The sequence below is a fragment of the Micromonospora sp. L32 genome, assembly GCF_052068055.1.
GTDB lineage: Bacteria > Actinomycetota > Actinomycetes > Mycobacteriales > Micromonosporaceae > Micromonospora > Micromonospora purpureochromogenes.
The window spans coordinates 393,387-446,830 of the sequence record NZ_JBQHDD010000002.1 but is presented as its reverse complement, the minus strand read 5'-3'; the positions used below and the strand labels follow the sequence as shown (position 1 = coordinate 446,830).

Sequence of the window (53,444 nt, the reverse complement as noted above, 5' to 3'; positions counted from 1 at the left end):
GGTCGGTGCGGTCGGCCTCACCGAGCACCAGGCCCGCCAGCGCGGCATCAACGTGCAGGTCGGCATCGCCCAGCTGTCGTCGTCCGCCCGGGGTTGGATCCACAAGGCCGGCAACGACGGCTTCATCAAGCTCGTCGCCGACGCCGACCAGGGCGTGCTGGTCGGCGCGACCTCCGTCGGCCCGGCCGGCGGCGAGGTGCTGTCGGCGCTGGTGGTGGCGGTGCACGCGGCGGTGCCGTTGAGCCACCTCCGACACATGATCTACGCGTACCCGACGTTCCACCGGGCGATCGAGGACGCCCTGCGCGACCTCAGCTGACGGCGCCGTGGCGGCCGGCGCCGGCGGCGAACCGGGCCGCGCCGGCTGCCGCGTCCGTGTCCAGCGACCGCATGCCGTACGCCAGCTCGGTGGCGAGCGCCTCCGGCTCGGTCAGGCCGGCGGTGGCGAGCACCGACGCGCGGTCGTTGCGCAGGCAGGTCTGCGGGTGGCGGGCGATCTCGGCGGCCAACCGCTCGGCCTCCGCCCGCGCCTCACCCGGCGCGACCAACCGGTTGACCAACCCCATCGCGTACGCCTCCTCGGCGGGCACCGGGCGACCGGTGAGGATCAGGTCCATCGCCCGGCTCTCCCCGATCAACCTCGGCAGCCGGACCGTCCCGCCGTCGATCAGCGGTACGCCCCAGCGCCGGCAGAACACCCCGAGCACCGCGTCGGACTCGGCGACCCGCAGGTCGCACCAGAGCGCCAGCTCCAGGCCGCCGGCCACGGCGTACCCGGAGATCGCGGCGACGACCGGCTTGGACAGCGACATCCGGGTCGGACCCATCGGGCCGTCGCCGTCCGGCTCGACCCGGTTGCCGCTGGGCGTACCGATCACCTTGAGGTCGGCGCCGGAGCAGAACGTGCCGCCGGCGCCCCAGAGCACCGCGACCCGCGCCTCCGGGTCGGCCTCGAAGGCGCGGAACGCGTCGGCGAGCGCCCGCGCGGTGGGACCGTCGACGGCGTTGCGCGACGCCGCCCGGTCGAGGATCACCGTGGTCACCGGTCCGTCGTGCGTGACGTGTACGGCCATCGGCACAGCATGCCGCCCGGCGGCGCCGGCACGCCAGGGCGTGCCGGCGCCCGATGGGCCACTAGTATCGCGACGGCAACGATCATGCGAGGTGCCCCGCGTGCGCGGGGAGAATCGGGAAGCCGGTGCAAATCCGGCACGGGCCCGCCGCGGTGACCGGGGAGCCACCGTCCACGCGCGAGAGCGCAGCCACTGGCCGTACGGCTGGGAAGGCGGGCGGCCAGGCGTCGATCCAGGAGTCCGAAGACCGGCCTCGCGTCGACCGCCCACCCGTCCGGGGTGGGCCTTGCGCAGCGGGAGCCTGCCGTGGACCTCTACACCGCCATCCACCGTCGCCGGGACGTCCGGGCCCAGTTCACCGGGGCGCCGGTGCCGGACGACACCCTGCACCGCGTCCTTGACGCCGCGCACGCCGCGCCCAGCGTCGGCTACTCACAGCCGTGGGACTTCGTCCTGGTCCGGGACGCCGGGCTGCGCCGCCGCTTCCACGAGCACGTCCGGACGGAACGGGACACCTTCGCGGCCACCCTCTCCGACGAGGCGGCAGCACGGTTCGCCCGCATCAAGATCGACGGTGTGTTGGAGTCGAGCCTGTCGATCGTGGTGACCTACGACCCGTCGCGGGGCGGCCCGGCCGTGCTGGGCCGGCACGCCATCGCCGACGCCGGCCTCTACTCGGTCTGCCTGGCCATCCAGAACCTCTGGCTGGCCGCCACCGCCGAGGGCCTCGGCGTCGGCTGGGTCTCCTTCTACCGGGAGCCGTTCCTGGCCGACCTGCTGGGCATTCCCACCGGCATCCGGCCGGTGGCCTGGCTCTGCGTCGGGCCGGTGACGCACCTGGAACAGGTGCCCGACCTGGCCCGGCACGGCTGGCGGCAGAAGCGCCCGCTGGCCGAGGCCCTGCACACCGACCGGTGGACAGGCAGTCGCTGACCCGTCGCGAACTGTGTGAAGAGTTGTGGTCGTCCCAGCGACGACAACTCTTCACGCCACGCTGACCGTGGGCAGGCCGAGCCAGGCCGCCAGCGCCGCCAGCTCGGCGTCCACCGCCGCGGTGACGGCGGGGTCGAACGGGACGTCCTGGTGGATGGCGTGCACCCGCAGGGTGCCGGCCTTGTGGTCGGCCGTGGCGTCCACCTTGCCGACGAGCCGGTCGTGGTGCAGCACGGGCAGTGCGAAGTAGCCCCAGCGGCGCTTCGCCTTCGGCAGGTACATCTCCAGGACGTACTCGAAGTCGAAGAGCTCCCGGGTCCGCTTCCGGTCGTGGACCAGCCGGTCGAACGGCGACAGCAGCGCGGTACGGCCGGCGAACGGCTGACCGACGGCCGCCGGGTCGACCCGCCACCCGCCGGCGGTGCCCTCGACCTGCGCCGGCTCACCGGCCTCCCCGACGACCGACGCCCGGGCGATGCCCAGCGAGCGCAACCGCCGCTCGTCGCGCGTCCGCCGGGCCTCGTCCGCCGGGACGGCCGCCGTGCCGGCCGGGTAGACCCGCTCGGCCAGATCCCACCGGCGTTGCCGACCGACCCGGTCGGAGACGGCGATCTCGCCCCGGGCGGCGAGGATCTCCAGCAGTTGGGTGACGTTGCGGTTGTTCGTCCAGCCGGTCGACGGCCACGGCACCACGCTGCGGTCCGGCACGTCCCGGGAGAGCAGCGGGCCGGAGTCGCGCAGCAGGTCGAGCACGAACCGGTGGAACGTGGCGTTCGCCGCCAGCCAGGCGTGCTTGCGCGAGCCCTCCGGCGGCCACGCCGCCATCTCGGCGAGGTGCAGCCCGAGGTCCGCCGTCGGCCGCACCATGGCCTGGTGCTCGAACATGGTGCGGTCCCGCTCCACCGCCTGTCGCAGGTGGTCCGGCCGGTACCCGGCGCCCAGCCGCGTCCACGCGACGAGGTCGGCGCTGGGCGCCACGGCGGCCGTCGGATCCAGTTGCAGGAACGTCAACCTGTTGACCACGGTCAGCAGGTCCAGCGGGCGGTGCGCGTCCAGCAGTTGGGCGCGCACCGCGATCCGCCGGGCGTCGACCCGGTCGAGCCGGTGGACAGGCATGGGCCGAGGCTATGCGGCCTCAGAAGTCGTCGTCCAGGCTGACCTCACCGCCGACGGCCACCTGGTACGCGGACACCCGCCGCTCGAAGAAGTTGGTCAGCTCCTGCACGTCCTGCAACTCCATGAACGGGAACGGGTTCGTCGACCCGTACGCGGGCGGCAGGCCGAGCCGGGCGAGCCGGGCGTCCGCCACGTACTCCAGGTAGCGACGCATGTCGGCGGTGTTCATGCCCGGCAGGCCGTCCCCGCAGAGGTCCCGGGCGAAGGCCAGCTCGGCCGTCACCGCCTCGTCCAGCATGGTCCGCACCTCATCCGCCATCGCCTCGTCGAACAGCGACGGCTCCTCGGCGCGGACGGTGTCGACCACCGAGAAGGCGAACTCCATGTGCATCGACTCGTCGCGGAACACCCAGTTGGTGCCGGTGGCCAGCCCCGAGAGCAGCCCACGCGAGCGCAGCCAGTAGACGTAGGCGAAGGCGCCGTAGAAGAACAGCCCCTCCACGCAGGCCGCGAAGCAGATCAGGTTGAGCAGGAACGCCCGCCGCTCCGCCCGGCTCTCCAGCCGGTGCAGGCCGCCGATCGAGTCGATCCAGCGGAAGTAGAACTCCGCCTTGTCGCGGATCGACGGGATGTGCTCGACCGCCGCGAACGCCTTCGCCCGCTCGTCGTGGTCGGGCAGGTAGGTGTCGAGCAGGGTCAGGTAGAACTGGACGTGCACCGCCTCCTCGTAGAGCTGGCGGGAGAGGTAGAGGCGGGCCTCGGGCGCGTTGACGTGCTGGTAGAGGTTGAGCACCAGGTTGTTCGCCACGATCGAGTCGCCGGTGGCGAAGAACGCCACCAGGCGGTGGACCAGGTGCCGCTCGCCGGCGGAGAGCGTCACCAGATCGGGTACGTCGGAGGCCAGGTCCACCTCCTCCACCGTCCAGGTGTTGCGGATGGCGGCCCGGAACCGCTCGTAGAAGTCCGGGTAGCGCATCGGGCGCAGGGTCAGGTCCATGCCGGGGTCGAGCAGCATCGTCACTGGCAGGCCTCGCAGATCTCGGGGTTCTCCAGCGAGCAGGCGACCGCGTCGCTCTCGCCGACGGACAGGGTGAGCAGGGCCGGCGCCGCCGGTCGCGGCGAGGGCACGGGTGCGGCCGCCGGCGCGGCGGCGACCGTGGTCTGCGCGATCCGGGTCGCCGGACGGGACCGCAGGTAGTAGGTGGTCTTCAGGCCGGCCCGCCAGGCGTACGCGTACATCGAGGAGAGCCGGCCGATGGTCGGGCTGGCCTGGAACAGGTTGAGCGACTGCGACTGGTCCACGTACGGGGCGCGGGCGGCGGCCAGGTCGATCAGCGCCTTCTGCGGCAGCTCCCAGGCGGTGCGGTGCAGCGCCTTCAGCTCCGCCGGCAGGTCCAGCTCCTGCACCGAGCCGTCCGCCCGCTTGATCGCGTCCCGGGTCTGCGCGGTCCACCGGCCCAGCCGCTTCAGGTCGGCGACCAGGTGCCGGTTGACCTGGAGGAACTCCCCGGAGAGGGTCTCCCGCTTGAAGACGTTGGAGACCAGCGGCTCGACGCACTCGGCGCAGCCGGCGATCGAGGCGATGGTGGCCGTCGGCGCGATCGCCACCAGCAGCGAGTTGCGCAGCCCGTGCCGGGCCACCCTCTCCCGCAGCGTCGCCCACGCCTCCGGCCGGGTGGGCCGGGCGTCCGGCCAGTGGTCCGGGTGCAGCACCCCGCCGGCGGCCCGGGTCAGCGGGTACGCCGGGTGCGCGCCGCGCTCCGCCGCCAGGTCGGCGGAGGCGTCGTACGCGGCCAGGGCGACCTCCTCGGCGATCCGGGTGGACAGGGCCAGCGCCTCCGGCGAGTCGAACGGCAGCCGCAGCGCGGCGAAGACGTCGGCCAGCCCCATCACGCCCAGCCCCAGCGGCCGCCACCGCCGGTGCGCGGTGGCCGCCTGCTCGGTGGGGAACCAGTTCCGGTCGATCGCCCGGTCCAGCGCCCCGACCGCCAGCCGGACCGTCGTGGCGAGCCTGGCGAAGTCCACGCCACCGTCGACCAGGTGGGCGGCCAGGTTGACCGAGCCGAGCGTGCAGACGGCCGTCTCGTCGTCGCTGGTCACCTCCAGGATCTCGGTGCACAGGTTGGAGTGGTGCACCACGCCGCCGCCCGCGCCGACCTGGTTGCAGGTGCGGTTCGCCGCGTCCTTGAACGTCATCCAGCCGTTGCCGGTCTGCGCCAGGGTGCGCATCATCCGGCCGTACAGGGTGCGGGCCGGCAGCGTCCGGACCGCCTTGCCGGCCGCCTCCGCCGCCCGGTACGCGGCGTCGAACTCCGCGCCCCACAGGTCGACCAGCTCCGGCACCTCCTTCGGGTCGAACAGCGACCAGTCGGCGTCCGCCTCGACACGGCGCATGAACTCGTCGGGCACCCAGTTGGCCAGGTTCAGGTTGTGCGTACGCCGGGCCTCGTCGCCGGTGTTGTCCTTCAGCTCCAGGAACTCCTCGATGTCGGCGTGCCAGGTGTCCAGGTAGACGCAGGCCGCGCCCTTGCGCCGGCCGCCCTGGTTGACCGCCGCGACGCTGGCGTCGAGGGTGCGCAGCCAGGGCACGATGCCGTTGGAGCGGCCGTTGGTGCCCCGGATCAGCGACCCCCGCGAGCGCACCCGGGACCACGAGATGCCGATCCCACCGGCGAACTTGGACAGCCTCGCCACCTGCGTGTAGCGCTCGTAGATCGAGTCCAGCTCGTCACGCGGCGAGTCGACCAGGAAGCAGGAGGAGAGCTGCTGGTGCCGGGCACCGGCGTTGAACAGCGTCGGTGAACTGGGCAGGTAGGCCAGCCGGGACATCAGCCGGTACAGCTCGCCGGCCTGCTCCACGGTGTCGGACAGGCCGGTGGCGACCCGCAGCCAGAAGTGCTGCGGCCGTTCCAGCACCGCCCGGCTGCGCGGGTGGCGCAGCAGGTAGCGGTCGTGCAGGGTGCGCAGTCCGAAGTACTCGAAGGCGTCGTCGCCGGCGTGGTCGACCAGGGCGTCGAGGGCGGCGGCGTGCGTCGCGACGAAGCCGGCGAAGCCCGGGTCCAGCAGGCCCTCGGCGTACGCGGCGGAAACGCTGTCGCTGAAGCTGTCGATGCCCTGGCCGGTGGTCTCGTCGGCGATCCGCCCGGCGAGCAGGCGGGCGGCCAGCCGGGCGTACCCGGGCTCCTCGGCGGTGAGCCCGGCCGCCGCCGCGATGGCCAGCCGGGTCAGCTCGTCGGTGTCCGCGCCGGCGGTGCGCCCCGACTCGACCAGGGCGAGGATCCGCTCCGGGTCGGTGTCGGGCAGGTCGTGGTGGTGTCGGTGCAGCAGGTCCCGCAGTGCCCCGACCGGGGGTGGGGCGATGGTGGATGACGCCGTCACGTGCTCTCCTGGGTGGTCGGTGTGGACCGCGGGAGGGCACGACGGCACGCCGGATCGCCACCGGTCGGTGTGCCGGCGGTGCTCCGTACGGCTCGACGGCCCTCCCACGAGGCCCCGAGGTGGTCCGCGTGCCTGGTGGGCACGCCCTGCTGGCAGGTCTTCGGACTCGCGGGCAGACGCGTTCGCCTACTGGCCGTCGCTTCCCGGGCCCCGTCGGGCCCAGTGCTCGTGACGGCGGTCGTTCCCGCTCACCGCTGCGGGGCAGTCCCGGATTCGCACCGGGTTCCCTGTTCGGCGCGACGCCTGGCGGACGTCGACGCCTGGCGGACCCTTGGGGGGTCGCACCAGCAGTAAAAGTGATCCTAGATGTAGTGGGTCGCAGAAAGCCAACACACCATATGCTGTGGGCGTGTCGCATCGGCGGAGAAATATGCGCCGCGTACAACCTGGACGGTGCCCGACCCCGTCAGCGGGGTGAATGTTCACGGACGGGGTGGGTGGATGCGGGCGGACCTGGAACAGGAGTACGTCGAGTACGTCACGTCGCGGCTGCCGGCGCTGCGCCGGATCGCCTGCCACCTGACCGGGGACGCGTACCGTGGCGACGATCTCGTCCAGACCGCCGTCACCCGGCTCTACATCGGCTGGCGGCGGGCCCGCGAGGCGGACAACGTCGACGCGTACGTGCGTACCGTGCTGGTCCGGGTCTTCCTCGACGAGAAGCGCCGGCTCTGGTCCCGGGTCCGCCTGGTCGACACGACACCCGAGCCGGCGCCCGCCCCGACCGGCGACGCGGTGGAGGACCGGGAGCTGCTGCACGCCGCGCTCGCCCAGGTGCCGCCCTGGCAGCGGGCCGTGCTGGTGCTGCGCGCGCGCCGTCGCCCGGCGGATCGCCCTCGACCTCCGCTACGCCGTGGATTGGCCCCTCCGGCTGCCGGTGCGCTTCGCCACGCCCCCGGCCGGCCTGAAGCCGATGGCGTACCTGGTGAGCAGGAGGGCGAACGACCGCTGGGACGTCGAGCTGTCCTACGGCGCGGTCATCGGCGATCCCACCTCCCGCATCAACGGCCACCCCGCCCGCCGCACGTCCTCCCTGGACGGCGGCGCGAGCCTCCAGGTCTACGGAGTCCAGGGTCTGTACGTGGAAATGACCGCGCACGACAAGGCCACCCTGCGCAAGCTCGGCGGCAACCTGGACGGCCTCTTCCGCAGCGCCACCTTCCACCCGGAGGCCCACGACTGGCGCTGATTTCGGCCGGGCGGCGGAATTCGTCCCCGCCGCCCGGTTTGCGACCGCATCTGCCGGGAAGTCGGGGAACGTGCGAGCGCTGATGAACAAGATCGAGCAGAACGCCGCGCTGGACCCGGTCGGCGACCGGCTCCAGCGGGCCGTCCAGTCGACCCTGCGCGGGCAGCGGGTCCGTGACCTGCTGCACGGCGTCTGGCTGGGCCATCCGCTGCACCCGGCGATGGTGCAGGTGCCGGTGGGCGCGTGGATCAGCGCCGCCGTGCTGGACCTGCTGCCCGGTCAGCGCCGGGCCGCGACCACCCTGGTCGGGCTGGGTACGGTGAGCGCCCTCCCGGCCGCCGTCGCCGGGCTGAACGACTGGGCCGCCCTGGCCCGGGACCAGCGCCGGGTCGGGCTGGTGCACGCCGCCTCCAACTCCGTCGCGCTGGTGTTCTACGCCAGTTCGCTCGCCGCCCGGATGCGCGGCCGGCACGGCATGGGGCGGGCGCTGGCGTACCTGGGGCTGAGCGCGGCCAGCACCGGGGCGTACATCGGCGGGCACCTGGCGTACAAGCAGGGTGCACAGGTGAACCAGAGCATCTCCGAGCTGCACCGGATGACCGACGAATGGAAGGCCATCGCCGACCTGGCCACGCTGCCGCAGCGCGAGCTGATCACCCGCGAGGTCGACGACGTCTCGGTGATCCTCTACCGGCACGGCGACGACGTCACCGTGATGCTGGAACGCTGCCCGCACCAGAGCGGCCCGCTCGGCGAGGGCGAGGTGCAGGAGATCGAGGGCCACGCCTGCGTGGTCTGCCCCTGGCACGGCTCCACGTTCCGGCTCAACGGCGGCGAGGTCGTGCACGGCCCCGCCGCGAACGACCAGCAGCTCCTGCCGACCCGGGTGGTCGACGGAATCCTCCAGACCAAGCTGCCCTGACCTCCCACCGGGCACCTGGCCGGACCGCGGTGGCCCGGGCCGGGCGGCCCGTCGGCCCACGGCATTGCGGGCACGGCAGGGCACCGTGGCCCGGGCCAGTGACCTGCCGGTTCCGGTCGCGAGCGCCGCAGATCACGCCGGCCCGCTGTTCGTCGGCGCGGCACAGGCGCGTATTCGGCTCAGTCGCGGCGGTGGCGAGCGCGGGCGGCCGCGACGGCCCGGGCCGGGCGGCGGCGCAGCCCGAGCACCGCGCCGATCTGCGCGCCGACGATGCTGGCCACGGCGAGCACCGCGGAGACCGCCAGCGGCCGGTTCATCCCGTCGTCGTCGGTGGCCCGGGAGGCCCCGGCCGCCATCGCCGGGGGTGCCCCCGCCGGCCGCTCCACCTGCGGCGGCATCGTCCGGGGTGCCGGCTGTCCCGGCGTCGCGCCGGTCCCGCCCGGTCCGACCTGACCGCCCGGAGCACCCGGCCCGGCCTGCTCGTCGGGGACCGGCGACCCGATGCCGCCGGGGGACCCCTTCGGCGAGCCCGGGGACGCGGCCGGCGGCTGGGGCGACGGCTTGCGCGGCGTCGGCTGTCCGGCCACCAGCCGGCCGGTCGCGTGCGTGCGTGCACCGCCGTCCTCCGCCCGCGCCGGCAGCTTGATCAGCTGGCCCGGCCGGATCCGGTCGGCGTCGTGCAGCCGGTTGAGCCGGGCCAGCTCCTGGTAGCGGTCGAAGTCGTCCAGGTAGCGTTCCGCCACCTCGCCCAGGTAGTCGCCCCTGGCGACCCGGTAGACCGGCGGGGCCGGCTGCGGCCGGACAGCCTCGGCGCCGGCACCCTCCGGAACCGCCCCCGTCGATCCGACGGGCGGCGCCGCGAGGACCACCGTGGCGCCCGTCGCCGGCATTGCCGCGCCCGTCGCCGGGAGCCCGGTGCCGGCCGTCGCCGGGTACGTCATGGCCGCCGCCGCGCTGGCCGCCGGGCTCGCCGCGATGATCAGCGCGACCGATCCGACCAGGGCCGCCGCGGCCCGCTGCTGCCGGCTCATCCCGGGCAGCCGGGGCGCCGGCCGCCGCGTCGCCTGCGCCGCCAGCTCCACCAGCACGGAGAAGGCGAACGTCGCCCAGCCGAACCAGCCGACCACGGCCAGCGCGCGCAGGAACAACCGACCGTCGTCCCGGCTGGTCAGCGCCGTGCCCACCTCCGACAGGCTGGGCAGGTGGTCGGGCAGCGGATTACCGGCGAAGGCGAGCAGCGCCACCGGCGCGCCCACCAGCAGCGCGACCAGGACGACCAGCGACCCGAAGCCGGTGAGCAACTGGCCGGTCCGCCGAACGGCGGAGCCACGCGGTGCGGTCATGGCGGCCTTCCCTTCCTACGGTGCCCCGGTGAGTGCCCGCGCAGTGGCCTCACCCGAGACGGTGACGGTGTCGTCCATGCCGAAGAGGCCGAGCATGTGCCGGCGGTAGGTGACGGTGACGCGTACCCGGATCTGCTTCTCGCCGTCGATCACGGGGAAGCTCACCGAGTGCCCGGTCGCGCCCGCCGCCGAGAGGTAGTCGCGGACGGCCGCCCGCGCGTCGCCCTCGTCGATCTCCTTCGGGCCGCCCTCGATCGCGCGGGCCCGGTCGACGGCCTGGCCGCCGCTGCGGGCCGCCTCGGCGGCGAGGTCGTCGGCGCGTTGCAGCGACCGGAGCTGACCGGCGCCGTCGTACGCGACGCCGATGACCGCGAGCACGCCGGTCATCGCGACGGCCAGGAACAGGCTCACCCGTCCCTCGTCGCGGCCGGCCCGACGGGCGGTCATCCCCGGCTCCGGTAGCGGTCCAGCGGGGAGGTGAAGGTCGCCGCGGCGGTGGTCCGCAGCGGCATCCCGGGCAGCGCCGGCAGCCGCAGGTCGCGGTGGGACACCACGCAGGTCACCGAGACGGTCACGCTCGCCGGCTGCCCGGCCGGGCTGCGGTACGCCGCGTCGAAGCTGGTCGACCGGCCACGTACCGAGCCGCTGAAGGTCATCCGGGGCGCGCCGGCGCAGTTCAGGCGTCGCCAGTCGAGCTGGCGGCGGACGGCGTCGCGGGCCGCGTCGCGGGCGGTGCCGGCGTCCCGGGAGATCGAGGCGGCCCGGGCGGCGTCGTGGGCGGCCGCCTCCACCGCCTCGTCGGCGATCGCGGTGCGCCCGGTCACCCCGGCCAGCACGATCAGCGCGATGAACGCCGGGGCGAGCACCGCCACCTCGATGGAGACCGAGCCCCGGGCGCGGCCGTCCGCGACGGCGGTCACGGGTTCGTCCAGCGTTCGACGGTGCCGTGCGCGGTCTGCCGGACCCGGAAGCTGACGCCCGGGATGACCGACAGGGACCGGCCGGTTACCGTGCAGGTGACCTCGGTGGCCCCGGTGACGCAGGTCGGCCCCGGGCTGTCCCAGCCGACGAGCCAGTCACCGGCCGCATTGAGGAACCGGGTGGCCCGGGCCTCGCCCGCCCCGGCCGGCGCCTGGAGCACCCGCTGCGCGTTCACCCCGCTCTGCGCGGCGTTCAGCGCCGTGGACCGGGCGACGAACCACGCGGCCACCTGGACCGAGGCGAAGAGCAGCACCAGCACCGCCGGCATGACGACGGCCAGCTCGACCGGGTTCGCGCCCCGGTCCGTACCCCCGGCGGCGAGCCGTCGCCGCACGGCCCGCACCACGCCACACACGGCGACCGGCACGCTCGGACCGGCCGCGCCGTTCCGGGCGGCCCCGCCGTTCCGACCGGCTCTGCCGTTCCGGTCGGGCCGGCCAGGCCGGGTCGCCTGGTCAGGCTGTGCGGCGCGGCCGGACCGGATCGGGTGGCCGGGCCCGGCGGTGTCGGGGGTTCCGACGGCGCGCGCGGTCCGGGTCGCCGGCCCGGGGTGCGGACGGCCGGACGCGCCCCGGGGCCGGGCGGTGGGGGCCGCCCGACCGGCCCGGGGTGCGTCCGGCCAGCTCATCGAAGGAGTCACGGCGCGGTGGGGACGCTGTCCATCCAGTCGGTGGCCCGCGTCATCACCAGACCGGTGACCGCGATCGCCGCCGCGACCAGGCCGAAGATGATCACTGCGGTCGGCACCGGGCTGTCGCCTCGGTCCCCCTCGCGGCGCAGCTCCGCCAACCGTGCGACCAGCGTGACGTGCAGGTAGGCGATCAGTTGCATGGCGTGCTCCTTGTCGGGGGTGGGGACCTACAGGCGGGCCACGAACGGGTAGAGCATGAAACCGAGCAGGACGAAGACCAGCAGCGAACCGGGGATGTCCAGCCGGCTGGTCACCCCCTCGGCGCGGGCCAGGTTGTCGGTACGGATCTGGTCCCGCAGCGAGTCGGCACGACTGCGCAGCGTCTCGTGGACCTGCGCGCCCTCGCTGCCGGAGGAGCGCATGATCGCCCCGACGTCGCCCAGCTCCGGGATGCCGATCCGCTCGGCCAGCTCCTGGAGCTCGTCCCAGGGCGAGTGCATCTGCATCTGCGCGATCCGCAGCGACTCGCGGATCCGGTCGAAGACCCAGCCGTCGCAGACCGCCGCCGCCCGCTCCAGCGACTGCACCGGGCCGTGCGCCGCCGACAGTTGCAGCGCCACCAGGTCGAGATAGGTGCAGACGGCCGCGCGGAACTCGTCGCGTGCGGCGTCCGCCCGCGCCAGCACCGCGCGGTGCGCGAGCAGCCCGCAGACCAGCGCCATCCCGATGCTGCCCAGCACCGGTACGACCACCGGCAGGCGTACCCCGCCGAGGAAGAGCACCGCCCCCAGCACGGTCGGGGTGGCCAGCCCGATCAGGGCGGAGACCAGCACCGACAGGGCGTACTGCTCAGGGGACTTGTCGATCAGCGCGAGCTGCCGGTGCGGCGGGCTGAGCCAGCGGGAGAACCCGCCCAACCAGTCCAGGCCCCGGCTCGGGGCGACGGTGCCCGGGGGCTGGTGCAGCCGGCGCAGCGCGGGGCCGAGCGCCGGGGCGGCCGGCAACGCCTCCCGGACCGCCAGGAACAAGCCCAGCCCCACCATCGCCCCGCCGAGCACGGCGATCGCGAGCTGCCAGTTGACGATCACGCGATCGCCTCCTCCGGGTCGGGGGCCGGGAGGAAGCGGGCCGGCGGCGGAGGCTGACTCATCGACCGCACCCAGATCAGCAGCCCGACGAAGGCCGCGCTGAGCACCGCCATCACCAGCTGCCCGAACACGGTGCCGTACGGGCGGACGTACTCGGTGTTCAGCAGCCCGTACGCCAGCACGGCCAGGGTCATCCCGGTGAGGAAGCGGACCGCGAACCGGGGCTGGGTGCGCTTGGCCTCCACCTCGCGCCGGGTGCCCACCTCGGCGGCGGCAGCCGAGGCGATCGAGCCGAGCACGTCGCCGAGGCGTTCGCCCCGGTCGGTCAGGTGCAGGATCAGCGCGGCCACCACCTGGTCGCAGACCGGATCGCCGATCTCGTCGGCGAAGGCGAGCAGCGCGGTACGGGCCGTCCAGCCGGCCTGGAGGCGGGCGGCGAGCAGCCGTACCTCGTCCTGGATCTCCTCCGGGACGGTGGCGATGGTGCCGATGATCGCCTGCTGGAGGCCCTGCCCGGTGGCGGAGACGTCCTTCAGCCGGCGGGTCCACTCGCCGACCGCCTCGATCCGGGCGATCGCCCGCTCCTCGGCCCGGCCCACCGAGAACAGCCAGGGGACCCCCGGCACGGCCACCGCCACGATCAGCCCCACCACCGGCAGCCCGGTGAGCAGGAAGGCCAGCGCGCCCGCCGCCACCGCCACCGCCAGCCGGACCTGGTGCGCCCGCTGCGCGCGGCGGCCCGCGCCCGAGCCCAGCCAGAGCCGGCGCAGCCCGCGCCCGGCCCCCGGCGCAGAACGTGCGGGCGCCCGGGTGCCGACCAGCGCGACCACGGCCAGCACCAGGCCGGCGACGCAGGCCGCCCCGGAAACGACGGCGATCAGCTCGATGTTGGTCACGGGGTCGGCTCCGTTCGCGACTGCGGGGCTCGCCACCCCGGCGCACTCCGCGCGCTCACCGGAGCGCTCCCGTCCATCCCCGAGCCGACGCCCGCGCTCACCGGCGCACCGCCGGGCCCAGTCGGCTGTGCCGGGGGCGGCGCCAGGCGCCGGTGCCGGCCTCGATGAAGCGGGTCAGCAGCCGGGCGTCGTAGCCGACCCGCAGCAACTGGTCGCGGATGCGTTCCGGCAGGTGGCGGGGGACGGCCCGGCCGTCCGGGCCGGGGCCGAAGACGCTGGTGGTGACGATCCGGTTGCCCTCGCCGACCCCGATCACCTCCTCCACGTGGGAGACGAACCGGTGCTTGCGCCCGCCGATCGCGGTCTCGTCCTCGACGGTCACGTAGACGATCAGGTCGAGGGCGTTGCCGGCCATCCGGCGGGCCTGGTCGACCGTCATCTCCCGGCCGTGGGCCAGCGCCAGCTCGATGATCCGCTCGCTCACCCCGGCCGGGGTACGAGCGTGGATGGTGCACATCGAGCCGCGGCTGGTGGTCATCGCCTGGAGCATCGGCACGATCTCCCGGGACCGGACCTCGCCGACGATGATCCGCAGCACGCCCATCCGCAGCGACACCGGGATCAGGTCGGCGATGCTCACCTCGCCCGCCGGTCGCCCGTCCATCCCGCGCTCGCCGTGCCCCTCGCGGGACTCGAAGCTCATCACCGCCCGGTGCTTGCGACCCCGGCGGGCCGGCAGCAGCTCCCGGCTCTCCTCCAGCAGCACGTACGGCTCGTCGGGCGGGATCTCGTCCATCAGGGCCCGGATGACAGTGGTCTTGCCCGCTCCGGCCAACCCGGCGACCATGATGTTGAGCCCGGCCCGCATGGACGCCCGCAGGAAGTCGCGCAGCAGCGGGTCGATCATCTCGTCCAGGTCGGGGCGGGAGCCGGCGATCTCCTCCAGGCTGACGTCCAGCGTGTTGTGCTTGCGGATCACCGCGTACGGGCGGTGGCTGACCAGGAACACCGCGGCGAGGCGGCTCCCGTCGGGCAGTTGCAGGTCGAGCGTCGGCTTGGACGTCGACAGGGACCGCTCGGTCGCGCCGGCCCGGCGGGCCGCCGCCTGGAGGATCTCCACCAGCTCGTCGTCGCTGTCGGCGATCGGCTCGACCCAGTCGACGCCCCCACCGTGCCGGGTGATGCGCACCTGGTCGCAGCCGAGGATGTGCACCTCCTCGATGGTGTCGTCGACCAGCAGCGTCTGGAGCCGGCCCAGCCCGACCAGCTCTGCGGTGACATGGTCGAGCAGGATCCGCTCCTCGTCGGCGGCCATCGGGGTGCCGGCGCGGCGCACCGAGTCGGCGTACCCGGAGACCACGGCGACGGCGAGCCGGGCCCGCTCGACCTCCTCGGCGTTGGCGTCGAACTCCCGGCCGCGCTGCCACTGGGTGAGCCGTTCGCTCAGCTCCCGGCGCAGCTCGCGGACCACCGCGAAGTCCACCCTCGGTCGCGGCGGCGGGGTGGGCGTGGGCGGCGCGACGGGCGGCGCCGGCTGGTGGTGCCGGCCGTTCGGCGGGGGCAGCGGCGGCATCGTCGAGGTCGCCGCCGGCTGCTGACGCGGGTCGTGGGAGACCGGCTCAAACCGCATGACGCGCCTCCCCGGGCCGCTCACACCACATCCGGCACCTCCTGGGCGGCGGGCCAGGCCAGCCGGGCCCGGCGGCGGTCCAGCAGCGCCCGGACCGGCACCTCCAGCGCGCCGGCCGCGCGCATCAACGGCCGCCCGGCGCGTACGGTGCCGCCGAGGCTGAGCACCTCGGCGGTACGCGGGTCCGCCGGCAGGGTGGCGATCACCGGCACCCGCAGCGCCTTGCTGATCTCGCCCTTGCCGTGCCCGTCGCCGACCACCAGCAGCCGCAGCGTGCCCGGGGGCACCCGGTGCTCGGTGAAGTCCCGTTCGATCGCCCGGATCATCGACCGGGTGGCGGAGAGGTCGGGCAGCTGCGCCCGGGTGACCAGCAGCACCACCGCCGCTGCCCGCAGCACCGGCCACGGTGGACCGGCCACCTGGAGCCGCCCACAGTCGACGATCACGTCGTACGGCGGCTGGCCCTTCTCCAGGCTGCCGAAGAAGTCGGCGAAACGCTGCCAGAGCGGGCTGACGCTGCCCGCCTGGGCCGGGTCGACCACGCCCGGCAGCAGCAACCGTTCCCGCCGCGGCGCGTCCAGGTCGACCAGCTGCGACCAGAAGGCGGTCTCCAGGTTGCCGTCGCGCAGTTCGCCGACGGCCAGTTCGCCGATGCCCCGAGGACCGTCCAGCGCGCCGCCGAGGTAGCCGGCGAGGATGGTGCCGCCGGCCGGGTCGCACTCGGCCAGCACCAGCCGCCGGTGCCAGCTCAGCGCGCAGGCCAGCGCGGTGGTGGTGACTCCGGGCGAGCCCTTCGCCGAGACCAGCGCGATGATCGCCATGGTCAGGCCGCCTCAACCAGCACCAGGGCGATCCGCTCCTGGGCGGCCAGCACCACCACGGCCGGCACGTCCCGGACGGGCAGCGCCACGTAGACCACCACGTCGTCGTTCTCCGGGGTGGCCGTGTCGATCACCGTGCCGGTGAACCGGGTGCCCGGCGCCTGGCTGTCGTCGTTGTCGGCGGGGGTGCTGACCAGCAGCACCTTGTCGCCGGGGTGGAGCTTGCGGGCGGGCACCTGGCTCTGCTTCAACCCGAGCGCGATCTGCTGCTGTCCCTCGCCGAGCAGCGGGGCGTCGGTGAGCTGCCCCATGGTCAGCAGCGTGCCGGGGGTGAGCGACACCGCCGCCCGCTTCCCGACCACCTCGTCGAGCTTGCCGGCCGGCACCGGAGAGAGCCCGGCCCCGCCGGAGACCTGCACGCTGACCAGGTCGTCGGCGCTGAGCTGCCGGCCGACCTCGACCGGGCGGGCGACCGCCAGGTAGCTGCCGGTGGCCCGGACCGAGGTGACCGCGAAGGCCGCGCCGAGGCCGCCCAACGCGATCAGCAGCACCGCCAGCCCCAGCAGGCCAGGGCGGGTCCGGCGCTGGCGGAGCACCTTCGGCGGGGCGACGGGCGCGTCGACCGGGGCGCCGTTGCGGGTGACCAGGCTCATCGGGTAACCACCTGAAGCTCGTCGATCTCGATCGGAGTCGTCCCGCTGGTCCGGGTCTGGGCGATCACGCCGCTCTCGCCGCCGCCGCGCCAGGTCACCGACCAGTACGTAGTGGCGCTGACCCGATAGGTGCCGGCCTTCGGGTAGCCGGAGTCGTAGCCGCAGTCCGGCGAGGTCTTGCCGGCGCGGGGCCCCTTCGGGTCGTACGGGGTGCCCTCGTCGGCGCAGGTGACCTTGACGCCGTTGCCCATCGTCCAGACGATCCGGTCGACCTTGGCGGTGATCTCCACCCGCAGGCCGCGGTCCTCCTCCGCGGCGCTGATCGGCCCGAAGTAGTTCGCGCCCGGGCTGGCCCACATCCAGACCGGCAGGCCGACCAGGCCGGGGCCGGTGTTGCGGCGGGGTGCCACCGCGATCCGGGGCGGCAGCAGCGAGATCGACGCCAGCGCGCGGCGGGCCAGCTCCTCCGGGTCGGGCGGCGTGCCGAAGCCGGGCGGCGGGGTGTCCAGCAGCACCACGGTCTGGCTGCCGAGGTCGCCGCCGTTGCAGGTGCGGACGTACCACTTGGTGCCCTCGGGGGCCTCGGGCTGCGGCTCGGCCAGCTTGTAGTAGCAGCCGTCGGCGTTGTTGAACCAGCCGAGGAACTCGTTGTAGCAGGGCAGCGGCTTGCCGTTCCACTGGCACTTCGGGGCGGTGCCGCCGCCCGGATCGCCGCCGGTGTCCCCGCCGCCGCCCGGGTCGCCGGGGGTGCCCGGGTCGTCGTCCCAGATGCTGCAGTCGTTCTGCCCGGGTGGGCACTGCGGCCCCGGCCCCTCGGCGGCCGCCGGCACCGGCGCGGCGAGCGCGACCAACAGGGCCAGCAGCGTCCCGGCGAGCAGCCGGCGGGGCGCCCCGGCCCGGGGTCCGCGGGCCGGGACGCACCCTCCTCCCCAGGTCAGCACGGCTGGTCCTCGTGTGCGGCACCGGAGCTGATCAGCCAGCGGCCGTCCGGGTACCGGGTGGCGGTCGCGGTGGCGAGGTGGCGGCCACCGCCCGAGCCGGGCACCACCCGCCGGTCCTTGGCGTACACCAGCCGGTAGCCGGTCGCGTCCAGGCAGTCCTGGATCTCCACGGTCGGCGGGACGGCGTCCAGGCTGACCGAGGTGACCGTGGGGTCGGAGCGCAACGTGCCGGTGCGGATCGCGCCGTGCGTGCGGGCCTGGCCGATCGCCACCCGGACCCGGGTGAGCAGCGGATCGGCCAGGAAACGGGTGAGCGCGGGGTGGCGGGGATCGCTGTCGCGGCTCGCCTCCCGGGACGCGGTGAGGTAGCCGGAATAGGCGGCGAGCGCGGCCTGCTCCGCGGCCCGTTCCTCCTTGGCCGAATGCCGGGGCTCGGCGGCGGCCTTGCGGGCGGCGGGCCCGGCGGCCGTCTCCGACCCGCCGCCGCAGCCGGCGGTCGACCCGACCACCGTGGCGATGACCAGGCAGGTTGTCCATCGGCGGGGATGCCGTGTACGCAACGCCGTGCCCTCCTCGGTGCCACCCGGCGGCCCGTCTCCGGTGGCCTCCGGGCATGCGCCAGCGCGCCCGGATGATGCCGTCCGGACCTCGATTTACCGCTGTCGCATTTACCTGTGCGGATCTTCTACGAAATGGTGGAACCTGATGTCTGGGGTGGCCTCCGACGCTGTTGACGGGGGTTGCGCCGTACCCAAGGGGCGAGCATAGGCTCACGTCCGCCGATGCAACAGAGGCAATTCATCCGAACACGGTGGGTGATGAGTGGAGGTGGTCACGGGTGACCGAGGGCGAGTCCGGAACGCCGGGACGGGTTGCCGCCCCCGGTCGGAGCGCGGGTGCCGACGGTCGGCCGGGCCCACCCGCCGATCCGGCAGGCGGTCCGGAGGATATGGCACCTGTCGATGCGTCTCGCCCGATCCGTCCCCTCGCCGCAAAAACCACGAGAGGGGATTCCCGCGAATTTGACGGCCCGGCCGACGCAAGCTATCCAGCACCATTACCGGCGGTGGATCATCACCCGGGCCGGCGCCGGAAATCACTCTCCGTACGCGTCCTCGCCGCCCTGGCCGTGACCCCGGTGCTCCGGCTCGCCGTCGCCCGGTACGCCGTACCGGTGGGGTCGCCGGCGCGGGCCGGCTGCGACGGCTGCGGCGCGCCGATCGGGCTCGGGTGCCCGGGGCTCGGCCCGACGGCCCGGTGTCCGCCCTGCGGGGCCCGGATCGGCGCGCCGCCGGGCACCGTCGAACTGGCCGCCGTCGCGGCCCTGGCGGTGCTGGTCCTCACCGAGGCGACCCTCGCCGAGCGGGCCGCGCTCGCCTGGTGGCTCGGCTGGGCGGTGCCGCTGGCGCTGGTGGACCTGGCCGTGCACCGGCTGCCCGACCGGCTCACCTGGTCGGCCGCGGCGGGCACGGCCACGCTGCTCGCGGTGGCCGCGCTGACCGGCCCCGGGCCCGCCCCGTGGCTGCGCGCCCTGGCCGCCGGGGCCGCGCTGGGGCTGGCCTTCGCCGCCAGCACGCTGCTGCTCGGCCGGCGCGGCTTCGGCCTCGGCGACGCGAAACTGGCGCTGAGCGTGGGCATGCTGCTCGGCTGGTACGGCTGGCCGGTGCTGGTCGCCGGGCTGCTGCTCACCTTCGCCCTCTCGGCGGTGGTCAGCCTCGCGCTGCTGCTGGCCCGCCGGGTCAGCTGGTCGAGCCACCTCCCCTTCGGCCCCTTCCTGATCCTCGGTACCTGCGCCGCCCTCCTCCTCCCCACCTGACCCACCCACCCCCGGCCCGCCGACCTACTCGGTGATCAAGAGGTTTGCGTCAGGGAGAGCCCTTTCCCGAGACGCAAACTTCTTGATCACCGGCGGTCCGGTCGAGCGCGCGCGTCGGCCGAGCTGCCCGTCGGTCGAGCCAGCCGCCCGCTGGCCGAGAGCCGGCGATCGGCCAACCATGGTCGGGCCGGTGGCGCGGGCGGCCGGGTGGGGTCAGGGGTGATCGGCGGTGGCGGGGAGTCGGTCCGGGTGGGTGGTGCGGCGGGCCAGCAGGTCGGCGACGGGGCGGGCGATCAGCGGCGTGCCGGCCAGCGCCACCAGGGCGCCGAGGAACAGGCCGGCGGCCACGTCGTGCGGGTAGTGCACGCCGACGAAGACCCGGGAGAGCGCGGCCAACAGCGCCAGCGGCACGGCGACCAGCCCCAGCCGGCGGGAGAGCAGCAGGGTGCCCGCGGCGAGCGCGCCGGCGATCGTGGCGTGGTTGCTCGGGAAGGACCAGTCGCCGACCGGCGGGCAGTGCCCGGCCACCACGGTCGCGGCTCCCCGGCAGGGCCGTGCCTGGTCGAAGACCGTCTTCAGCGCCTCGCTGCACGCGTACGCGAGGACCACGGTGACCGGCGCGACCAGCGCGACCGCCTGGTCCCACGGCTTACCGCGCAGCAGCCGGGGCGCAGCGGCCAACAGGAACAGCGCGCCGAGCAGCAGGATCGCCGCTTCGGTGAAGTGCACCGCGAACCACTGCACCGGCGTCGGGGTGGCGTGAGCCACCTCGGTGATCTCCCGGTACCACTCCACGCTGATGTCGGGAACGTCCGTCGTGCCGGCCTGCACCATGCCTCACCTCACCAAATGTTCATACCCCGTTTACCTTGGGCAGACGGTACGAATCACGGAGGCGGCCGGCACCGTGCGATGGTGAGGGTTTGGCCCTGACCTTCGTCTCAGCGACTTCACAGCCCCGGGCCGATTGGGCCGCCCCGGACCACGGGTAACGGGAGTTCCGTGCGTAGTGACGAGAACTGGCTGGTGCGGCGTACCGCGGCCGACAGCGACCGGCTCGGCGAGACCGAGTCGGTCTTCGCGCTCAGCAACGGCTGGGTGGGCTGGCGCGGCACGCTGGACGAGGGCGAGCCGTACGGGATGCCCGGCAGCTACCTCAACGGCTTCCACGAGCAGCGCGAACTCAGCTACCCGGAGGACGGGTACGCCTTCCCGCAGCGCAGCGACACCGTGGTCAGCGCGCCCAACGCCGCCCTGATCCGGCTCTGGGTGGGCGGTGACGCGCTGGACCTGCGCACCGGGACGCTGCGCGCCCACGAGCGGGTGCTCGACCTGCGCGCCGGCGTGGTACGCCGGGACACCGAGTGGATCTCGCCGGGCGGGCACGGGGTCCGCGTCCGCAGCACCCGGCTGGTGTCGCTGCCCCGGCACCCGATCGCCGCCGTCCGCTACGAGGTCGAGCCGCTGGGCGACGCGCCGGTCGAACTCCGGCTCTGCTCGGACGTGCAGGCCAACGAGCGGGTACCGGAGCGCCCCGACGACCCCCGGGCCGCCTCGGTGATCCGCGACCCGCTGAACGCCGAGGCCCACCGCTGCGACGGCGGCTCCGGCGTGCTGGTGCACCGCACCGACCGCAGCGCCCAGCGGGTCGCCGTCGCGGTCACCCACGAGTCCGAGATCCCGGAGGGCTTCGCCACCTCCGACGACTGCACCGCCGACCGCCTCCGGATGTGCGTCGAGGGCCGGCTGCGCCCCGGCCAGCGGCTGCGGATCACCAAGTACGCCGCGCACGAGTGCACGCCCGTCGACGGCATGGCGGCGAACGAACTGGCCGACCTGGTCGTCGCCGAGGCCGACGCCGCCCGGGAGTACGGCTTCGACGCCCTCCTCGCCGACCAGCGGACCGCGCTCGACGGGCACTGGCAGACCGCCGACGTGGAACTCGACGGCGACCCCGAGCTCCAGCAGGCCATCCGGTTCGCCGTCTTCCACCTGCTGCAGGCCAGCCGGGCCGAGGGCGACCGGACCATTCCGGCGAAGGGGCTGACCGGCAACGGCTACGACGGGCACGTCCTCTGGGACACCGAGGGCTACGTGCTGCCGGTGCTGACGTACCTGGCGCCGGAGGTGACCCGGTCGGCGCTGCGCTGGCGGCACGCCCACCTGCCCGAGGCCCGAGAGCGCGCCGCCGAGCTGCGGCTGCCGGGCGCGACCTTCCCGTGGCGGACCATCAGCGGCCGGGAGTGCTCCGGCTACTGGCCCGCCGGCACCGCCGCCCTGCACGTCAACGCCGACATCGCCGACGCGGTGCTGCGCTACGTCGCGGCCACCGGGGACGACGACCTGCTCGCCGGGGTCGGGCTGGAGCTGCTGGTCGCCACGGCCCGGCTCTGGCACGGCTTCGGGCACTGGTCGGACGAGGGCGCCTTCCACATCACCGGCGTCACCGGCCCGGACGAGTACGCCGCCCTGGTCGACGACAACCTCTTCACCAACGTGATGGCCCGGCGCAACCTGCTCGGCGCCGCCGACGCCGCCGAACGGCACCCCGGGCGCGCCGAGGAACTGGGCGTCAGCCCGGCCGAGGTCGCCGGCTGGCGGGCCGCCGCCGACGCGGTCCACCTCCCGTACGACCGCAAGCGGGGCGTGCACCAGCAGGCGGCCGGCTTCACGGAGCAGCCCGAGTGGGACTTCGCCGCGCTGACCGAGGACGACTACCCGCTGCTGCTGCACTTCCCCTACCTGGAGCTCTACCGCAAGCAGGTGGTCAAGCAGGCCGACCTGGTGCTGGCCATGCAGCGTTGCCCCGGCGAGTTCACCGCCGAGGAGAAGCGGCGGAACTTCGCCTACTACCAGGCCCGGACCGTCCGCGACTCGTCGCTCTCGGCCGCCTCCCAGGCGGTGCTCGCCGCCGAGATCGGGCACCTGGACCTGGCGTACGACCTGTTCGCCGAGGCGGCGCTGCACGACCTGGCGGACCTGGGCGACAAGACCAGCGACGGGCTGCACCTGGCCGCGCTGGCCGGCGCCTGGACGGCGGTGGTGGAGGGCTTCGGCGGGCTGCGCGACCAGCGGGGCGAGCTGTCCTTCGACCCCCGGCTGCCGGCCCGGCTCGACCGGCTGGCCTTCGGCCTGCACTGGCGCGGGCAGCGGCTGCGGGTCACCCTCACCCGGAACGAGGCCCGCTACGAGGTGCCCGACGCCGCCCCGGAGGTCGAGGTCACGCTCCGGCACGCCGGAGAGCCGGTGACCGTCACCGGTCAGACGGGGGTGACCCGGCCCATGCCGCCGGTGCCGGACCCGGGCCCCGAGCCGCCCTCCCCGGCCGGCCGGCGTCCGGCCCGCCGCTCGGCCGGCTAGGGTGGCGCGGGTGCCCGCACTCCAGCGCCTGACGCCCGACCACGCTCCCGCGCTGCTGGAGTTCGAGCGGGCGAACCGGGCGTACTTCGCCCGTAGCGTGCCCGACCGGGGTGACGACTACTTCGCGCGGTTCGACGCCCGGCACGCGGCACTGCTCGCCGAGCAGGAGACCGGCCGCTGCCACTTCCACCTCCTGGTCGACGACGACGGTGAGGTGCTGGGCCGGTTCAACCTGGTCGACGTCGCTGACGGCGCGGCCGACCTGGGCTACCGGGTCGCCGAACGGGCCGCCGGGCGCGGCCTGGCCACCGCCGGTGTACGGCAGGTGTGCGACCTGGCCCGCGACGCGTACGGGCTGATCCGGCTGACCGCCTCGGCGACGCTGGACAACGCCGGCTCGCTGGCGGTGCTGCGCCGGGCCGGTTTCACGCCGGTCGGTGAGGTGCTGCTCGACGGCCAGCCCGGGCTGCGTCACGTCAGGGAACTGGCCGGCTGACCCCGTTCGCCATCCGCTCCCGCACCGCCTCCAGCGCCTCGAAGGCGTACGCCCAGTTGTGGCACTTGAAGCTGCGCAGCCCCTCGACCGGGGTGTGGCAGTCGACGCAGTGCACCCCGGCGATCCCGTCCGGCACCTCGGTGTTGACGTACTTGCGGTCGCCGAGGATGACGGTGGCGATCATCGCCTTGTCGTGCACGCCCTTCAGCGCCGAGGAGATGATGTCCAACCAGGTCTGCCGGCGGCCGCACTTCGGACAGTCCGGCTCGTCACCGCTGACCCAGAGCGGCGCCCCGATGCTCGCCGGCGGCATCCCGAGCAGCTTCTCGATCCGGCGCACGTCGTGTTCCGGGGTGACCCACCGGTGCCGTCCGGGCAGCGCCGCGGGCGAGTCGTACACGGCTCGGAACAGGACCGGATCGACCTCGACGGTCTCCCGCTGACGGGTCATCGCGTACCTCCTCGGCGACGGTCGTGCCCCCGTCGTACGGCAGCCGCCGGCGCACTGCAGCCAGATCACCGACACGACTGGTCAGCGTAGCGCTCGCGGGCGGAAACCCTCCCCGTTCGGACACCTGTCGGCGGGCCGCCCGGCCTGGTGTGATTCCTGGTGGGCGCTGTCGGCCACGTCCTCCGGCCCGGCGCCCGGCGCACCGGGGAGGCGTGCGCCGGCGACCTCGTCGGACCCTTCGCGGGGGCGCGACACGCCTGGAGGAAACAGGGGGGTGTGCCCTCCGGGCCGCGTGCGACGTGGTCCGGAGGGCACGCGTACGTCAGCCGGGCAGCCCCGCCGCTCCCCGGCGCACCGCCTCGCCGGCCAGCCGGGAGCGGCGCCGCTCGTCGTTGGTGACCAGCCCGAACTTGTCGTACAGGTTGGTCAGGTGCTTCTTCACGGCGCTCTCGCTGACGCCGAGTGCGGTGGCCAGCGCCCGCACGGTGGGCGGCTCGGGGAAGGCGGTGCCGCCCTCGACGTACGGGCGGCAGAGCACCTCGACCAACTCCTGTTCCCGCCGGGTCAGCGCCGGGGGCGCCGGCGGCGGTTCGACGCCCACCGTCCGGGTGCCGGTGAGTTCCGCCGGCGCGCGGAACAGCAGCCGGGCCGGGCCGATCTCCACCCGGTCGCCGTCGCGCAGCAGCCGGGCCTCCCGCACCGCGGCGCCGTTGACGGTGGTGCCGTTGGTGCTGCCCAGGTCGCGGATCGTCCAGCCGGACGGGAACCGTTCCACCAGGGCGTGCAGCCGGGAGACCAGTTTGCTGTCGATGGGCAGCTCGTTGCCGGGCGCCCGGCCGATGGTCAACGCGTCGGTGGTCAGCGGCACCAGCCGGACCGCGCCCACCCCGTGGACCTCGAGGTATCCGGCGGTCACCGGTCGCACCAGGGCTCGGTGGTCGCGGTGGTGGCCACCTTCGACCGGTCGGCGGTGACCGTCGCCGTCGCCGTGGTGCACCGCCCCGCCGACGGGTACGGCTCGGTCCACAGCTCGTACGGCTGCCCGACCGCGCGCTGCCGTGCGGTCGTGGGCCGGTCGGCGCGTACCCCCAGGTCGACGGTCCAGGTGCCGCCGCCGGTGGCCGCGTTGTCCCGGTACTGCTTCCACACCCAGACGTACGCCATCGTGGCCCGGCAGCTCGGCGACCAGTACTGCTTGACGGAGATCGCCCGCAGCCCGCCCGCGTGCCCGTACGCGGACGCGCCGACCTGGTAGGCGTCGGCGTAGCAGGGGCCGGGCGGCGCGTCGTCCCGGCTGGCGGACCGGGGTCGGCCGGTGCCGACGACCGGGGTGGCGAGCCGCCGGCCGTCCACGGTCAGCTCGAGCGACGCCCGGATCGGCCCGGCGGCGCGTAGGACGGCGACCAGCCGCACCGCGCACCGGTCGCCCGGCGCGAGCGGTCGGGTGGTGCACCCGTCCGCGACGATCCGCAGCTCGCTCCGGGACGGCCCGGTCAGCGTCAACCCGGTCAACCGCACCGGCCGGTCCGCGCGGTTGCCGACCGCCACCACCTGCTCGGGCGACTCGGCGTTGAGTTCCAGCTCGCCGAAGGGCACCTGGGCCGGCAGCTCCACCGGGGCGGGCGTGGGCAGCGCCCGCGACCCGCCGGCGGCCAGCACCGTCGCCAGGGCGACGAGCAGCCCGAGCGAGCGGGTCAGCGCGTGCCGGCGTACCCGTGACGGCCGGCGCGTGACGGTGGCCGACAGCGCCAGGGCGGCCCGGCGGCGGTCGGAAAGCGACAGGGGCGTGGCCTCGTCGGCGGGATGCGGCGGCCACGGCCCGGCGGGGTCACCACCCGGGCCGCCGAGGACGAACGGGCTCATCGGCAGGCCCGCCGCCACCTGCGCCGCCCGCAGCTCCTCGGCGAACGCGGCGGCCGTCGCGGGCCGCCGCGCCGGATCCTTGGCCAGCGCGCGCTCCAACGCCGCGCACACCCCGTCGGGTACGCCGAGCGCGCGCAGGTCCGGCACCGGGTCGACGGCGATCCGGCGCAGCAGCGAGTCCACCGACTCGCCGTCGTCGGGCGCGAAGGGCGGGGCGCCGCGGATCCAGTGCAGCACGGTCGAGGCGAGCGCGTAGACGTCGGCGGCCACCGATGGGGGCTCGCCGCGCAGCACCTCCGGCGCGGCGTGCAGCACGCTCGCGGTCACCCTCCCGTCCGTGCCGGTCGGGCGGGCCGAGCGGGGCCGGGCCTGCCCGAAGTCGGCCAGCTTCGGCTCGCCGTACCCGGAGATCAGGATGTTCTCGGGTTTGACGTCGCGGTGCAGCACGCCCGCGCGGTGCGCGGTCTCCAGCGCACCGGCCACCGCGATGCCCCCGGTGACCGCCTCGCGCCAGTCGCCGGCCGCGCCGCCGCGCAGCCGGTCACCCAGCGAGCCGCCCTCCTCGTACGCCATCAGGAGGTACGGGTTGCCGGCGGCGGTGCGGCCGGCCTGGTGCAGCGTGACGATGTGCGGGTGGTCGGAGAGCCGGCCCAGCATCCGCAGCTCCCGCTCGAAGCGGGCGCGGGACGGGCCGTGCCAGTCGGCGGCGAGCACCTTGACCGCCACCCAGCGGGCGAAGTCGGGCTGCCAGGCCCGGTAGACGACGCCGAAGCCGCCCCGCCCCACCTCGACGGCGTCGGTGCAGCCGTCGATTCCGAGGGTGGTGCCCGGGCCGTGCGTCACCGACTGCTCGCTGTGGACCATCGCCGCTGAATGCTACCGATGGGTCGCCAGCGCGGTGTCGGCCGTTCGCACTGCAGGACACTTCCCGTGGTGGGGCGCCCTCGCTGCGGTGCGGGACGCCCGGACGGGCCCGCCGGCTGTCTCCGGCGGGCCGCGTCGTGGATCAGCGGTCAGCAGACGGTGCTGGTCGAACCACCCGTGCTGTTGAGGTAGCCCGTCACGTGGGTGCAGTACGACGCCGTGTTGGCGGGCGCGCCCCACAGCTCGGCGCGGGTGGTGTCGCTCAGCCGGCCCACGCCGTAGTCGGTGCCGCTGTCCGACTCGTTGATCACGTGGACGTAGAGGTCCCAGTTGGAGTGGGTGTTGCGGTACTGCTCCCAGACGTAGATGTAGGCGTAGTTGTAGCCGCAGCCGTAGTACTGCTTGACCGAGGCCGCCTGCATGCCACCGACGGTGAGCACCCGGGTGGTGCCGATCTGGCGGACGCTGGCGCAGCTCGACGGCGTGCTGGCCAGCGCCGGCGACGCGTCGACCAGCGCGACGGCGCCGGCGGCGAGGATCGCGCCCGTGGCGGCGAGGGAACGGCGGAGGATCGACATGTCAGCCCTGCTCTCTCTGGTGATCTTTCCCCGCTGAGAAAACCAGGGTCCGGGCGCCGCCGACAGGTGACGAAGCGGCGACCATTTCCTCCCCTCACGGCGCGTAACGCCCGGAGCGTCCACATCGCCTGTTGCTCGGAAGCATCGGTGATCTTGCCTGCGGCCCGATCACCGAGGTGCTCGGATCAGGAGCACCGTCAGCTTCGAACAGGGAGTTGCATGCGCATCCTCCACAGACGATCCGGCGCGGCTCTCGCGCTGGTCGCCCTCTCCACCACCCTCGGCTCGGTGGCCGTCGCGAGCCCCGCGTCGGCCGCCCCGGAGCGGGCGGACCTCACGGTCGGCCTCACCGTCGACCGTTCGCGCATCCCCGTGCAGGGCGAGGCCGTCAAGACGGACATCACAGTCGCAAACGCGGGGGTCGCGACCGGGGACGGCATCACCGTGACGGTCGACCTTCCGGCCAACGCGTACGTCGGCGGCGAGGGGCCGCTGGGGGGCAGCTGGCAGTGCTCGGCGCTGAGCCCCCGGTTGGTCTGCACCCACGCGGCCCTGGCCCCGGGGCAGACCGCTGACCCGTTCAACTTCTTCATCCAGTTCCGGCCAGGCACCGACGGCCAGACGGGGGACATCACCGCCACGGTCACCACGACCAGCCGGGAGTCGAGCACCCGGAACAACTCGGCCACCCGGACGGTGACCTACGACGCCACCGTCTCCTACCCCGACCTCTACGTGACCGGCGTGTCCCAGATCCCCGGCTACGAGGTGATCGAGGGGGACTGGGTCAAGCACCCGATGCATGTCGCCAACGCCGGCACCCGGACGGCGGAGGACGTCCACGTCCGGGTGGTCGCCCAGGCCGGGCTCCTCTGGGGCGTCGGCGACCAGTCCGACCCGTCCTGGCAGTGCACCACCGTCGTCGAGCGACAGGAGTGGGAGTGCGTGACCGGCCCGCTGGCGCCGGGGGAGCAGACCAAGGTGCTCTCCTTCAGCGGCCAGGTCCCGCCCGGCGGGCAGCCCGGTGACCCGCTGCCGGTGACCGTCACCGTCTCCACCAGCACGCCCGACGAGGACCAGTGGGGCAACGTGCACGAGGGCGGCTACGTGTACGGCACCCCGGCGTACCTCACCGGGCGGGTCTGGCTGGACGCGGACGCCGACGGCCAGCGCGACGCCGACGAGGGCGCGGCGCCGACCGGCGAGCTCAGCCTGTCGGTGCAGCCGGTCGACAGCTTCGCGCGCAGCGTCACGGTGAACGCCGACGGCACCTACCGGCTGGCGCTGCACGACGGGCAGTACCAACTGCTGGCGGGTCTGACTCCGACCACCCACCGGTTCACCACCCCGGACGCCGGCGACGACGCCATCGACTCCGACGTCGTCCTCACCTATGACACGCCGGAGTGGCAGGAGGCCCAGTCCGAGCACGTCTTCCTGGCGCAGGGCGACGAGAAGGTCCTCGACATCGGCCTGGTCAACGTCGGCTGATCCGCGTATCACCCCGGGGCCCTGGCCGGCGCGCTCCGCGCCCGTTCAGGGCCCCGCTCTGCTTGACACGGAGCCGACACTCGGAGCCATGGACGACCGCTACCGGCAGTTGCCGCCCCGGATCGAGCCGCGCTACGAGACCCAGCCGGTGTCGGGGCCGCCGCCGCTGCCGGAGGTGGAGGAGACGGTCGGGCTGACGGCCGCCGGGCAGGTCCAGGACTTCTCGCGGTTCGCCGACGGGATGATCCGGTCCGGACCGACCCGGGGCAACGGGGCGCTGCTCGCGGTCCTGATCGTGCTGGCCGTGCTCGTCATCGTTTCCGCTCTCTGGCTCGGCTGAGCGGTGCCGTCGTCTCGGCCTGTCCGGTCTCGGGATCTGCGCGACATCTCGGTATCAGGATCTGCGACACCAGCTCTACGCACCTCTGACTGCCTTGGCGGGGACAATGGGACTCGACGAGGGGGGTCGGCGATGAGCGAGGACCGAGAAGGCGATGACCGGGCGGCGGACGAGGAGTTCAAAGCCCAGCGACACGACAGGTTCGGCAAACTGCCGCCCCGGGTCGAGCGGGAGGAGCAGGTCGAGACGAAAGACACCGAGCCTCCGCACGAGGAGCCGGAGGAGCCTCCGGTGCGCCGGGAGTGGGGGTAGGAGTGATAGCCGGAACCCGGCTACCCGAACTCCTGCGCTGGGTTCTCGTCAGGCGGTCAGCAGCCCGACGCCGAGGCTGATCACACCCGCGGTCAGGGAGAGCGCGCCGATCCACAGCACCCAGACGAGTCTGTTGGGTCCGGTGGCGTTCCTGCCGGCGGAAGAGGCGAAGAATCCGGCGGGCATCAGGATCGCGGCGACGGGCAATCCCAACCGGGCGATCCACAGCAAGGCGCCGGTGAGGCCCGTGGCGTCCGCATAGAGCAGGCCGACCAGGCTCAGGATCACCAGTACGCCGGCATGGCCGTGCCCGGCGCGCGCGAAGGACCGCTGGAAGTCGGTCATCGGCACGGCGCCCCGGGCGATTCGGGTCATGAACCAGCCGCCGACCTCGATGGTGACGATGGTGAGGAGAACCACCCCGGCGATCATGCGGGACTCGGTACTGAGGGCCATGGTCTGCACGGCGAACTCCTTTCCGATCAGCTTGACGAGGGGCTATCGGGCAACGGTCGCTGATCTTGCGACGCCGGAGCGCGGCAGGCGCAGGACGCGTCGGGCAACGGTGCTGTCGGCCGATCGGGCCACCCAGACAGCGATGGCGATGTAGAGGACCTGCTGTGGGATTCGCAGCCACAGCGGAGTCGGCTCGCCCCCGTTGAACGGCACATCGTTGACGGCGGCGTAGACGTTCGCCGGAAGCAGGAGCACATAGAGCGCGGCAAGGCTGATTCCGGCCGCCCAGCGGGTTGCGGTAAACACCAGGCCCGCGGCGCCCAGCAGCTCCAGCACGCCGGTCAGGTAGACCATCGCATCGGCGAACGGCACGACTGGCGGCACCATCCGGACCAGGTCGGCGTGGTTCGGCATCACCGTGACGCTCGGCGGCACGAAATGCGCGGACGCGGTGACGACGAGCATGACCGCCATCGCGTGTGCCGCGCTGGCCGCCCAGGTGGCGAACCGACGCACACCGAGCGCACCCAGTAGGCGGAAGCCCAGCAGGGCCATCACCAGAATCACTTCGAGCATGATCTTCTCTCTCAATGGATAGCGCAGCTATCTGCTTATGGATAGTGCTACTCTCCATCAGGGAAGAGGGGAAGTCAAGGGATGCGCATCGCGGAGCTGAGTCGGCAGTCAGGGGTTGCGGTACCGACGATCAAGTACTACCTGCGGGAGGGACTGTTGCCGCCCGGCGAGCTGACCAGCCCCAACCAGGCCAGCTACGACGAGCATCACCTGAATCGACTTCGCCTGATCCGAGCCATGATCGACCTGGCCCAGGTTCCCGTGGCCCGAGTCAGAGCCGTGCTGGAAGCGCTCGATTCCGACACCCTGTCCCTGCACGAAAGGATCGGGGTGGTGCACCGGGCCATCACCCCGAGTCGGCAACTGACCGCAGGCGACAGCGAACGCATGGCCGCCGCTGTGCAGGTGCGGGAACTCATCCAACGGCGAGGCTGGGCCGTCGAGCCGGACTCACCTGCGATCGCCACCCTGGTCGAAACCATCAGCGTCCTGCGATCACTCGGCCAGGATCACCTGGTCGACCTCCTGGACCCCTACGCGGAGGCGGTTGAGCGGTTCACCGAACTGGAGGTCGCCGCGGTCGCCTCCCGGACCGATCCCGACCAGGTCGCCGAGAGCGTGGTGATCGGAACCATCCTCGGCGAGAACCTCGTCGCGTCGCTGCGACTGTTGGCTCAGGAGAACATCTCGTCCCGGCGCCTGAAGTAGGCGGCTGGTCGGAACACGACACGAGGATGAGGGCTGACAGGCGCAGCGAGGAGGGGACTCGGGCGAATTACGGACGCCGGCACCCTCTGCGCAATGGTGCGAGTTGTGGGCCGCCAGGGACTCGAACCCTGAACCTATGGATTAAAAGTCCACAGCTCTGCCATTGAGCTAGCGGCCCCGAGCCCTCAGGCTACCGGACCTTGGCCGGCGAGGCCTTCCGGCTTCCGGCCGCCCGTCGATGCCCCGCGCACCCAGACGCCCACGCATGCCCCCGAGCCTCTCGACCATGGTCAACAGAAGGCGCGCCGGGCGAGGCTGACAGGCATGAGAACGATCGCCCTCGCCGCCGCCACCGGAGTCACCGGACTCATGGCGGGGCTCTTCTTCGCGTACTCGTGTTCGGTCATGCCGGGCCTGGCCGCGGTCGACGACCGGACCTTCGTCGGGACCATGCAGTCGATCAACCGGCGCATCCTCAACGGCTGGTTCCTGGCGGCCTTCCTCGGCGCGGTGCTGCTGATCGCCCTGGCGGTGGCGCTGCACCTCACCGCCGGCGGCCCGGTGCTGGCCTGGACGGTCGCGGCGCTGGTGCTCTACGGCGCGACGCTGCTGATCACCATGCGGTGCAACGTGCCGCTCAACGACCGGCTGGACGCGGCGGGGCCGGTGGACCGGATCGCCGACCTGGCGGCGGTGCGGGAGAGTTTCGAGGCGACCTGGGTGCGGTGGAATCTGGCCCGCACGGTCACCAACGTCGCCGCCTTCGCCTGCCTGGTGGCCGCGCTGGTGTCCCGGCGCGCCGGGTGATCGACTCCGGGTCGGCGAGGTGGCGGTGTCCGGGTGGGTGGGACGGCGCGATGTCGGCGACACGGAGTCGATCAACCGGGCGGGTCTGAAACGGCGGGAGTGGGGAATCGGGACGGGATGAGGATGAGCAGCACCCCGGCCGTGGCGGCGTCGAGCGAGGCGACCGGCCCGGACGGGGCACGGGCGCCGGGCGGTGAGGTGCACGCGTGGCAGCCCGGCCAGAACTCCACCGTCTGCGGGCTCCAGCTCAGCCGCACCCGGCTGCGCCGCTTCCCGCACGTGCCGTTCGACTACACCTCGACCGACGTGCTCACCGAGGCCGACCCGGTCGGCTCCATCTGCCCGCGCTGCCTGGCCGCCACCCAGGGCCGCCGCAAGCAGGAGAAGAGCTGGGTACGCCAGTCGCCCCGCCCCTGACCGGTGCGGGGTTGGAGTCCGGTTCAACGGGTACGGCAGCCGCATGCGGATCGTCATCGTGGGTGCCAGCGGCAACGTGGGGACCGCGCTGCTGCGCCGGCTGCGCCCGGAGTCGGGGCTGGAACTGGTCGGCGTGGCCCGGCGGCTGCCCGGCCCGGACGCCGGTGAGCCGTACGACCGGGTGGAGTGGCACTCCTGCGACATCGGGGCGCCGGGCGCGGACGGGAAGCTCGCCGCGCTCTTCGCCGGGGCCGACGCCGTCGTGCACCTGGCCTGGCAGATCCAGCCCAGCCACGACCAGCGCACGCTCTACCGGACCAACGTCGGCGGCAGCCGCGCGGTGATCGACGGCGTCGTCCGGGCCGGCGTTCCCAGCCTGGTGTACGCCTCGTCGATCGGCACGTACGCGCCCGGCCCGAAGGACCACCCGATCAGCGAGCGCTGGCCCGCGACCGGGGTACCCGGATCGTCGTACAGTCGGGACAAGGCCGAGGTGGAGGCGATGCTCGACCGCCTCGAGTCCGAGTATCCGACGCTGCGGGTGGTGCGGCTGCGGCCCGGGCTGATCTTCCAGCGCGACGCGGGCACCGAGATCGCCCGGTACTTCCTCGGGCCGCTCGCCCCGGTCCGGCTGCTGCGCTTCGGGCGCATCCCGGTCGTACCCGCGAACCGCCGGCTGCGGATGCAGGCGGTGCACGCGGACGACGTCGCCGACGCGTACGCCAGGGCGGTTCTGGGTGAGGCGCGCGGCGCCTTCAACGTCGCCGCGGACCCGGTGCTGACCCCGGAGCTGGTGGCCCGGCATTTCAAGGGCTGGACGATCCCGGTGGCCGCCCCGGTGCTGCGCGCCGCCGCCGCGCTGAGCTGGCGGTTCCGGCTGCAACCCGTCGACGGCGGTTGGGTGGAGCTGGCCCTGAACGCGCCGCTGATGTCCAGCGAGCGCGCCGAGACCGAACTCGGCTGGCACCCGAAGGTGGACGCCGTCGCCGCCCTGAAGGACCTCTTCGCCGGCATGGCCGCCCGCGCGGGCACCACCGCCCCACCCATGTCCACCGCCCCCGACCTGCCCGGCCGCCCCGCCGCCCTCCTCAAGTCCCGCCCCCCCGGCCACGGCAACCCCTACTGACCGGTCCTCCCACCCCGCCGCCGTCGATCATGAAGTTGTTGTCACGGCACGCCGGTGCGGCGGGCAACAACTTCATGATCGACGGGCGGGTCAGCTCAGGCGGGAGGAGGTGGTGGTGGGTGGGTGGGCGCCGAGGAAGAAGATGCCGGGGAGGCCCTGGGTCTCGAAGCCTTCGCTGGGGTTGCGGCGCAGGGTCGAGCGCTCGATCTTCATGGTGCCGGTGCGGTTGTTGCTGACGAAGAAGATCGCGCCGCCGCCCTCGTTGGCGTGGTTGTTCTCGATGAGGGTGCCGGCGATCCGCACGGTGAACGCGTTGCCGTCGCAGTAGATCGCGCCGCCGCTGCCGCCGCCGGGGGTGCCCGAACGGGCCGGGTTGGCGCCGCTGCCGACCGCCTTGTTGCCGGTGAAGACGCTGTTCAGCACCGTCCAGGAGACGCCGATGCTGCTCAGTGCCGCCCCGTTGGCGCAGACCCCGCCGGTGAAGGTGCTGTTCACCACGTACACCGGCTTGTTGTCGTACTGGCTGAGCACCCGCAGCGCCGCGCCGCCCAGGTCGGGGCCGGTCCGGTCGCAACGGTTGCCGGTGAAGCGGGAGTTGACCACCTTGACCCGGCCGCCGCGTACGAAGATCGCGCCGCCCCCGCCGCCCTCGGCCCGCTCGCCGGTGGAGTTGCCGTCGGCGAAGGTCAGGTTCTGCACGGTGAGCTGCGGGTGGTCCTGGTTCTGGCAGTGCGAGGTGGTGAAGCCCTGCGCAGGGTCGCAGGTGTTCATGTAGAGGATGCGCCGCTCGCCCCCGCCGGAGAGGGTGACCTTGCCGCCGCCGTCGAGCACGATCCGTGCGCCGGCCTTGTTGCGGACCTTGGCGGTGGCCTTCATCCGGATCGTCACCGGGTCGGGGCCGCAGTCGAAGGTGATGATCCCGCCCGCCGCGACCGCCCGCACCACCGCATCCGAGGTGCAGCTCGCCGGGGTACCCGTGCCCACCGTCCTGGTCGGACGGGAGGTGTCCACCGCCCGCGCCTCGGCCGGGACGGTGGCGCCGCCGTTCGGGTTCCCCGCCTTGAGCACCGCGCCGGTTGACGGGAACGGCTTTGGGGACGGGCTCTTTCCCGGCCCGCCCAGGCCGCTGTGGGCCGTCGGTCCACCCGACGGGCTCGCCGTCGGGGCGGTCGCCTTCACGGTGGACCCGGCGGCCGGGTCCGCGCCGTCCCCGTTCCCGCCGCAGGCGGGCAGGGTGGCGGTGGCGACACCGAGGGCGAGCAGGCAGACAAGGGATCTCACGCGCACCCGCCGATGCTAGAGGCGCGCGCAGTCCGCGGCGATTCCTCCGCCGAGGCTTAACCCACCGCTAAACCGCCCTCCGCCGGTCGATCCACTCGCCTCCCCGGCGGCGAGGCGGCAGGCTGCGCGCAGTTGTGTGCCGCAGTGCCCACGCGTTGATCCACGCGCTTTGCGGCGTGTCGCGGGGTCCCCGTTCCGGGAGAGCGCGACACGCCGCAAACGGAGTGGATCGAGCCCGTGACCCCGACCCGGGCATCTCCTGCTCCGTAAGCTGCGTGTCCGCCTCCGAGCGCATCCGGTGCTGCCGCCGCGGCGGGCCAGCAGCACGTTCGCCCCGGTGTACGCCAGCGCCCCGCCGGCCGCCCCGATCGCGGTCGGCATCAGTCCACCCTGCTCGTGCGCCTCGGCGATCAGCTCGAAGGAGACGGCGGAGAGCAGCACGCCGGCGCCGAACGCCATGATCGTGGCGATGACCCTGCGGGGCACCCGGCCGAAGTACCCGACGACCGCCCCGATCACCAGCGCGGAACCGGCCAGCAGACCCGAGGCCCCGCCTCCCACCAGCCCGGTATCAGAAGTCCGCGAAGAGGTAGGGAAGGGCGCGGGGGAAGAGGCGGCGGAGTTCGGCTGCGGCGTCCGGAGCGATCGAGCCCAGACCGCGGACGGCCACCTCGGCCGGGTCCAGGACCCCGTAGGCGAGCGCGGAGAGCCCGGCGGCGGTGAGGGTCGCCGACGGCGCCGGGCCGCCGGTGGTCAGCTCCAGGTGGCCGGTGGTGCCGTCGAGCAGGTGGGTGCCGGCCAGCCAGCGGTCGCCGACCAGCTCGACCCGGACCCGGCCCGGGCCGGCGGGGAGGCCGGCGAGCGCGTCCAGCGACAGCAGGCGGGCCATCGGGGCGGGTGACCCCGGGCGGGAGACCCGCGCCTCGACGTGTACGGCCAGGTCGGTCAGCCAGAGTTCGGGCAGCTCGTCGGCGGGGACCTGGAGCGTGATCCGGTCGACCTGGTCGACGTGCCGGGCGAGGAACTGCAACAGCAGCGCCCGGGCGTACGGGTCGGTGACGAGCAGGTCGTCGCCCTGCAGCTCGCCACCGTGGTCGTCGATGCGGTAGGTGAGCGCGCCCATCGTCGTACCGTCGATCCGGGCCGTGACCAGCCAGCGGTCGTCGCGGTCGCGCAGTCCGACGGCGCGGAACTCCGGGAAGATCGCGAAGCCGTGCCGCTCCCGAACGCAGCGTTCGGTGAAGGCCCGGTAGCCGGCGTAGCCGGCGCCGATCCGCTCCCAGGTCACCTCGCCGGGCAGTTCGGCCCGGAGCAGCGGGTCCAGGTCGGCGGGGGAGAACCGGGCGGTCCGCGCCCGGGGCAGCCCGACGTAGCCGAAGCGCTCGTAGAAGCCGGCCCGGAACGGGTACAGCGCGGTCAGCGGGTGCCCCTCGTCGCGCATCTCGTCGAGGAGCTGGTGCAGCAGCGCCCGGACGTGACCCCGCCGGCGGGCCAGCGGGTGGGTGGCCACCCCGGCCACGCCGGCCATCGGCAGCACCCGTCCGCGCAGGTTCTGCCGCATCGGGATGGCGCTCGCCGCCGCCTGTGTCTCGCCGCCCTCGTCGACGACGAGCGTCCGGTTGCCCTTGTTGTACGGCAGGTACCGGTGGAACGCCTCCACCCGTTCGCTGCTCAGCGGGGATGCCTCGAAGGCGTACGCCTGGAGCGGGAAGCTGGTGGTCAGGCGTTCCTCGGCGGCCAGGCGACGGATGAGCATTCGTCCATCCCAACCCGGCCGGCGGTCCGCCGCAACCCGATTGGTCCGGTTCAGCCCTCCGCCAGGTCGGAGACGACCACGGTGACGTTGTCCGGCGCGCCGGCCTGGTGGGCGAGTTTGACCAGCTGTTCGCCGCAGAGCTGGCGGTCGCCGTACGTGGTCAGCGCGGCGTGGATCGCCGCGTCCTCCACGTAGTCGGAGAGGCCGTCGCTGCACAGCAGCAACCGGTCGCCGACGAACATGGTCAGCACCCCGATCGCCGGTGGGGCGTCCGCGCCCTGCACGGCGCGGGTCACCAGGGACCGCTGCGGGTGGTGCCGGGCCTGGTCGGGGGAGAGCGCGCCCTGGTCGACCAGCGCCTGCACGAAGGTGTCGTCCCGGGTGAGCTGGGTCAGTTCGCCGTCGCGCAGCAGGTAGCAGCGGGAGTCGCCGACCTGGGCGAGGACCAGCGTGTCCCCGGCGAGCAGGCCGGTGGTCAGCGTCGTACCCATGCCGTCGCGCGTCGGATCGGCGGAGATGGCGGCGCGGATGCGTTGGTTGGCGGTGGCGACCACGGCGCGCAGCGCCTCGGCGGCCTCGTCGGCGACGGTCGGCGGGACCAGCTCGTCCAGGATGCGGATGACGATCTCGCTCGCCACCTCACCGGCGGGGAGCCCACCCATGCCGTCCGCGACCGCCACCAGGCGGTCACCGGCGAGGGCGGAGTCCTCGTTGTTGGTGCGGACCAGGCCGACGTCGTTGAGGATGGCCGAGCGGAGGATCAGCGTCATGCCACCAGCTTGCCAAGAACACCCTTGATCCGTCTCTACGCACTAGTGCGTAGGGTGGCAGAAATGATGCCGGTGTCCATGGTCGGACGCGCCGGCGAGCGTGCCGAGCTCGACCGGGCGTGGTCCACCGTGGTCGACGCGGGCCGTCCCTCGCCGGCCGTCACGGTGATCACCGGGGCGGCCGGGGTGGGCAAGAGTCTGCTGGTCGCGGCGGCGGTGGAGGGCTTCTCGCCCCGCCCGGCGGTGGTCCTGTCCGGCGCCGCGCGGCTGCACGACCCGGCCCCGTACGACTGGCTGGCGGCGGTGCTCAGCGGCCGCGACACCAGCGGTCTCGATCTGCCGCCGGACGCGCTGGCCTGGCTCGCCCAGCAGCCCACCGCGCCGCGCGAGCGCTACGCCCCCGGCACCCTGCTGCGGTTGGCCGTGCGGACCGTCCGGCGGCTGGTCGGCGCCGGCCCGGCGGTGCTGGTGGTGGAGGACCTGCACGCCCTCGACCCGGCCAGCCTCAACCTGGTCGGCGAGCTGGCCACCGCCGGTGACCTGCCGGCCCTGCTGGTGGTGGCGAGCCGTCCGCCGGCCGACGCGGTCGCGCCGGACCTCGCCGTCCGCGTCCTGTCCCGGCTCTGCGGGGTACGCGGCGCCGTGCGCCAGCACCTCGGCCCGCTCGGGGTGCCCGAGGTGGCCGAGGTGCTGACCCAGGTGTACGAGGGCACCCGCCCCACCGACCGGATCGCCACCGCCGTCTGGCGACGCACCGGCGGCAACCCGTACGCGCTCACCGAGCTGCTCGCCGCGCACGCCGGCCGGGGCCCGGAGGCGTTGGCCGAGCGGCCGCTGCCGGAGCACCTGCGGCCGCCGGCGCCCCGCCCGGCCGCCCCGCCCGACGCCGAGCTGACCGGCCGGGAGGTGGAGGTGCTCGGCTGCCTGGTCGCCGGGATGTCCAACAAGCAGGCGGCCCGCGCGCTCGGCATCTCGGTCCGCACGGTCACCGTGCACGTGTCGAATCTGCTCCGCAAGACGGGCTCCGCGTCGCGCACGGAGGCGGCGCTGTGGGCGGTGCGGCACCGCGTCCCGTCCCGCCCGCTGGGCTGAGCGGCCGGCTCCCGGCTCGTGGGCGGGCCGGTGGACGGGCGTGGCCTGCTGGTGGGCCGCCGCTAGGGTGGCCGCGACGACGGGGGGTGCGGTGAATGGCGGGACGGCTGCAACCGGTGCTGGCCGGCGTGGTGACCGCCCTGGTCGGCTTCGCCAGTTCGTTCACGGTGGTGCTGGCGGGGCTGCGGGCGGTCGGCGCCGACGAGGCCCAGGCCGCCTCCGGGCTGCTCGCGGTCAGCGTGGCGTCCGGGCTCTGCGCCCTCTGGCTGGGGCTGCGGCACCGGATGCCGATCGCGATCGCCTGGTCCACCCCGGGCGCGGCGCTGCTGGTCGCCACCGGCCCGGTCCCCGGCGGCTGGCCCGCGGCGGTCGGCGCGTTCCTGCTCTGCGGGGTGCTCATCGTCGCCGCGGGTCTCTTTCCCGTGCTCGGTCGGGCGGTCGCCGCGATCCCGGGCCCGGTAGCGGCGGCGATGCTGGCCGGGGTGCTGCTGCCACTCTGCACCGCCCCGGTGCGGGCGCTGGTCGAGGTGCCCCGGCTGGCCGTACCGGTGATCGTCACCTGGCTGGTGCTGCACCGGTTCGCCCGGCGCTGGGCCGTGCCGGCGGCGCTGGTGGTGGCCGCGGTGACGATCGCGCTCACCTCGCCGGCCGGGGGCGTCGGCGGGTTCCGGCCGGTGGTCGAGCTGACCGCGCCGGCGTTCACCGTGCCGGCGCTGGTCGGGCTGGCACTGCCGCTCTTCCTGGTCACCATGGCCGCCCAGAACGTCCCCGGTACGGCGGTGCTGCGCGGCTACGGCTACCAGCCCCCGCTGAACGCGGCGCTGCGGGTGACCGGGCTGGCCAGCGCGCTCGGCGCGCCCCTCGGCGGGCACGCGGTGAACCTCGCGGCGATCAGCGCCGCCCTGGCGGCCGGGCCGGACGCCCACCCGGACCCGGAGCGGCGCTGGATCGCCTCGGTCACCGCCGGCCTGGGGCTGGCGCTGCTCGGGCTGGGAGCGGGGGTGGCGACCGCGCTGGTGCTGCTCTCCCCGCCGGTGCTGATCGAGGCGGTGGCCGGGCTGGCGCTGCTCGGCGCGCTGGCCGCGGCGGTCGGCGCGGCGGTCGCCGAGCCGGAGAGCCGGGAGGCGGCCGTGGTGACCTTCGTGGTCACCGCTTCGGGGGTGAGCCTGCTCGGGGTGGCCGGCGCGTTCTGGGGCCTGCTCGCCGGCTGGCTGATGCTGCTGCTCTTCCGCCGGCGTGCCGCGTCGCCGCCGGCCGCCCCGGCCACGGTGTCGGCGCCCGCCCGCGCAGCGGAGAACGGATCGGGTCCGACCGGCTCGGCCGACACCGGCTCGGACGGGACCGGGTCTAATCCGGCCGCGCCGGCCGAGGCTACGAGGCGCTGACCGCAGGGCTCTGCCGGGGGCGGCGCATTTCCGGCCGCCGGAGCGTGGCGCCCGGGGTCTGCTGGCGTGTCGGGGCGGGGGCCGCCTCGGGGACCGAGTGCCTACCGAATTGGCTACCGACCTGATGACGTAGACGACTCACGGGGGGCGGACGCCGGAGACCGGCCTTGAGTCGTTCACGTCATCAGGTCGATAGCGCGTCGACCACACCTGTGGTGGTCGCGTCAGCCCGAGGCCCGGTCGGTCGGCACGTCCGCACATCACCGCGAGTGGCGGTCACTCCTCTGGGGGAAGGTCGCCGACGCCGACGGCGAGGCGTACCTGGCCGTCGGTGACGGCGGCGATCTGGTCGGCCAGCACGTAGACCGCGCCGGTGCGGGCCAGCTCGGTGGAGACCTTGAGGTAGCCGGTACGCAGCAGCCGGGCGGCGAGGTCGGCGGGCACGTCGGGCTCCTCCACCGCGGCCGCCTCGATCAGCTCGTCGAGGCTGCCGCCCGGGTCGGCGGTCGGCGCCTGCACGGTCACCGCGTTCGGGTCACCCCGCTGCACGAGGTCGACGGTGCCGACCTCGACGCCGGCCGTGTCGATGACCCGCATGCCGGTGGTGACCCGGGAGATGGCCGCGTGCTGCTCGGTGCCCTGCTGCTTCATTCCCGGGCGGTTCCCGGGCCGGCGCGCCGCTAAACGCCGCCGCTCGGCGGGGCCCAGGCGCTCGGCGGGCGCGGGGAGAGCTCCCGCCAGCCGTCGGTCCCCTCCAGCAGGGCCCGGACGGTCTCCTCGGCCTCCTCCGCGCTGCCGTACTCGTAGAACTGGGAGACGCCCTCCGCACCGCCGGCCCGCTGCTCGACGTGCCAGCGGTCGGCGTCCACCCGGAGGAAGACGTCCCGCCGGGCCAGCCGCCCCCATTTGCCGTTCCACCAGTGCTTGCGCTGTTCCATGGCGGGACTCTATCGAACATGTGTACGACACGGGACGGCCCCTGTGGGATTCCCACAGGGGCCGATGTGCATGCGGTCGCGTCAGCGCGGCGCGGGCGGCTCCGTACGCCGACCGAGCACGTCGTCGAGCGCGCCCCGCTGCTGCGCCGGGGTGGTGTGCCCGCCGGCGACCAGGGCGTCCCGGATCTCGGTCAGCAGCTTGACCTCCTCGCTCGGCGCCGAGGGCGGCGGCTCCTCGCCCCGCTTGCGGCGCTCCGCGAGCCGGTTCATCGGGAAGACGACGAGGAAGTAGAGCGCCGCCGCGGTGAGCAGGAAGGTGATCACGGCGTTGACGAAGGCGATCCAGTCGAAGGCGATCCCCCGGAACGTGGGCGCCGTGCCCGCCAGGCCCTCGTCGCTGCCGGTGAGCAGCAGGACGATCACCCGGATCAACGGTTCGAGGAACGACTTGGTCAGTTGCGTGACCACGCCCGTGAACGCGGCACCGATGACGACACCGACCGCGAGGTCGACGACGTTGCCGCGCATGATGAAGTCTTTGAAGCCCTTGAGCATCCGTACTCCCGTGCTGTCCGATTCTGCGTCCGGGACAACCTATGCCCCGGAGGGCGGCTCCAGAAAAGCACCGGCCTCGATCGCCGCGCGGGCCGGATCGCCGGCCCGGATCGCGGCGACGAGTCGACCGTGGTCGACGTACCGCTCGGGCTCCAGGGCGTCCCCCATGGCGTGCGCGACGGTGCTGCGCAGCGCCGTACCGACCGAGGCGTAGAGCTCGGCGAGCATGCCGTTGTGGGCGGCGGCCACCACCGTGGTGTGCAGCGCCGCGTCGGCCTCCACGAACTCAGCCACCCGGCCCGAGCGCCAGGCGGCCTCGCGGGTGGCGAGCGCCGCGTCGAGCGCCGCCAGGTCTTCCGGGGTACGGCGCAGCGCGGCCAGCCGGGCGGCCTCCACCTCGAAGGCGCGCCGGACCTCGATCACCTCGGCCATCCGGTCGTCGGTGAGCCGACGGGCCACCACCGGGGCCAGTTCGTCGGTGGAGACCACGTACGTCCCGGAGCCCTGTCGGCACTCCAGCACCCCGGCGTGCACCAGCGCGCGGACCGCCTCGCGCACGGTGTTCCGCCCTACCCCGAGCGCGGCGACCAGCTGCGGTTCGGTCGGGATCCGCCCGCCGACCGGCCACTCGCCGCCGAGGATCCGCTCCCTGAGCTGCTCGATCGTCTGGCGTACCCGGTGGCCGCGCGGGGGCACGGCGACAGAATCGACGGTGGGTGTCACCGGTTACACCTGCTGCCGGAATTCATCCCATGATTGTAGGTTCGAGGTCATGACCCCGCCACCCACCTGCACCGAGGCCGAGGCCCCCGCCGCCGACCGGTCCGTCGCCGACCCGGGCGCGCCCACCGCCGACGTGCCGACCGGGCCCGCGCCGGCCGCCGTCGCGCCCCCGGCCGGCCGGCCCTCGGCGGCCCGCGGCGGTGCACTGGTGCTGGTCGGGATGCTGCTGGTCGCGCTGAACCTCCGCGCCGCGGTGACCAGCCTGGGCGCCCTCCTCGACGAGGTACGCACCGGACTGGCGCTCTCCGGCACGATGGCCGGCTTCGTCACCACCCTGCCGACGATCGCCTTCGCCGGTCTCGGCGCGCTCACTCCGTGGCTGGTCCGCCGCTACCCGCCGGCCCGGGTGCTGGTGGTGGCGATGCTCGCCCTCACCGTGGGGCAGCTGCTCCGGGTGGCCACCGACTCCGCGCTGGTCTTCGTGCTCACCAGCGCGCTCGCGCTGGCCGGCATAGCGGTGGCGAACATCCTGCTGCCGATGCTGGTCAAGCAGCACTTCCCGCACCGCACCGGGCTGGTCACCGGGGCGTACACGATGGCTCTGACGGTGGGCACGACGGTGGCCGCCGCCTCCGCGGTGCCCGTCGCGCACGCCTTCGGTTCCTGGCGGGCCGGGCTCGGCGTCTGGGCCGGGCTGGCCGCGGTGGCCGTACTCCCGTGGGTGCCGCTGGCGCTGCGGGCCCGCGCCGCCCGGCGGGCCGCGGCCCCGACGGCGGCCCCCGCCGCGCGGGTGCGGATCCGGCCGGAACGCACCCGGCTCGGCTGGGCCATGGCTGTCTACTTCGGCGCGCAGTCGCTCAGCGGGTACGCGATCATGGGCTGGCTGGCCCAGCTCTTCCGCGACGCCGGCTACCGCCCCGAGGCCGCCGGACTGCTGCTGGCCGGGGTGACCGCGCTCGGCGTGCCGGTCGCGCTGGGAATGCCGACCCTGGCCGGCCGGCTGCGGACGCTACGACCGCTGGTGCTGGCGCTGACCGCCTTCTCCGCGGCCGCGTACCTCGGTCTGGCCCTGGCGCCGCACGGCCTCGCGCCGCTCTGGGTCCTGCTGCTCGCCCTGGGTCAGGGCGCGTTCCCGCTGATCCTGACCACCATCGGCCTGCGCGCCCGGACCGCCGAGGGCACGGTGGCGCTGTCCGCCTTCGCGCAGAGCACCGGGTACGTGATCGCGGCCCTGGGGCCGCTGCTGGTCGGCATCCTCTACGAGGCGACCGGAGGTTGGACGGCCCCGCTCGGGTTCCTGGTCGCCGCGCTGGCCGTGCAGACGACCGCGGGCATGGTGATCGCTCGTCCCCGCTTCATCGAGGACGAGCGCTGAGGAGAACCGGTCAGGAGGAGGCCGGTGTCGGGTCGCCCGCCACGGCCTGCTCGACCGTCGGGTAGGTGTGCAGCACCTCGACCAGACCGCTGACCTCGAGGATGCGCAGCACGCCGCGCTGCGGGGCGGCCAGCCGAACCACGCCGCCGGCCTCGTCACAGCTGTTCTTCGCGCGCACGAAGACCGACAGGCCGGTCGAGTCGCAGAACGACACGTCGGCCAGGTCGAACACGAGACGGCTGCGGCCCTTGTCGAGCAGGTCGGTGATCTGGTCCTGCAGCTGCGGTGCGGTCGCCATGTCGAGCTCGCCCGCGACCGAGACGACGACCACGTCGCCGCGCTGTTCCGTGTGCACCGTCAAGGACATTCGGACCTCCTGTTATCGGTGGAACGGTATCCCACGAACGCCCGAACACGCAGAACGGGAGTGCGATCCGGTGTGCCTGATCATTTCTTTGCCTCGTGGCAAGTACCGCGCCAGTCGCCGGTGATAGAGTCCGGCCGGCCCAGCTCAGAGGAGGTAACCATGGCGATGACCACGGAAGAGGGTGACCGGCTCGCCGGCCTGCTTACTGAGCATGCCGAGCGGATCGTCCAGCGCTGGACGGAGCTGGTCGCGACCTCGTTGCGTGGCCGGCTCAGCCAGGCGGAACTGCGCCTTCAGGTGCAGGAGTTGCACCGTAGCATGATCAATGCGGGTGCCCGGGGGCTCGCGGACATTTCCTCCGAGTCGGCCGCCGAGTTGCGGGCCGTGCTCGGTGAGCTGTCGCGCAACCGGGCCCGGCAGGGCTTCTCCGCCACCGAGACCGCGGTCAGCATCTACGCGCTCAAGGAGGTGCTGGTCGAGCTGGCCGACGGCGGCGACGGCGCGCTGTCGCTACGTGACGTCCTCGCCTTCAACGGCGTGGTCGACCAGATGGGCCTGTCCACCTTCGAGACGTACGTGCAGGCCCGCGAGGGCCTGATCGCCGACCAGGCCGAGCAGCTGCTCGAACTCTCCACCCCGGTGGTCAAGATCTGGGACGGCGTGGTCGCCGTGCCGCTGGTGGGCACGCTCGACTCGGCCCGCGCCCAGGTGGTGATGGAGCGGCTGCTGCAGACCCTGGTCGACACCAGCTCGCCGTACGCGATCATCGACATCACCGGTGTGCCGGCCGTCGACACGCAGGTCGCCCAGCACATCCTCAAGACGGTGGTGGCCGCCCGGCTGATGGGCGCCGACTGCATCATCTCCGGCATCCGGCCGCAGATCGCCCAGACCATCGTCGCCCTCGGCATCGAGTTCGGGGACATCGCCACCAAGGCCAGCCTCGCCGACGCGCTGCGGCACGTGCTGCGGCTCACCGGCGTCGAGACGGCTCGCCGCCACTCGCGCCGGGAGGCGTGATGGAGCGGGTGCCGATCCTCAAGATCGGCGACATCCTGCTGGTCTCCATCCAGATCGACATGTCCGATCAGACGGCCGTCGCCCTCCAGGAGGACCTGGCCGAGCGGATCGTGGCCACCGGCTCGCACGGCGTGATCATCGACATCACGGCGCTGGACATCGTCGACTCCTTCGTCGGGCGGATGCTCTCCACCATCGCCTCGATCTCCAAGGTGCTCGACGCCGAGACGGTGGTCGTCGGGATGCGTCCCGCGGTCGCCATCACGCTGGTCGAGCTGGGCCTGTCGCTGCACGGCATCCGGACCGCGCTGAACGTCGAGCGCGGCATGGAGCTGATCGCGGCGAGCCGGGCGGACGACGACCTCGGGTTCGACGACGATCCGGAGGACGTGGAGTCGGGAACGGCGGCGACATCACCATGACCGCGGGCGTCGACCTGGGCCCGAAGGCACAGGCGATCGGCAGCGACGAGGACGTCGTCCGCGTCCGGCAGATGGTCCGTACCGTCGCGGTGGCCGCCAAGCTCTCCCTGGTCGACCAGACGAAGCTCGTCACCGCGGCGAGCGAGCTGGCCCGCAACACGCTGATCTACGGCGGGGGCGGCGGTGCCGAGGTGACGGTGGTGGAGGACGGCCGGCGCCGGGGCGTACGGGTGGTCTTCGCCGACACCGGCCCCGGCATCCCCGACCTCGACCTCGCGCTGACCGACGGCTACACCACCGGGGGCGGCCTCGGGCTGGGCCTCAGCGGGGCCCGACGCCTGGTCGACGACTTCGACATCCAGACCGTCGTCGGCGAGGGGACCCGGATCACCGTCACCAAGTGGTCCCGGTGAACATCTACGCTGTTCCCGACCCCGGCAGCTGGTTCCGGGTCGAGAACAGCAGCGCCGCCAGCTCGGTGCGGCGGGCCGCCGAACGCCTCGGCGAGCAGCTCGGCCTGCACCCCGACCGGGTCGCCGAACTCGCCATCGTCGCCGCCGAGCTGACCAGCAATCTGGTCAAGCACGCCGAGGAAGGACTGCTGCTGCTGCGGCCGGTCCGCGACGGCGACCACGCCGGTGTGGAGCTGGTCGCGATCGACTCCGGCCCCGGCATGACGGACCTGACCGTCTCCTCCCGGGACGGCCACTCCACCACCGGCACGCTCGGCATCGGCCTGGGCGCGATCAGCCGTCAGGCGAGCTGGTACGACGCCTGGTCCTGGCCGGGCAAGGGCACCGTCCTCGCCGTGCAGGTGTGGCCGAAGGCCGCGCCGGTGCGCCCCGCCTGGGCGGCCGGGCTGACCCGGCCGATCAGTGGCGAGCAGGTCAGCGGCGACGGGCACGCCGTACGGGTGGCCGAGGGTCGCCACCAGGTGCTGGTCTGCGACGGCCTCGGGCACGGGGCGCTGGCGGGCGCGGCCGCCGACGCCGCACTGGCCGCCTTCCGTACCGCGCCGGCCGCCCCGCCCGCCACCGTGGTGCAGCACCTGCACCGCGCGATGACACACACCCGGGGCGCGGCCCTGGCCGTGGCCGAGCTGGACCCGTCGGCCGGCGTGCTCCGGTACGCCGGGCTCGGCAACATCACCGGCGTCGTCCTCGGGGCCGCCGACGAGCGGCGGGGCCTGGTCTCGCTGCCCGGCATCGCCGGGCACCAGCGACCGTCCGTCCGGGAGTACGACTACGCCTTCCCGCCCGAGGCGACCCTGGTCATGCACAGCGACGGCGTGGTCGACCGGTGGCGGATCGGCGACTACCCCGGGCTGACCGGGCGATCTCCGCTGGTGCTCGCCGCGACCCTGCTGCGGGACGCCGGCGTCCGCCGCGACGACGCCTGCGTCCTGGCGGCGAGGACACCGGCATGAGCGCCGGCGAGCCGCTGCTGCAGATGGCGCTGCGGGTGGAGCAGGACATCTTCCTCGTCCGCCAACGCGGCCGGGAGGTCGCCGCCGCCGTCGGTCTGGAGCACCAGGACCAGGTCCGGCTCGCCACCGCGCTCAGTGAGGTCGCCCGTGACCTGCTGCGTACCGTCGGCGGCGCGGACGTCGCCTTCCACGTGGTGCACGGTCGGGACGGTCGCCGCGCGCTGCGCGTCGACCTCACCCCGGCCAGCCCCCTGCCCGGCGGCCGGTACGAGCCCCAGTCGGGCGCGGTGGCGCGTTTGGTGGACACACTGGGTGTGACCAGCGAGGAGGGGGATACGGTCGTGAGGATGTCCCGACGTGTCCCGGCCGCCGCCCAGGCGCTGACCGAGGCGCGGCTGGCCGAGCTGCGCGCCGAGCTCGGGCACAGCGCGCCCGGCAGTGCCCTGGACGAGCTCGCCACCCAGAACGAGCAGCTCATCGCCGCGCTGGACGAGGTCCGCAGCCAGCGCGACGAGCTGGCGGTGCTCAACGCCGAGCTGGAGGAGACCAACCGGGGCGTGATGGCGCTCTACACCCAGCTCTCCGAGGAGCTGGAGGAGACCAACCGCGGCGTGGTGGCGCTCTACGCCGAGCTGGACGAGAAGTCGGCGCAGCTGCGGACGGCGAGCGAGTCGAAGAGCCGCTTCCTGGCCAACGTCAGCCACGAGCTGCGCGCCCCGGTGACCGCGATCATCGGGTTGGGGCGGCTGCTCACCGACTCCGCCTCCGACCCGCTGACCCCCGAGCAGTCCGAGCAGGTGGAGCTGATCCGGGCCTCGGCGGCCGACCTGCTCTCCCTGGTCAACGCCCTGCTGGATCTGGCCAAGGCGGAGTCCGGGCGGATCGAGCCGGAGTGGGCCGACGTCGACCTGCGAGCGGTCTTCGGCCAGCTGCGCGGCACCCTGCGGGCGCTGACCAACCGGTCGGCCGTCGAGCTGGTGGTGGAGGAGCCGCCGGCGCCGGCCGTGCTCCGCTCGGACGAGGTGCTGCTCTCCCAGGTGCTGCGCAACCTGCTGCACAACGCGCTCAAGTTCACCGAGCGCGGCGAGGTGCGGATGACCGCGCAGCGGGACGACGAGCAGTGGCGCCTGTCGGTCTCCGACACCGGCGTCGGCATCCGCCCGGAGCTGCACGAACGGATCTTCGAGGAGTTCTACCAGGTGCCGGGGGCCAGCCGGGTCGGCGGCACCGGCCTCGGCCTGCCGTACGCGCGGCGGTTGGTGACCCTGCTCGGCGGGACGCTGGAGCTGACCAGCGAGCCCGGCCGGGGTAGCACCTTCACCGTCGTCCTACCGGCGAGCGGGGCCTGACGATGGTCGGCGACCAGGCGACGGTGCTGGTGGTCGACGACAGTCGCACCAAGCGTTACCTGCTGGTCAGCTGGCTGACCCGGGCGGGCTTCGCGGTCCGTGAGGCGGAGACCGGCACCGAAGCGCTGGAACGGGTCGCGACGGACCCGATCGACCTGGTGGTGCTCGACGTACGGCTGCCCGACCTGAGCGGCTTCGACGTCTGCGAGCGGATCAAGGCGGACCACCCGGCGATGCCGGTGATCCACGTGTCCGCGCACGCGGTCGACGTGGTGGACCGGGCGCAGGGGCTGACCCGGGGCGCGGACGCCTACCTGGCCGAGCCGATCGAGCCGGAGGAACTGGTCGCCACCGCCCACGCGGTGCTGCGCTACTACCAGGCGCGGCAGCGCGCGGAGCTGCTCGCCGAGCGACTCACCGGGCTGGCCGACACCACCGTCGCGGTGCACGCCGCCCCGAACTTCGCCCGCCTGCTGGAATCGGCGGCGGCGGGCGCGGCCGACATCTTCAAGAGTCCGGCGGCAGTGATCGCCGAGACCTTCGACGGCGACTGCCTGGCCGGGATCGCCACCGGACCGGGCGCGAAGCCGACGATCGTGCCCTGGGTGGTGGACGACACCGGCGTACCGACCGGAGCCACCGTACGGGTGAACGACCCGGCCGAGTGGGGCCTGGTCCCCTGGCCGGCGGGAGACACGGTGACCGTGGCCGCCGCCCGGCTGCGTGAGGACCGCGCCCCGCTCTACGTGGTGGTGCCGACCGCGACCCAGACCAGGCGCACGCCGGTGCTGGTGCAGCTCGCCCAGGCGGTCGCCTCGGCGGTGGAGGCGCAGCGGTCGTTCGACGAGGAGCACCGGATCGCCGTCACCCTGCAACGGAGCCTGCTGCCCCGGCGGCTGCCCGAGGTCGCCGGACTGGACCTGGCCGTCCGCTACGAGCCGGCCAGTGCGCAGACCGAGGTGGGTGGCGACTTCTACGAGCTGGTGATGCTCGACGGCCACCTGTTGGTGGCGATCGGTGACGTGGCCGGCCACTCGCTGCACGCCGCCACGGTGATGGCCGAGCTGCGGCACGCCGTGCGGGCGTACGCGGTGGAGGGGCACCAGCCGGGGGTGATCCTGGACCGGCTCAACGAGCTGATGCGCACGCTGCTCCGCAACGAGCTGGCCACCCTCTGCATCCTGCTGCTGCACCCGCCCAGCGGTCGGATCCGGCTGGCCAGCGCCGGGCACCTGCCGGCACTGGTGAGCGTCGACGGCCGGGTGGACTTCGTCCAGCAGTCGGCGCCCCTGCTGGGGGTACGGGCCGAGCGCCCCGACGACCTGGAGTTCGTCCTGCCGGCCGGCGCGACGCTGGTGCTCTACACCGACGGCCTGATCGAGCGTCGGGACGCCACCATCGACGAGGGCCTGGCCGCGCTGGCCGCGTGTGCCGCCCGGGTGGACGACGACCTCGACCGGTTCTGTCACCGCCTGCTGGTCGAGCTGGCCCCGCCGGAGATCCACGACGATGTCGCCGTGGTGGCCGTCCGCCGCCGCTGACCGCCGCTGACCGCCGCTGACCGCGCTGGCAGCGCGGCCTCCTGGCGCGGCGCCACGCCGCCGCTTCGTTCCGCTGGTGTCGACCACTGCACGGACTTCACCGGCGCGGACTGCGGCAGGGTCACGGGCCCCTCCTGCGACCACACCCTCTGCACGGAGAGTCACTTCCGGCCCTCCTTGCGCAGAGTCACGTTGTCGGATCCGTCCCACCACCCCTCCGATCCCTTTGCTCTGCTGCCGTATCGGCGACACCGCCGTGAGCAGCCGATACGGGAGATCGTCGCAGGCGTGGGCTCCGCGCCCCGGTCACTCTCCGCTCCTGTCGCCTGGGCGGCAGCAGAGCAAAGGAGGCGATTGAGGGGTGGCGGAGGAGGGAGTGGAGTAACGGTGTGTGAGACGGCGGGGCCGGCCGGGTCAGCGCAGGGAGCGGACGTAGGCCGTGGGGGAGACGCCGGTGACGGCGGTGAAGTCGCGGACCAGATGGGCCTGGTCGCTGTAACCGAGGTCGGCGGCGAGCGCGGACCAGTCGGGCGGCCCCTCGGCGGCCCGCTCGATCGCCTCCTGGAGCCGGTAGCGGCGGATCACCCACTTCGGACCGACCCCGACGTGATCCAGGAAGAGGCGCTGCAACCGTCGGGTGGAGATGCCGTGTCGGCCCGCGAGGTCGTCCACCCGCAGCACGCTGCGGTCGGTGCGGATCGCCTCGGCCAGCGCCATCGCCTCGGTCGCCGCCGGGTCCGGCTCCGGGGCCCAGGCGGTGAGGAAGGCGTCCAGGGCGAGGCGGCGCTCGGTGTCCGTACCCGCGCAGTGGCCCTTGTCTGCCCCGGAGCCGGCGGCGGCCCGGGCGGCGTCGGGGACCTCGGCGAGCGGGCGGCGCTCGCCGGTCAGTTCGGCGACCGGGCGTCGCCAGAACGGCCGGAAGCCGCCCGGGCGGAACTGGATCCCGCTGGCCCGGCCGGTGCCGGTCAGGGTGATCGAGAAGAGCCGTTGCCCGACGCCGGCGATCTCGGCGGTCTCCAGGCCGCCCTCGGCGCGCTGGAAGACGACGTTGACCGCCGGATGCGGCACCAGTTGCTGCGCGAACGGCGCGCTCAGCGCCCAGTCGATCAGCCAGTAGTGCTCGACCCAGGGGCGCAGCGCGGGGGCGGGCAGGTGCCGGCGGAACCGTACCTCCCGGCGCAGCCGTTCCGGGTCGAGGATGCCCCGGTTGTCCCCGCGTGGCTGTCGCATTCGTTCAAGACCGCCTTCGTACGCTGGCCCTATGGGAACGAAGACTAGCGATCTGCTGGCCGCCGCCGCACCGCGAACCGTGGCGGTGGTCCGGGCGATCACCGACGATCAGCTGGACCTGCCCACGCCGTGCCCGGACTACACCGTCCGGGACCTGGCCAACCACCTGTACGAGGTGGTGGTCAACTTCCAGACGCTCGCCCGGCGGCGCGAGGTGGACTGGTCGGCGAAGACGGACCACCTGACCGAGGGGTGGCGGGACCGGTTCGCCGACGAGACCGCCCGGCTGGTCGAGGCGTGGGCCGACCCGGCCGCCGAGGAGGGCGCCTCGCCCGGCATGGGGCTGCCCCAGGAGACGGTCGGCCTGATGGGGGTCATCGACCTGGCCGTGCACGGTTGGGACCTGGCCCGGGCCACCGGTCAGCCGTACCAACCGGCGCCCGAGGTCACCGCCGCCGGTCACCGGTTCCTGGACGACATGGGCCCGATGAGTCGCCAGATGGGCGCCTTCGGGCCGGAGGTGGCGACCGGCCCGGACCGCACCGAGCTGGACCGCCTGCTCGGCCGCGCCGGCCGCGACCCGGCCTGGAGCCGCTGAACCGCATCGACGACGCTTGACACCGACTATTCGCTGAGTGAATAGTGGCCCGGTGTCCACTTCGCACGTCCTGCTGGGGCTGCTCGCCGCCGGCAACCGGCACGGGTACGAGCTGAAGCGTGCCCACGACGCCCGGCTGCCCCGGGCCAAGCCGCTGGCGTTCGGGCAGGTGTACGCCACCCTGGGCCGGTTGGCGCGCGACGGTCTGGTCATCGCCACCGGGCAGGAGCGCGAGGCCGGCCCGGACCGGACGTCCTACCAGCTCACCGGGCAGGGCCGCGAGGCGCTGGACCGGTGGCTCGGCGCCGTCGAGCCACCCGCGCCGTACGTCACCAGCACGCTCTTCGCCAAGGTGGTGGTGGCGCTGCTGGTCGCCGACGTGAGCGCCGCCCGCTCGTACCTGGTCGCGCAGGGGCGGGCGCACACCGACCGGCTCCGCGAACTCACCGCCGTCAAGACGGCACCCTCGGCCACCCTCGACGACGTGGTCTCGGCCGACTACGCCATCGCCCACCTCGACGCCGACCTGAGGTGGCTGCGGACCACCCTGGACCGGGTCGCCGACTGGCACCGGGAGGTGCACTCGTGACACAACTCCAGGCTCGCGGCGTGGTGAAGGCGTACGGGCCGACACCCGCCCTGCGCGGCGTCAACCTCGACGTCGCCGAGGGCGAGATCGTCGCCGTCACCGGCCCCAGCGGCTGCGGCAAGTCCACCCTGCTGCACTGCCTGGCCGGGATCCTCCGCCCGGACGCGGGCCAGGTCAGCTGGCGCGGCGAGCGGATCGACACCTGGTCGGAGGCGGACCGGTCCCGGCTGCGCCGCACCGAGTTCGGGGTGCTCTTCCAGTTCGGCCAGCTCGTCGCCGAGTTGACCGCGGCGGAGAACGTCGCCCTCCCGCTGCTTCTCGCCGGCACGGGGCGGCGAGAAGCGCGGGTGGCGGCTCTCGGCTGGCTGGACCGGCTCGGCGTGGCCGAGGTGGCCGACGTCCGGCCCGGCGAGATGTCCGGCGGGCAGCAGCAGCGGTGCGCCACCGCCCGGGCCCTGGTCACCGAGCCCCGGGTGCTCTTCGCCGACGAGCCGACCGGCGCGCTGGACACGCTCAGCGGCGAGCAGGTGCTCACCCAGTTGGTCCGGCTCGCCCGGCAGCAGCGCACCAGCGTCGTGCTGGTCACCCACGAGCCGCGGATCGCCGCGTACGCCGACCGGGAGGTGATGCTCCGCGACGGGGCGGTCGACGCCAGCGGGCTCGGACTCGACCTGCCGTTCGCCGGCGGCGCCCGGTGAGGCCCGCCGTCCTGCTCCGGCTCGCCCTGGCCGGCAACCGCACCGACACCGCCCGGGTGGTGCTGACCGCGCTCAGCGCCGCCCTGGCCACGCTCGCCGGCCTGGCCGCGCTCACCGTGCTGACCATCCCCACGCCGCGCTGCTGCGACGGCCGCAACATCTCCGAGCAGTACAGCAACGCCCTGCTCCGCGAGCCCGGCCTGCGCGGCGGCACCGCGATCGCGCTGCTCCTGCTCACCGTCCCGGTGCTGGCGCTGGCCGGGCAGTGCGCCCGGCTCGGCGCCCCCGCCCGGGACCGGCGGCTCGCCGCCCTGCGCCTGGCCGGAGCCACGCCCGGCCAGGTGACCCGGCTCGCGGTGCTGGAGACCGGCCTGGCCAGCCTCCTCGGGACCCTCCTCGGGCTGGCCGTCTTCCTCGTCGGCCGGCGGCTGCTCGACGCGCCGGACGCGCGGGGGCGGCTCGCGCTTCCCACCGACGTGCTCCCGGCCACCGGAGTGATCGTGGCGGTGGTGCTCGGGCTGCCGCTGGCGGCGGCGCTGGTCGGCGCGGTGCTGCTGCGCCGGGTCACCGCCACCCCGTTCGGCGTGGTGCGCAAGGTCCGCCGGGAACGCGCGCCCGGGCCGTGGGCCGGCCTGCTGATCGTCGTCGGCCTCGCCGCCTTCGCCGCCCTGGACCCGGTGCTCGACTGGTATCAGGACCACCACCGGGAACCCCCGGTGCTGCTACCGCCGCTGCTGCTGCTCGGGGGCGGGCTCGCCGCGCTGACCGGGGTGGTGGTCGGCACCGGCTGGCTGTCTTACACCTCGGGTCGGCTGCTGCACCGGTACGCCCGGCGGCCGGCCGCGCTGCTGGCGTCCCGGCGGTTGACCAGCGACCCGTGGGCCGGCAGCCGTACCTTCGCCGCCCTGCTGGCCGCCGTGATCGTGGGTGGCGGCGCGGCCGGGATGCGGGCCTCGTTCCAGGCCCACGCCGAGGTCGAACGGCTCACCGGCCAGGACCGTGGCGGCAGCGAC

General features: G+C 74.0%; 59 protein-coding genes, 1 tRNA gene, 1 pseudogene and 2 riboswitches (2 of these 63 cut by a window edge). Of the genes and pseudogenes, 28 read left to right on the top strand and 33 right to left on the bottom strand.

Features of this window, described 5'->3' with window-relative positions; translation table 11 throughout:
- On the top strand, positions 1 to 319 hold the end of the coding sequence (locus ACTMTB_RS06670) for a dihydrolipoyl dehydrogenase family protein (protein ID WP_441143274.1). It extends 1,166 nt beyond the left edge of the window; 319 of the gene's 1,485 nt are visible here — the last part of the coding sequence; its start codon lies beyond the left edge, outside the window; its stop codon occupies positions 317 to 319.
- Here ACTMTB_RS06670 and ACTMTB_RS06665 read toward each other — a convergent pair.
- Positions 312 to 1,073, bottom strand: coding sequence for a crotonase/enoyl-CoA hydratase family protein (locus ACTMTB_RS06665; protein WP_441143272.1), 762 nt, complete (start codon positions 1,071 to 1,073; stop codon positions 312 to 314). The genes ACTMTB_RS06670 and ACTMTB_RS06665 overlap by 8 nt on opposite strands.
- A gap of 72 nt (positions 1,074 to 1,145) precedes the next feature.
- A riboswitch (cobalamin riboswitch) is annotated at positions 1,146 to 1,343 on the top strand.
- 36 nt (positions 1,344 to 1,379) lie between these two features.
- Here ACTMTB_RS06665 and bluB point away from each other — a divergent pair.
- Entirely contained in the window at positions 1,380 to 2,006 is a 627-nt protein-coding gene (bluB, locus tag ACTMTB_RS06660) for a 5,6-dimethylbenzimidazole synthase (protein WP_441143270.1), read from the top strand.
- A gap of 51 nt (positions 2,007 to 2,057) precedes the next feature.
- Here the strand turns inward: bluB and ACTMTB_RS06655 are convergent, their stop codons facing one another.
- Genes ACTMTB_RS06655 through ACTMTB_RS06645 form a run of 3 tightly spaced genes read right to left on the bottom strand, consistent with a single transcriptional unit; the run spans position 2,058 to position 6,500 of the window.
- Positions 2,058 to 3,122, bottom strand: a complete 1,065-nt coding sequence (locus tag ACTMTB_RS06655; RefSeq protein ID WP_441143268.1) for a DNA glycosylase AlkZ-like family protein — start codon at positions 3,120 to 3,122, stop codon at positions 2,058 to 2,060.
- Positions 3,123 to 3,141: 19 nt separating this feature from the next.
- Positions 3,142 to 4,137 (bottom strand): ribonucleotide-diphosphate reductase subunit beta, encoded by a 996-nt coding sequence (locus ACTMTB_RS06650; RefSeq protein ID WP_441144011.1) that lies wholly within the window; start codon positions 4,135 to 4,137, stop codon positions 3,142 to 3,144.
- 2 nt (positions 4,138 to 4,139) lie between these two features.
- Positions 4,140 to 6,500 (bottom strand): ribonucleoside-diphosphate reductase subunit alpha, encoded by a 2,361-nt coding sequence (locus ACTMTB_RS06645; protein WP_441143266.1) that lies wholly within the window; start codon positions 6,498 to 6,500, stop codon positions 4,140 to 4,142.
- A 134-nt stretch (positions 6,501 to 6,634) separates the two neighbouring features.
- A riboswitch (cobalamin riboswitch) is annotated at positions 6,635 to 6,858 on the bottom strand.
- A gap of 143 nt (positions 6,859 to 7,001) precedes the next feature.
- On the opposite strand from ACTMTB_RS06645, the pseudogene ACTMTB_RS06640 reads away from it, so the two are divergent.
- The 3 genes and pseudogenes from ACTMTB_RS06640 to ACTMTB_RS06630 all read left to right on the top strand — a co-directional run.
- Positions 7,002 to 7,226, top strand: a pseudogene (locus tag ACTMTB_RS06640) (sigma factor); the annotation flags it as partial.
- A gap of 187 nt (positions 7,227 to 7,413) precedes the next feature.
- Positions 7,414 to 7,749 (top strand): hypothetical protein, encoded by a 336-nt coding sequence (locus tag ACTMTB_RS06635; RefSeq protein WP_441144046.1) that lies wholly within the window; start codon positions 7,414 to 7,416, stop codon positions 7,747 to 7,749.
- An 82-nt stretch (positions 7,750 to 7,831) separates the two neighbouring features.
- Positions 7,832 to 8,671 carry a Rieske 2Fe-2S domain-containing protein gene (locus ACTMTB_RS06630; RefSeq protein WP_441143264.1) on the top strand — a complete coding sequence of 280 codons (840 nt, stop codon included), beginning with the start codon at positions 7,832 to 7,834 and terminating at the stop codon, positions 8,669 to 8,671.
- Positions 8,672 to 8,850: 179 nt separating this feature from the next.
- Here the strand turns inward: ACTMTB_RS06630 and ACTMTB_RS06625 are convergent, their stop codons facing one another.
- From ACTMTB_RS06625 to ACTMTB_RS06570, 12 genes are all read right to left on the bottom strand, one after another.
- Positions 8,851 to 10,014 (bottom strand): LysM peptidoglycan-binding domain-containing protein, encoded by a 1,164-nt coding sequence (locus ACTMTB_RS06625; RefSeq protein WP_441143262.1) that lies wholly within the window; start codon positions 10,012 to 10,014, stop codon positions 8,851 to 8,853.
- Between the two features lie 15 nt (positions 10,015 to 10,029).
- Positions 10,030 to 10,461, bottom strand: coding sequence for a hypothetical protein (locus tag ACTMTB_RS06620; RefSeq protein WP_441143260.1), 432 nt, complete (start codon positions 10,459 to 10,461; stop codon positions 10,030 to 10,032).
- The gene (locus ACTMTB_RS06615; RefSeq protein WP_441143258.1) at positions 10,458 to 10,934 is read right to left on the bottom strand and encodes a TadE/TadG family type IV pilus assembly protein; all 477 of its coding nucleotides are present in this window, start codon (positions 10,932 to 10,934) and stop codon (positions 10,458 to 10,460) included. Before ACTMTB_RS06615 ends, ACTMTB_RS06620 begins: the two co-directional genes overlap by 4 nt.
- Positions 10,931 to 11,338, bottom strand: coding sequence for a TadE/TadG family type IV pilus assembly protein (locus tag ACTMTB_RS06610; protein WP_441144009.1), 408 nt, complete (start codon positions 11,336 to 11,338; stop codon positions 10,931 to 10,933). The genes ACTMTB_RS06615 and ACTMTB_RS06610 overlap by 4 nt, the downstream gene beginning before the upstream one ends.
- Positions 11,339 to 11,631: 293 nt before the next feature.
- A complete protein-coding gene (locus ACTMTB_RS06605; protein WP_441143256.1) occupies positions 11,632 to 11,826 on the bottom strand; it encodes a hypothetical protein in 195 nt (64 codons plus the stop codon).
- Between the two features lie 27 nt (positions 11,827 to 11,853).
- Complete coding sequence (locus ACTMTB_RS06600) at positions 11,854 to 12,711, bottom strand: type II secretion system F family protein (RefSeq protein ID WP_441144007.1); 858 nt, start codon at positions 12,709 to 12,711, stop codon at positions 11,854 to 11,856.
- Positions 12,711 to 13,610, bottom strand: coding sequence for a type II secretion system F family protein (locus ACTMTB_RS06595; protein ID WP_441143254.1), 900 nt, complete (start codon positions 13,608 to 13,610; stop codon positions 12,711 to 12,713). Before ACTMTB_RS06595 ends, ACTMTB_RS06600 begins: the two co-directional genes overlap by 1 nt.
- Before the next feature lie 97 nt (positions 13,611 to 13,707).
- Positions 13,708 to 15,240: a CpaF family protein gene (locus ACTMTB_RS06590; RefSeq protein WP_441143252.1), complete on the bottom strand. Its 1,533-nt coding sequence runs from the start codon at positions 15,238 to 15,240 to the stop codon at positions 13,708 to 13,710.
- A gap of 20 nt (positions 15,241 to 15,260) precedes the next feature.
- Positions 15,261 to 16,061, bottom strand: coding sequence for a ParA family protein (locus tag ACTMTB_RS06585; RefSeq protein ID WP_154940577.1), 801 nt, complete (start codon positions 16,059 to 16,061; stop codon positions 15,261 to 15,263).
- Between the two features lie 2 nt (positions 16,062 to 16,063).
- Positions 16,064 to 16,714, bottom strand: a complete 651-nt coding sequence (locus ACTMTB_RS06580) for an SAF domain-containing protein (protein ID WP_441143250.1) — start codon at positions 16,712 to 16,714, stop codon at positions 16,064 to 16,066.
- On the bottom strand, positions 16,711 to 17,655 hold the full coding sequence (locus tag ACTMTB_RS06575) for a hypothetical protein (RefSeq protein WP_441143248.1): 945 nt from the start codon (positions 17,653 to 17,655) through the stop codon (positions 16,711 to 16,713). Before ACTMTB_RS06575 ends, ACTMTB_RS06580 begins: the two co-directional genes overlap by 4 nt.
- Positions 17,649 to 18,215, bottom strand: coding sequence for a hypothetical protein (locus tag ACTMTB_RS06570; protein WP_441143246.1), 567 nt, complete (start codon positions 18,213 to 18,215; stop codon positions 17,649 to 17,651). The genes ACTMTB_RS06575 and ACTMTB_RS06570 overlap by 7 nt, the downstream gene beginning before the upstream one ends.
- A gap of 506 nt (positions 18,216 to 18,721) precedes the next feature.
- Between ACTMTB_RS06570 and ACTMTB_RS06565 the strand changes: the two genes are divergently transcribed.
- Positions 18,722 to 19,471 carry a prepilin peptidase gene (locus tag ACTMTB_RS06565; protein WP_441143244.1) on the top strand — a complete coding sequence of 250 codons (750 nt, stop codon included), beginning with the start codon at positions 18,722 to 18,724 and terminating at the stop codon, positions 19,469 to 19,471.
- Between the two features lie 213 nt (positions 19,472 to 19,684).
- Here ACTMTB_RS06565 and ACTMTB_RS06560 read toward each other — a convergent pair whose 3' ends face one another.
- Positions 19,685 to 20,305: a phosphatase PAP2 family protein gene (locus ACTMTB_RS06560; RefSeq protein WP_441143242.1), complete on the bottom strand. Its 621-nt coding sequence runs from the start codon at positions 20,303 to 20,305 to the stop codon at positions 19,685 to 19,687.
- A gap of 168 nt (positions 20,306 to 20,473) precedes the next feature.
- On the opposite strand from ACTMTB_RS06560, the gene ACTMTB_RS06555 reads away from it, so the two are divergent.
- Both ACTMTB_RS06555 and ACTMTB_RS06550 read left to right on the top strand, forming a co-directional pair.
- Positions 20,474 to 22,831, top strand: a complete 2,358-nt coding sequence (locus tag ACTMTB_RS06555) for a glycoside hydrolase family 65 protein (RefSeq protein WP_441143240.1) — start codon at positions 20,474 to 20,476, stop codon at positions 22,829 to 22,831.
- 10 nt (positions 22,832 to 22,841) lie between these two features.
- Entirely contained in the window at positions 22,842 to 23,327 is a 486-nt protein-coding gene (locus ACTMTB_RS06550; RefSeq protein ID WP_441143238.1) for a GNAT family N-acetyltransferase, read from the top strand.
- Here the strand turns inward: ACTMTB_RS06550 and ACTMTB_RS06545 are convergent.
- From ACTMTB_RS06545 to ACTMTB_RS06530, 4 genes are all read right to left on the bottom strand, one after another.
- Complete coding sequence (locus ACTMTB_RS06545; protein ID WP_441143236.1) at positions 23,308 to 23,778, bottom strand: hypothetical protein; 471 nt, start codon at positions 23,776 to 23,778, stop codon at positions 23,308 to 23,310. The genes ACTMTB_RS06550 and ACTMTB_RS06545 overlap by 20 nt on opposite strands.
- Before the next feature lie 322 nt (positions 23,779 to 24,100).
- Entirely contained in the window at positions 24,101 to 24,694 is a 594-nt protein-coding gene (locus tag ACTMTB_RS06540) for an FHA domain-containing protein (RefSeq protein WP_218896036.1), read from the bottom strand.
- A complete protein-coding gene (locus ACTMTB_RS06535; protein WP_441143234.1) occupies positions 24,691 to 26,505 on the bottom strand; it encodes a protein kinase domain-containing protein in 1,815 nt (604 codons plus the stop codon). The genes ACTMTB_RS06540 and ACTMTB_RS06535 overlap by 4 nt, the downstream gene beginning before the upstream one ends.
- 149 nt (positions 26,506 to 26,654) lie before the next feature.
- The gene (locus tag ACTMTB_RS06530) at positions 26,655 to 27,083 is read right to left on the bottom strand and encodes a hypothetical protein (protein WP_441143232.1); all 429 of its coding nucleotides are present in this window, start codon (positions 27,081 to 27,083) and stop codon (positions 26,655 to 26,657) included.
- Between the two features lie 219 nt (positions 27,084 to 27,302).
- Between ACTMTB_RS06530 and ACTMTB_RS06525 the strand changes: the two genes are divergently transcribed.
- The 3 genes from ACTMTB_RS06525 to ACTMTB_RS06515 all read left to right on the top strand — a co-directional run bounded on the left by ACTMTB_RS06525 (position 27,303) and on the right by ACTMTB_RS06515 (position 29,226).
- Positions 27,303 to 28,574, top strand: a complete 1,272-nt coding sequence (locus ACTMTB_RS06525) for an SdrD B-like domain-containing protein (RefSeq protein WP_441143230.1) — start codon at positions 27,303 to 27,305, stop codon at positions 28,572 to 28,574.
- A gap of 88 nt (positions 28,575 to 28,662) precedes the next feature.
- Entirely contained in the window at positions 28,663 to 28,914 is a 252-nt protein-coding gene (locus tag ACTMTB_RS06520; protein WP_441143228.1) for a hypothetical protein, read from the top strand.
- Between the two features lie 132 nt (positions 28,915 to 29,046).
- A complete protein-coding gene (locus ACTMTB_RS06515; RefSeq protein ID WP_441143226.1) occupies positions 29,047 to 29,226 on the top strand; it encodes a hypothetical protein in 180 nt (59 codons plus the stop codon).
- 48 nt (positions 29,227 to 29,274) lie between these two features.
- Here the strand turns inward: ACTMTB_RS06515 and ACTMTB_RS06510 are convergent, their stop codons facing one another.
- Complete coding sequence (locus ACTMTB_RS06510; RefSeq protein ID WP_441144005.1) at positions 29,275 to 29,682, bottom strand: hypothetical protein; 408 nt, start codon at positions 29,680 to 29,682, stop codon at positions 29,275 to 29,277.
- A gap of 42 nt (positions 29,683 to 29,724) precedes the next feature.
- Complete coding sequence (locus ACTMTB_RS06505; RefSeq protein WP_441143224.1) at positions 29,725 to 30,258, bottom strand: DoxX family protein; 534 nt, start codon at positions 30,256 to 30,258, stop codon at positions 29,725 to 29,727.
- Positions 30,259 to 30,339: 81 nt separating this feature from the next.
- Between ACTMTB_RS06505 and ACTMTB_RS06500 the strand changes: the two genes are divergently transcribed.
- A complete protein-coding gene (locus ACTMTB_RS06500; protein WP_441143222.1) occupies positions 30,340 to 30,966 on the top strand; it encodes a MerR family transcriptional regulator in 627 nt (208 codons plus the stop codon).
- Positions 30,967 to 31,072: 106 nt separating this feature from the next.
- Here the strand turns inward: ACTMTB_RS06500 and ACTMTB_RS06495 are convergent.
- Positions 31,073 to 31,144, bottom strand: a tRNA-Lys gene (locus tag ACTMTB_RS06495).
- Positions 31,145 to 31,290: 146 nt separating this feature from the next.
- Here ACTMTB_RS06495 and ACTMTB_RS06490 point away from each other — a divergent pair.
- The 3 genes from ACTMTB_RS06490 to ACTMTB_RS06480 all read left to right on the top strand — a co-directional run bounded on the left by ACTMTB_RS06490 (position 31,291) and on the right by ACTMTB_RS06480 (position 33,316).
- Entirely contained in the window at positions 31,291 to 31,773 is a 483-nt protein-coding gene (locus ACTMTB_RS06490) for an anthrone oxygenase family protein (RefSeq protein ID WP_441143220.1), read from the top strand.
- A gap of 123 nt (positions 31,774 to 31,896) precedes the next feature.
- Complete coding sequence (locus ACTMTB_RS06485; protein ID WP_441143218.1) at positions 31,897 to 32,190, top strand: hypothetical protein; 294 nt, start codon at positions 31,897 to 31,899, stop codon at positions 32,188 to 32,190.
- A 43-nt stretch (positions 32,191 to 32,233) separates the two neighbouring features.
- The gene (locus tag ACTMTB_RS06480; RefSeq protein WP_441143217.1) at positions 32,234 to 33,316 is read left to right on the top strand and encodes an NAD-dependent epimerase/dehydratase family protein; all 1,083 of its coding nucleotides are present in this window, start codon (positions 32,234 to 32,236) and stop codon (positions 33,314 to 33,316) included.
- Between the two features lie 90 nt (positions 33,317 to 33,406).
- Here ACTMTB_RS06480 and ACTMTB_RS06475 read toward each other — a convergent pair whose 3' ends face one another.
- The 3 genes from ACTMTB_RS06475 to ACTMTB_RS06465 form a co-directional block, all read right to left on the bottom strand.
- Entirely contained in the window at positions 33,407 to 34,603 is a 1,197-nt protein-coding gene (locus ACTMTB_RS06475; RefSeq protein WP_441143215.1) for a hypothetical protein, read from the bottom strand.
- 565 nt (positions 34,604 to 35,168) lie between these two features.
- A complete protein-coding gene (locus tag ACTMTB_RS06470) occupies positions 35,169 to 36,353 on the bottom strand; it encodes a GNAT family N-acetyltransferase (protein ID WP_441143213.1) in 1,185 nt (394 codons plus the stop codon).
- Between the two features lie 50 nt (positions 36,354 to 36,403).
- A complete protein-coding gene (locus tag ACTMTB_RS06465) occupies positions 36,404 to 37,123 on the bottom strand; it encodes a PP2C family protein-serine/threonine phosphatase (protein WP_441143211.1) in 720 nt (239 codons plus the stop codon).
- A 63-nt stretch (positions 37,124 to 37,186) separates the two neighbouring features.
- Here ACTMTB_RS06465 and ACTMTB_RS06460 point away from each other — a divergent pair, with 63 nt between their 5' ends.
- Together ACTMTB_RS06460 and ACTMTB_RS06455 are read left to right on the top strand one after the other, a co-directional pair.
- Positions 37,187 to 38,215 (top strand): LuxR C-terminal-related transcriptional regulator, encoded by a 1,029-nt coding sequence (locus tag ACTMTB_RS06460; RefSeq protein WP_441143209.1) that lies wholly within the window; start codon positions 37,187 to 37,189, stop codon positions 38,213 to 38,215.
- 95 nt (positions 38,216 to 38,310) lie between these two features.
- A complete protein-coding gene (locus tag ACTMTB_RS06455) occupies positions 38,311 to 39,600 on the top strand; it encodes a benzoate/H(+) symporter BenE family transporter (protein WP_441143207.1) in 1,290 nt (429 codons plus the stop codon).
- Positions 39,601 to 39,876: 276 nt separating this feature from the next.
- Here the strand turns inward: ACTMTB_RS06455 and ACTMTB_RS06450 are convergent, their stop codons facing one another.
- The 4 genes from ACTMTB_RS06450 to ACTMTB_RS06435 all read right to left on the bottom strand — a co-directional run bounded on the left by ACTMTB_RS06450 (position 39,877) and on the right by ACTMTB_RS06435 (position 41,816).
- Positions 39,877 to 40,251, bottom strand: coding sequence for a hypothetical protein (locus ACTMTB_RS06450; protein ID WP_441143205.1), 375 nt, complete (start codon positions 40,249 to 40,251; stop codon positions 39,877 to 39,879).
- Between the two features lie 29 nt (positions 40,252 to 40,280).
- Entirely contained in the window at positions 40,281 to 40,538 is a 258-nt protein-coding gene (locus ACTMTB_RS06445) for a hypothetical protein (protein WP_334571193.1), read from the bottom strand.
- A gap of 81 nt (positions 40,539 to 40,619) precedes the next feature.
- Entirely contained in the window at positions 40,620 to 41,093 is a 474-nt protein-coding gene (gene mscL / locus ACTMTB_RS06440; RefSeq protein WP_441143203.1) for a large conductance mechanosensitive channel protein MscL, read from the bottom strand.
- Between the two features lie 39 nt (positions 41,094 to 41,132).
- Positions 41,133 to 41,816, bottom strand: a complete 684-nt coding sequence (locus ACTMTB_RS06435) for a FadR/GntR family transcriptional regulator (RefSeq protein WP_441143201.1) — start codon at positions 41,814 to 41,816, stop codon at positions 41,133 to 41,135.
- A 49-nt stretch (positions 41,817 to 41,865) separates the two neighbouring features.
- Here ACTMTB_RS06435 and ACTMTB_RS06430 point away from each other — a divergent pair, with 49 nt between their 5' ends.
- Positions 41,866 to 43,191, top strand: coding sequence for an MFS transporter (locus ACTMTB_RS06430; protein WP_441143199.1), 1,326 nt, complete (start codon positions 41,866 to 41,868; stop codon positions 43,189 to 43,191).
- Between the two features lie 10 nt (positions 43,192 to 43,201).
- Here the strand turns inward: ACTMTB_RS06430 and ACTMTB_RS06425 are convergent, their stop codons facing one another.
- Positions 43,202 to 43,558, bottom strand: a complete 357-nt coding sequence (locus ACTMTB_RS06425) for an STAS domain-containing protein (RefSeq protein ID WP_088959356.1) — start codon at positions 43,556 to 43,558, stop codon at positions 43,202 to 43,204.
- Between the two features lie 159 nt (positions 43,559 to 43,717).
- Between ACTMTB_RS06425 and ACTMTB_RS06420 the strand changes: the two genes are divergently transcribed.
- From ACTMTB_RS06420 to ACTMTB_RS06395, 6 genes are read left to right on the top strand one after another with little or no spacing between them, the layout of a single operon-like run.
- On the top strand, positions 43,718 to 44,578 hold the full coding sequence (locus tag ACTMTB_RS06420; protein WP_441143196.1) for an STAS domain-containing protein: 861 nt from the start codon (positions 43,718 to 43,720) through the stop codon (positions 44,576 to 44,578).
- Positions 44,578 to 45,000 carry an STAS domain-containing protein gene (locus ACTMTB_RS06415; protein ID WP_350799909.1) on the top strand — a complete coding sequence of 141 codons (423 nt, stop codon included), beginning with the start codon at positions 44,578 to 44,580 and terminating at the stop codon, positions 44,998 to 45,000. The genes ACTMTB_RS06420 and ACTMTB_RS06415 overlap by 1 nt, the downstream gene beginning before the upstream one ends.
- Positions 44,997 to 45,413 (top strand): ATP-binding protein, encoded by a 417-nt coding sequence (locus ACTMTB_RS06410; protein ID WP_441143194.1) that lies wholly within the window; start codon positions 44,997 to 44,999, stop codon positions 45,411 to 45,413. Before ACTMTB_RS06415 ends, ACTMTB_RS06410 begins: the two co-directional genes overlap by 4 nt.
- Entirely contained in the window at positions 45,410 to 46,426 is a 1,017-nt protein-coding gene (locus tag ACTMTB_RS06405; protein ID WP_441143192.1) for a SpoIIE family protein phosphatase, read from the top strand. The genes ACTMTB_RS06410 and ACTMTB_RS06405 overlap by 4 nt, the downstream gene beginning before the upstream one ends.
- Positions 46,423 to 47,775 carry a sensor histidine kinase gene (locus ACTMTB_RS06400; RefSeq protein WP_441143190.1) on the top strand — a complete coding sequence of 451 codons (1,353 nt, stop codon included), beginning with the start codon at positions 46,423 to 46,425 and terminating at the stop codon, positions 47,773 to 47,775. The genes ACTMTB_RS06405 and ACTMTB_RS06400 overlap by 4 nt, the downstream gene beginning before the upstream one ends.
- 2 nt (positions 47,776 to 47,777) lie before the next feature.
- Positions 47,778 to 49,316 (top strand): SpoIIE family protein phosphatase, encoded by a 1,539-nt coding sequence (locus tag ACTMTB_RS06395; RefSeq protein ID WP_441143188.1) that lies wholly within the window; start codon positions 47,778 to 47,780, stop codon positions 49,314 to 49,316.
- Positions 49,317 to 49,730: 414 nt separating this feature from the next.
- On the opposite strand, the gene ACTMTB_RS06390 is transcribed toward ACTMTB_RS06395, so the two are convergent.
- Positions 49,731 to 50,546: an AraC family transcriptional regulator gene (locus ACTMTB_RS06390; protein WP_441143186.1), complete on the bottom strand. Its 816-nt coding sequence runs from the start codon at positions 50,544 to 50,546 to the stop codon at positions 49,731 to 49,733.
- A gap of 31 nt (positions 50,547 to 50,577) precedes the next feature.
- Here ACTMTB_RS06390 and ACTMTB_RS06385 point away from each other — a divergent pair, with 31 nt between their 5' ends.
- The 4 genes in view from ACTMTB_RS06385 to ACTMTB_RS06370 are tightly spaced (at most 52 nt apart) and all read left to right on the top strand, a layout consistent with a single transcriptional unit that may run on beyond the window.
- Positions 50,578 to 51,144: a TIGR03086 family metal-binding protein gene (locus ACTMTB_RS06385; protein WP_441143184.1), complete on the top strand. Its 567-nt coding sequence runs from the start codon at positions 50,578 to 50,580 to the stop codon at positions 51,142 to 51,144.
- Positions 51,145 to 51,196: 52 nt separating this feature from the next.
- A complete protein-coding gene (locus ACTMTB_RS06380) occupies positions 51,197 to 51,733 on the top strand; it encodes a PadR family transcriptional regulator (protein ID WP_154940491.1) in 537 nt (178 codons plus the stop codon).
- Positions 51,730 to 52,431 (top strand): ABC transporter ATP-binding protein, encoded by a 702-nt coding sequence (locus ACTMTB_RS06375; RefSeq protein WP_441143182.1) that lies wholly within the window; start codon positions 51,730 to 51,732, stop codon positions 52,429 to 52,431. The genes ACTMTB_RS06380 and ACTMTB_RS06375 overlap by 4 nt, the downstream gene beginning before the upstream one ends.
- Positions 52,428 to 53,444: the 5' portion of an FtsX-like permease family protein gene (locus ACTMTB_RS06370; RefSeq protein ID WP_441143180.1), read on the top strand. The gene runs 507 nt beyond the window's last position; 1,017 of the gene's 1,524 nt are visible here — the first part of the coding sequence; it begins with the start codon at positions 52,428 to 52,430; its stop codon lies beyond the right edge, outside the window. The genes ACTMTB_RS06375 and ACTMTB_RS06370 overlap by 4 nt, the downstream gene beginning before the upstream one ends.

Coding starts and splice junctions, on each gene's coding strand:
- ACTMTB_RS06665 (WP_441143272.1), bottom strand. CDS start 1,073: ATGGCCGTACACGTCACGCACGACGGACCGGTGACCACGGTGATCCTC.
- ACTMTB_RS06655 (WP_441143268.1), bottom strand. CDS start 3,122: ATGCCTGTCCACCGGCTCGACCGGGTCGACGCCCGGCGGATCGCGGTG.
- ACTMTB_RS06650 (WP_441144011.1), bottom strand. CDS start 4,137: ATGCTGCTCGACCCCGGCATGGACCTGACCCTGCGCCCGATGCGCTAC.
- ACTMTB_RS06630 (WP_441143264.1), top strand. CDS start 7,832: ATGAACAAGATCGAGCAGAACGCCGCGCTGGACCCGGTCGGCGACCGG.
- ACTMTB_RS06625 (WP_441143262.1), bottom strand. CDS start 10,014: ATGACCGCACCGCGTGGCTCCGCCGTTCGGCGGACCGGCCAGTTGCTC.
- ACTMTB_RS06620 (WP_441143260.1), bottom strand. CDS start 10,461: ATGACCGCCCGTCGGGCCGGCCGCGACGAGGGACGGGTGAGCCTGTTC.
- ACTMTB_RS06605 (WP_441143256.1), bottom strand. CDS start 11,826: ATGCAACTGATCGCCTACCTGCACGTCACGCTGGTCGCACGGTTGGCG.
- ACTMTB_RS06590 (WP_441143252.1), bottom strand. CDS start 15,240: ATGCGGTTTGAGCCGGTCTCCCACGACCCGCGTCAGCAGCCGGCGGCG.
- ACTMTB_RS06585 (WP_154940577.1), bottom strand. CDS start 16,061: ATGGCGATCATCGCGCTGGTCTCGGCGAAGGGCTCGCCCGGAGTCACC.
- ACTMTB_RS06580 (WP_441143250.1), bottom strand. CDS start 16,714: ATGAGCCTGGTCACCCGCAACGGCGCCCCGGTCGACGCGCCCGTCGCC.
- ACTMTB_RS06560 (WP_441143242.1), bottom strand. CDS start 20,305: ATGGTGCAGGCCGGCACGACGGACGTTCCCGACATCAGCGTGGAGTGG.
- ACTMTB_RS06545 (WP_441143236.1), bottom strand. CDS start 23,778: ATGACCCGTCAGCGGGAGACCGTCGAGGTCGATCCGGTCCTGTTCCGA.
- ACTMTB_RS06535 (WP_441143234.1), bottom strand. CDS start 26,505: ATGGTCCACAGCGAGCAGTCGGTGACGCACGGCCCGGGCACCACCCTC.
- ACTMTB_RS06530 (WP_441143232.1), bottom strand. CDS start 27,083: ATGTCGATCCTCCGCCGTTCCCTCGCCGCCACGGGCGCGATCCTCGCC.
- ACTMTB_RS06525 (WP_441143230.1), top strand. CDS start 27,303: ATGCGCATCCTCCACAGACGATCCGGCGCGGCTCTCGCGCTGGTCGCC.
- ACTMTB_RS06520 (WP_441143228.1), top strand. CDS start 28,663: ATGGACGACCGCTACCGGCAGTTGCCGCCCCGGATCGAGCCGCGCTAC.
- ACTMTB_RS06515 (WP_441143226.1), top strand. CDS start 29,047: ATGAGCGAGGACCGAGAAGGCGATGACCGGGCGGCGGACGAGGAGTTC.
- ACTMTB_RS06510 (WP_441144005.1), bottom strand. CDS start 29,682: ATGGCCCTCAGTACCGAGTCCCGCATGATCGCCGGGGTGGTTCTCCTC.
- ACTMTB_RS06505 (WP_441143224.1), bottom strand. CDS start 30,258: ATGCTCGAAGTGATTCTGGTGATGGCCCTGCTGGGCTTCCGCCTACTG.
- ACTMTB_RS06500 (WP_441143222.1), top strand. CDS start 30,340: ATGCGCATCGCGGAGCTGAGTCGGCAGTCAGGGGTTGCGGTACCGACG.
- ACTMTB_RS06490 (WP_441143220.1), top strand. CDS start 31,291: ATGAGAACGATCGCCCTCGCCGCCGCCACCGGAGTCACCGGACTCATG.
- ACTMTB_RS06485 (WP_441143218.1), top strand. CDS start 31,897: ATGAGCAGCACCCCGGCCGTGGCGGCGTCGAGCGAGGCGACCGGCCCG.
- ACTMTB_RS06480 (WP_441143217.1), top strand. CDS start 32,234: ATGCGGATCGTCATCGTGGGTGCCAGCGGCAACGTGGGGACCGCGCTG.
- ACTMTB_RS06470 (WP_441143213.1), bottom strand. CDS start 36,353: ATGCTCATCCGTCGCCTGGCCGCCGAGGAACGCCTGACCACCAGCTTC.
- ACTMTB_RS06465 (WP_441143211.1), bottom strand. CDS start 37,123: ATGACGCTGATCCTCCGCTCGGCCATCCTCAACGACGTCGGCCTGGTC.
- ACTMTB_RS06460 (WP_441143209.1), top strand. CDS start 37,187: ATGATGCCGGTGTCCATGGTCGGACGCGCCGGCGAGCGTGCCGAGCTC.
- ACTMTB_RS06455 (WP_441143207.1), top strand. CDS start 38,311: ATGGCGGGACGGCTGCAACCGGTGCTGGCCGGCGTGGTGACCGCCCTG.
- ACTMTB_RS06450 (WP_441143205.1), bottom strand. CDS start 40,251: ATGAAGCAGCAGGGCACCGAGCAGCACGCGGCCATCTCCCGGGTCACC.
- ACTMTB_RS06445 (WP_334571193.1), bottom strand. CDS start 40,538: ATGGAACAGCGCAAGCACTGGTGGAACGGCAAATGGGGGCGGCTGGCC.
- mscL (WP_441143203.1), bottom strand. CDS start 41,093: ATGCTCAAGGGCTTCAAAGACTTCATCATGCGCGGCAACGTCGTCGAC.
- ACTMTB_RS06430 (WP_441143199.1), top strand. CDS start 41,866: ATGACCCCGCCACCCACCTGCACCGAGGCCGAGGCCCCCGCCGCCGAC.
- ACTMTB_RS06425 (WP_088959356.1), bottom strand. CDS start 43,558: ATGTCCTTGACGGTGCACACGGAACAGCGCGGCGACGTGGTCGTCGTC.
- ACTMTB_RS06420 (WP_441143196.1), top strand. CDS start 43,718: ATGGCGATGACCACGGAAGAGGGTGACCGGCTCGCCGGCCTGCTTACT.
- ACTMTB_RS06415 (WP_350799909.1), top strand. CDS start 44,578: ATGGAGCGGGTGCCGATCCTCAAGATCGGCGACATCCTGCTGGTCTCC.
- ACTMTB_RS06410 (WP_441143194.1), top strand. CDS start 44,997: ATGACCGCGGGCGTCGACCTGGGCCCGAAGGCACAGGCGATCGGCAGC.
- ACTMTB_RS06400 (WP_441143190.1), top strand. CDS start 46,423: ATGAGCGCCGGCGAGCCGCTGCTGCAGATGGCGCTGCGGGTGGAGCAG.
- ACTMTB_RS06395 (WP_441143188.1), top strand. CDS start 47,778: ATGGTCGGCGACCAGGCGACGGTGCTGGTGGTCGACGACAGTCGCACC.
- ACTMTB_RS06390 (WP_441143186.1), bottom strand. CDS start 50,546: ATGCGACAGCCACGCGGGGACAACCGGGGCATCCTCGACCCGGAACGG.
- ACTMTB_RS06385 (WP_441143184.1), top strand. CDS start 50,578: ATGGGAACGAAGACTAGCGATCTGCTGGCCGCCGCCGCACCGCGAACC.